We start from the raw sequence: 56,579 nt of genomic DNA on the forward strand, positions 1-56,579 counted from the left end.
GGCGGCACCGTCGCGAAGCCCAGGGCGCCGATGAGGAGGATCGTCACGCCGGCCGTGACCTCGTTGTGGGCGGTGAGGGTGAACAGCGCCAGCACGGCGGCCAGGGAGCCCAGCGCCGTGTACAGCATCGGCATCAGGGCGCGGTCGGCGTACTTGCCGCCGACCAGGTTGCCGACGACCATGCCCGCGCCAAACAGGACCAGCAGCCAGGTGATGGAGGAGTCGGCGAACCCGGTGACCTCGGTCATCATGGGCGCGATGTAGGTGATGGCCGCGAAGACGCCGCCAAAGCCGAGCACGGTCATCGCCATGGCCAGCAGGACCTGGACGTTGCGGAAGGCGCCCAGTTCGTGGCGCAGGCGCACGCCCTGCGGCTTCGGCATGTCGGGCACCAGCTTGAGGACGCCGGCCAGGCCGACGACGCCGAGGCCCGCGACGACGAAGAAGGTCACGCGCCAGCCGGCGTTCTGACCGATGAAGGTGCCCAGCGGCACGCCGATCACGTTGGCCACGGTGAGGCCGGCGAACATCATCGAGATCGCGCGCGCCTTCTTCTCCGGGGCCACCAGGTCGGCGGCGACGACCGAGCCGATGCCGAAGAAGGCGCCGTGCGTGAAGGAGGCGAGGATGCGCCCGGCCATCATCACGCCGAAGGCGGGTGCCAGGGCGGAGACCAGGTTGCCGAGCACGAACAGGCCCATGAGCAGCATGAGCATGTTCTTGCGGGACACCTTGGTGCCGAGCAGCGTCATGATCGGCGCGCCGATCATGACGCCGAGTCCGTAGCCGGTCACGAGCAGGCCGGCGGTGGGGACGGAGACCCCGAAGTCGGAGGCGACCTCGGGCAGCAGGCCCATGATCACGAATTCGGTGGTTCCGATCCCGAAAGCCCCGATGGCGAGGGCCAGGAGCGCGAGAGGCATGGCGGAGACCTTCCAGATGTTGCAGTGGCACCTAACAAGCGAAAACAATAATTGCAGACGCGCTATAACGTCAAACGCTGGACATCTCCGGGCGGCGGCTTACCATGGCCAGTGACGACGAACAGCCTTCACCCGCAGCCGCTGCACAAAGGGGACCTCGATGACCGCCACCGATCCGGCCCTGACCGCCCTCGCCCAGGGGTGGCACGCCCTGTCGCTCCTGCACGGACGGATCGAGGGGCGGATCGAGAAGCAGCTCCAGGTTCACCACGACCTCAGCGTGCGCGAGTACTCCCTGCTCGACGTCCTCAGCCGTCAGCACGACGGGGAGGGCGGCCACCTGCAGATGCGCCAGGTCGCCGACGCCGTCGTACTGAGCCAGTCGGCGACGACCCGCCTGGTCACCCGGCTGGAGGACCGCGGCCTGCTGGCCCGCTACCTCTGCCCCACCGACCGGCGCGGCATCTACACGGACGTGACGGAGGCCGGCCTGAAGCTGCTGGAGGAGGCCCGGCCGACGAACAACGCGGCGCTGCGCTCGGCGATGGACGACGCGGCACTCGTCCCGGAGCTCGCCCCCCTGGTCAAGGCGGTGGAGGACCTGCAGGGCGCGAAGGTCCCGGCTTCCTGACCCGGCCATTCCGCGCACGAACTTATTCCGCGTTTGCAATTAACCGCGTGCGCAACTAATCTGGTCGTGGAGCACGGGAAGGGCGCGTCCCCCGCCCCCTCCCGGGACGTTCACCCGTCCGCACTCGCACCGGCACCCATCGCCGGCCGCGACGCGAAAGGATCTGCACCATGACCACCCCCACCCCGGACATCACGCTGAACAACGGCGTCACCATGCCGCAGCTCGGCTTCGGCGTCTTCCAGGTGCCCGACGCCGACACCGCGACCGCCGTCACCTCGGCCCTGGAGAGCGGCTACCGCAGCATCGACACCGCGGCGATCTACGGCAACGAGGCCGGCGTCGGCCAGGCCCTCGCCGCCTCGGGCATCGCCCGTGACGAACTGTTCGTCACCACCAAGCTGTGGAACGGCGACCAGGGCTACGACAGCACCCTCGCCGCCTTCGACGCCTCCCTCGCCAAGCTCGGCCTCGACCACGTGGACCTCTACCTGATCCACTGGCCGGCCCCGGCCCGTGACACCTACCTGGACACCTGGCGCGCCTTCGAGAGGATCCACGCCGAGGGCCGGGCCCGCGCCATCGGCGTCTCGAACTTCCAGCCCGCGCACCTGCAGCGGCTCATCGACAACGGCGACGTCGTGCCCGCCGTCAACCAGGTGGAGCTGCACCCCCAACTGCAGCAGGCCGAGCTGCGCGCCTTCCACGCCCGGCACGGCATCGCCACGGAGGCATGGAGCCCGCTCGCCCAGGGCGCCGTCCTGAAGGACCCGGTCATCACCGGCATCGCCGGCCGCCTGGGCAGGACCCCGGCCCAGGTGATCCTGCGCTGGCACCTGCAGCTCGGCAACGTGGTCATCCCCAAGTCGGTGACCCCCGAGCGGATCCGCGAGAACCTCGACGTCTTCGACTTCGTGCTCTCCGACGCCGACGTCGCGGCGATCACCGCCCTCGACAACGGCACCCGCATCGGCCCGGACCCCGACGCCTTCAACTGATCGCCCGGCCACGGGCCGCGGGGCACCCCGCGGCCCGGCGGGCGGCAGCGTACGGCGCGTGCCTCAGGAGGCGGTGCGCTCCTCGATCCGCCGCAGCGCCTGCTTGAGGTACCCGGCAAAGCGCGGGTAGTTCTCGCTCATCGGGAAGTGCCCGATCTCCTTCATCTCGATGAACTCGGCCCCGCGGATCTGCTCCGCGGTACGGGCCCCGTCCTCGGGGGTGGTCAGGTAGTCGTACTCGCCGGTGAGCATGACGACCGGGCAGCGCTCCCCGTCGATCTCCCCCAGCCTGCCCCGGAGGTCGTGGTCGACGGAGTAGAAGTACAGGTCGCCCTTGAACGCCTCCGAGCCCTGGCTGTAGTAGAACCAGGTCGCCCAGCGGTCCGCGTCGGGCGACTGCGGGGCCATGAGGTCCCACACCCCGCTGGCGCAGACCTGCGCCGCGTTGGCGTGGGGATGCTGCCACCAGTCGAGGTAGAAGCCGGGAGAGTAGTCCGCACCCTCCACGGGGATGACCGCCTTGAAGCGGTCCGGGTGCCGCAGCGCCAGTTGCAGGGCCACGTTCCCGCCGAAGGAGGAGCCCATGAAGATCGGGTCCTCCAGACCCAGCGCGTCGCAGAACGCGGTGATGAAGGCGACGTAGTGGTCGGCGGTGAGCTTGTACTCCTCCTTCCACCACTCCTTGTTCAGCGGCGGGTCGGACTTGCCGTGGCGGGCGAGGTCGTAGGCGATGACGCGGTGGTTCGCGGTGATCTCCTCGTCCTCCAGGAGGCCGCGCCACTGGTGGTTGTGGCAGCCCGCCGTGTGCTGGCACACCAGCGGCTGTCCCTGGCCGTTCTCCAGGTAGAAGACCTTGTACTGGACGTCCTCCACGTCGATCGTGACGTAGTGGCCGGTCACCGGGGAGATACGGGAGGCGGTGCTCATCGAGGGGTCCTTTCGGCGGTGCGGGGCGGAACGGTGGTTCAGCCCAGCGGGCCGGTGAGGCGGAGCAGTTCCAGCTGACGGGTGAGGCAGCGCAGGTTCTGCATGAGGACCAGCAGGTCGCCCTCCAGCCGCATGTCCCGCTGGAAGCTCGCCGCCCAGATGCCGTGGTACATCGGCTTCGGCACCGGCGAGCAGAACTCCCGCCAGGTCGCGGCGCCGGCCCTGATGGCGAAGTCGTAGGCGGTGAGCGGCTCGGGATCGACGACGAGGTCCTCCACCCGGCCGCGGTGCATGCGCACCAGGAAGGCGTGCCGTTCCATGTCCAGTAGATAGGTGCAGCTGAAGTACGCCCCGTGCGCCCGCAGCTCCGCGTCGCCGTCACTGAGCCGGCGGAACTCCTCCACCGGCCCCTGTGCCGTTGCCGTCGCCATGTCCTCTCCTCGCTGACGTCGATCTTTGCGCCCAGCTAATACACCGCCAGGTGCGCGCGGGCGGGGGCACGCCGTCACGTCCCCCGCACGCACCCCGGCAAAGCGTCCGGTGGTGGCACCACCACCCCGCACGGCGCGCCCACCAGGCGGGCCTCGCGGCGGGCCCGCCCTCCTGGTGCACCTCCGGGGAGGACAGCGCCCCAGATGCCCTCATAGGATAAAGATCATCATTGAATGCCACATTTGCCCCGAAGGTGATCGGTATGAGCGTCCAGGGCGTGAACGAGCCGATGGCACCCGGCGACGGCCGGCCCGAGGTACCGCCGACCGGCGGTGCGGGTGCCGCCGACGACAAGCGGCCGTCCCAGCACGACTACCACCACCCCGCCGCAGCCTGGGGCGCGAGGGCGCCGGCCCCTCCCCCGTGCGCGGGCACAGCAACGTCCAGGGCAACCGCACGTGCGGCATCGACCACCGGCCGGCCGAGGCCTTCCTGGACCGGCTCGCCGCGGTCTGCGGCATCGACCCGCCCCGGGAGCACGAGGTGTTCGTCGGGATGGGCGGCAATTTCGTGCTCGCCGCGCCCGACACCCCGTACACGGCCCAGGGCCTGGCCAAGTGCGCCCTGACGGCGCACGTGAGCACCAAGCTCAACCGGAGCCACCTCGTCCACGGCAGGCAGGCCCTGATCCTGCCGTGCCTGGGCCGCACCGAGAAGGACGAGCAGCGGCGCGGACTGCAGGCCACGTCCGTCGAGGACTCCATGAGCATGGTCCACCTGTCCGTCGGCATGAAGCGGCCCGCCTCGCCCCACCTGCTGTCCGAACCGGCCATCATCGCCGGCATGGCGCGCGCCGCCCTCCCCGGCAGTTCCACGCCGTGGGAGCACTACGTCGAGGACTACGACCGGATCCGCGACACCATGGCCAAGGTCCTGGACGGGTTCGAGGACTTCAACCGTCGTGTCCGGCTCCCCCTGGGCTTCCGGATCCGCCAGCCCGCGCGCGAACTGGTCTTCTTCACGCCCTCCGGGCGTGCCGAGTTCTCCAGCGCGCCGCTGCCGGACGTGGTGCCCCGCGACGGGATGCTCGTCCTGCAGACGATGCGCTCCCACGACCAGTGGAACACCACCATCTACTCGGACGACGACCGCTACCGCGGCGTGAAGAACCTGCGCACCCTCGTCCTGATGAACCCGGCCGACATGCGGGCCCGGGACATCGAGCCCGGCACCCTCGTCGACATCACGGCGACGGCCAAGGACGGCAGCCGGCGCACGCTCACCGGCTACCGCGCGCTGCCCTACGACATGCCCCGCGACTGCGCGGCCGGCTACATGCCGGAGATGAACGCGCTCATCGCCGCGAACGACTACAGCACCCAGAGCGACCAGCCGCTGATGAAGAGCGTCCGGGTCACCATCGGCCCCACCGGCTGAGGCGCCTGCCGTCACCACGATGCTCCCCCGCCACCGGGCGTGACGGGGGAGCGTCGGCGCGGGTTCAGCCCGCGAGCGTGCCGTGGAGCGCTTCGAGGCCGTCGCGGTAGATGCCGGTGAACAGCTCGACCACCTCCGCCTCGCCGGCACCGTCGGGGACGAACCGGCCGCTCCACACGACCTCCGCGACCTCCGGCTGCCCGGGTACGGCGTGGACCCGCAGGTCGGAGACGTACCCGGTCACGGGGAAGGGCGCCTGAAGGATCGCGTACGCGTAGTGGCGCTCGGCTTCGTTGAAGGCCACCATGCGCTCGACGATCACCTCGCCGTCGGGGTTGCGGAGCCTGCGCACCCGCCCGCCCTCCAGTGGGGTGCTCTCGGGGATGAACGGGAGCCAGTCGGGCAGCGCGTGGAAGCCGCCGATCAGGTCCCAGACGCGTTCGGGCGACGCGGGCACGACTCGGCTGACCGAGGTGGACGCCATGGTCTTTCTCCTTGGCTTGTGGGGGGGCGAGGGCGTTCAGGCGCCGTTCGGGAGCGGCGCGGCGGGGCTGACGAGGCCGGAGGCGCGCAGGTCGGACCAGAAGGCGGCCGGGACGTCCTCGTTGAGCGCGGCGATGTCCTCGGCGATGCGGCCCGGCTTGGTCGAGCCGGGGACGGCGGCGACGGCCACCGGGTGCGCGAGGGAGAACTGCAGGGCCGCCGCCTTGACGCTCACCCCGTGGCGGGCCGTGATCTCCTTGATGCGCCGTACGCGCTCGACGATCTCCGGAGGCGCGTCCTGGTACTCGAAGTGGGTGCCGCCGGCGAGGACCCCGGAGCTGTAGGGGCCGCCGACGACCATGCCGACGCCCTGTTCCTGCGCCTTGGGCAGCAGCCGCTCCAGCGGTCGCGCGTGGTCCAGCAGGGTGTAGCGGCCGGCGAGCAGGAAGCCGTCGGGCTGCGGCTCGTCCAGGTCGAGCGTCAGCTCGATGGGCTCGACCCGGTTCACGCCGAGGCCCCAGGCCTTGATGACGCCCTCGTCGCGGAGCCGGGACAGCACCCGGAAGGCGCCCGTGCGGGCCTCCTCGAACTTGCTCAGCCACAGGTCGCCGTGGAAGTCCTGGGCGATGTCGTGCACCCAGACGATGTCCACGCGGTCGACGCCGAGGCGCTTCAGGCTTCCCTCGATCGACCGCTCGGTGGCGTCGGCGGTCCATTCGTGGAGCATCGCGTTCGGACGGCCGTGCTCGAAGAGCCCGCCCTTCTCGCCGAGGTCGCGGGCGCCCGGCTCGGGCTCGTCCAGGATGACGCGCCCGACCTTGGTGGCCAGCACGTACTCGTCGCGGGGCCGCCGCGAGAGCAGCTCGCCGAGCCGCAGCTCCGCGAGACCCGCGCCGTAGAAGGGGGCCGTGTCGTAGAAGCGGACGCCCTGGTCCCAGGCGGCCTCCAGGGTCGCGCTCACCTCCTCTTCGGGGATGGCGCGGAACATGTTGCCGAGGGGGGCGGTACCGAAGCCGAGGCGGCCGGGGATGAGTTCCTTGAGCGACATGATGGTGCCTTTCGACGACCGTACGCGGGGGGCGAGGTACCCCGCCGCGGGGCCGGGAGGTGAGGGGATTGCGCCTTACGAGGATCGAGGTTACTTGCAGACGCGGACTAATGCAAACGCTTGATATCTGCGTCATCCACTTGTGGGCGATCGAGCACTGCACGCGGGATGCGGGAATTAATCAGCGCGTGCAATTATTGAGGGAGCCTGTAGGGCGCATACGCATGAGCGATGCAACGACGCGTTGCCGCGTGACCCGGCCCCGACCGCCCCCTGAGGAGACAGCTTCGTGACCACCACCTTGTTCGAGCCTTTCACCCTCCGGTCGCTGACCATTCCGAACCGGATCTGGATGGCCGCAATGTGCCAGTACAGCGCCGCGCCGGACGGCGAGCAGGCGGGCGTGCCGAACGACTGGCACTTCACGCACCTGGCGGCCCGGGCCACCGGCGGCACCGGACTGATCATCACCGAGGCCACCGCGGTCAGCCCCGAGGGCCGGATCAGCCCGTACGACCTCGGCATCTGGAACGACACCCAGGTCGAGGCCTTCCGCCGGATCACCGCCTTCCTGAAGTCCCAGGGCACCGTGCCCGGCATCCAGCTCGCCCACGCCGGCCGCAAGGCCTCCACCGAACGCACCTGGGTCGACCGCGGCGCCCCCATCACCCCCGACACCCAGCACGGCTGGACACCCGCCGGCCCCAGCGCCGTCCCGTTCGACACCGGCTCCACCACACCGGAGGAGCTCAGCACCGAGCAGATCGGCCGGATCGTGGCGGACTTCGCCGCGGCCGCCCGGCGCGCCCTGGACGCCGGGTTCCAGGTCGCCGAGATCCACGGGGCCCACGGATACCTCATCAACCAGTTCCTCTCCCCGCACAGCAACCGCCGCACCGACGGCTACGGCGGGGACTTCGCCGGCCGCACCCGCTTCGCCCTGGAGGTCGTCGACGCCGTCCGCGCCGTCTGGCCCACCGACCTGCCGGTCTTCTTCCGCATCTCCGCGACCGACTGGCTGAGCGAGAACGCCGACGACGACCGCGAGGGCTGGACCGCCGACGACACCGTCCGCCTCGCCAAGGAGCTGCAGGCCCGGGGCGTGGACCTGATGGACGTCTCCACGGGCGGCAACGCCCCCAACGCCAGGATCGTCGCGTCTCCCGGCTACCAGGTGCCGTTCGCCGAGCGCGTCCGCAACGAGACCGGTATGCCCGTGGCGGCCGTCGGCATGATCACCGAACCCGACCAGGCGCAGACCATCGTCGCCTCCGGCAAGGCCGACGCCGTCCTCCTCGGCCGCGAGCTGCTGCGCGACCCCTACTGGGCGCGCCACGCGGCCACCGCGCTGGGCGGGAAGGTCACCACCCCGGTTCAGTACCACCGTTCCTGAAGGTCGTAACAGCCCCGTCCCCGTCGTACCGTCGTACGGCGGGGACGGCGCACGCCGGAGGCGGAAATCGCGTTGCGCGGCGTCTCCCCGCCCGGACAGCATCACCCCCGTGACCTACACGCTGCGTGAGTACGCCCCTGCGGACGAGGCCTCCTGGCTGCGCTGCAGGGTGCTCTCGTTCCTGGGCACCGCCTACTACGACGACGTCGACCGCGCCAAGCCGCCGATCCCGGCCCCCGGCCTGGAACTCGTCGCCGTCGACGCGTCGGGGACGGTCGTCGGCATCATGGACACCGTCGTCGACACCGCCCTGGCGACCATCGACACCGTCGCGGTCCACCCCGACCACCAGCACCGCGGTCTCGGCCGGGCCCTCCTGCACCGCACACGCGCCGAGGTCCGCGAGCGGGGCGCGACGACCCTCGACGCCTGGACCCGCGACGACCCGGACACCCTCGCCTGGTACCGCGCCATGGGCTTCGCGGAGAGCGACCACTACCTGCACGTGTACGCCCACCAGTACACCGCTCCCGGCGAACCGGACCGCGCGATCCTCACCCCGCGCCCCGGCCTGCGGCTCATGGCCGCCTTCCTGCACGCGCAGCTCGAGGACGAGACCCGCATGCGCGCGGAGTTCAGCCGCGTCCACGTGTGCCGGCGCTTCTCCATGACGACGTGACCCCTCGCCTTCCCCGACGGCCTTCCCCTGCTCGCCGTTCCGGTCCCGCCCACGCCGGACGGCGCCCCCCGGCATCGCACGGCCGGCCTGGCCTGCGCCACGATGGTGCCCTGTGAACGACCTCCTGTACGGCCTGGCCGGCAATCCCTCGCTGCCGCCCGAATGGGTCGACCGTCTGATCGCGACCGCGGACGCCGATGTCGCCGGTGCGCTCGCCGACCGCCCCGACCTCACCCGTGCGCAGGTGGCGGCCCTGGCCGCGCGCGACGAGGGCGCCGCCCTGAGCCTGGCGTACGGGGGACGTCTCTCCGCGGCCGATGTCGATCCCGTCGACCGGCCGTTCGTCGCGCTCGCCCTGCTGGACGGGCGCGCGGGACCGCCGGAGTGGGCGCGCCTGCTGGCCACCACGGGGTCCGTCGAGCAGCGGGAGAAGCTGGCCGGCTGCCCCGGTCTCCCCGAGGATGTGGCGCGTGCCCTCGCGGCGGACCCCGAGGTCGGGGTGGTCGCGGAACTCGCGCTGTGGACGACGTCCGATCTCGCCGCCCGCCTGGCGGAGCACCCGCATGCCGGGGTGCGTCGCGCGGTCGCGGTCAACGAGGCGACCCCACCTGATGTGCTGGCGGCGCTCCTCGACGGCGGAGCACTGCCTCCGGCACGCTTCTGCCGGGTCTGCGAACATGAGCCGACGCATGAGCCGACGCCGCCCGGGGAGCACTGCGAGGGTGCGCACGAGTCCACCGTGCACGCGACGCTGCAGGCCGCCCTGGGCAATCCGGCCACGCCCGCGTCCGCCGCCGCAGCCTTCGTCGACCATCCGTCCCTGCTGCTGCGCCAGGAACTGGCCGGGCGGATCGACCTGCCGCCGCAGGTGTACGCGCGGCTCGCAACCGACCCCGTCCCCTGGGTCAGGGCGCAGCTCGCGGACAACCCGGGGATCGGCGAGGAACTGATCCGGACCCTGGCCGTCGACCTCGGCCACGACGTGCGGCGACGGCTCGCACACCACCCGGCGGTGCCGCTGGACGTCCTGGACCGGCTCGCCTCCACCGTCCGGATCGGTCCGACGCCGCTGCCGCGCATCTCCTCGGCCACTCCCGACGAGATCGCCGGGCTCGCCACCTCACCGAACCCCGTCCTGCGGATGTTCCTGGCCGGGCGAACCGATCTGCCCGACGAGATCCGCGACGCCCTGGCCCGCGACCCGGACGCGAAGGTGGTGGGCGCCCTCGCGCCCCATCCCGGTCTGAGAGAAGCCCAGTTGGCGTCCATGATCGACCGGCATGGTGCGCGTGTCGCCGCGCGGGTGGCGGCCAACCCGGACGCGACTGCGGCCCTGCTGGAGCGATTGGCGCACATCCGGCCCCCCGTCCGGAAGGCGCTGCGCGAGATCGCCCGGCACCGGCACGCGACGGCCGCGGCGCTGATCCCCTGCCTCGACGACCTACGGGCAAGGCCCCTGGCCGCGGCCCACCCGGCCCTGCCGCCCCCGGTGATCGCCGAACTGCTTGCGGACGAGGACGCGCAGGTGGTGCACGCGGCGGCCGCCAATCCGTCCCTGCCGTCGGCGGCGATGGCACGTCTGCTGCGCTGATCGTCGTGCGGCCGAGGGCTTCCTTCGACGGCCCGAGGGTCTTGCCTGCATCAGGCGGGCCGGCACCGCCGGACCCGAAGCCTTGCCGCCGCCCGCACAGCGCTAGCATCGGGACGCATGATCGTATGGCTCAACGGCACCCACGGCGCGGGGAAGACGACGACCAGTGCGCTCCTGCAGCCGCTGATCCCGGATTCACGGGTGTTCGACGCCGAGAAGGTCGGCGAGACGCTCATGGACATCACGCCCGGGCTGCCCGCGACGGACAACTTCCAGCACTGGCCGCCGTGGCGACCGCTCGTCGTCGAGACCGCCCGGCGGGTACTCGACTACACCGGCGGCACCCTGGTGATGCCCATGACCGTCCTGGTCGAGCGGTACTGGCGCGAGATCAGCTCGGGCCTTGCCCGGCATGCCATCCCGGTCCGGCACTTCGTCCTCCACGCCGACCAGGACACCCTCCGCGGGCGCATCGAGGGCGACACTGTTCTCGGCCCCAATTCCCCGTTCCGTCTCCGATACCTCGAGCCCTACGCCGAGGCGGCCCGCACCTGGTTGCACGGCGAGGCAGAGGTAGTCGACACCACGCACCTCACGCCCGCCCAGGCCGCCCAGCAGATCGCGGAGGCCGTCAAGGGCTGAGGTGCTGAGCCGAAGCACGATGGGTGTCACCACCGGCATCCACTGAACTGCGGCTTCGGCCGGGCGAAGCACAGTGGTTGTCACCGGTACGGCGCGCTACCTGTCACCCCCTCTGCGCCCCGCAGCCGCCTGAGCCGAAGGCAGCAGCATCAGATCCTGCCCGCGCGGTGCCGATCGTGACGCTACCGGTGCTGTACCTGGTGGCGGTCGTGATCCGTGTGGCGGGGGCGGTGCTGGTGGGGCGGATCAGAGGGGGGGACCAACCTCGCGTGGTGACCGTCACAGGGCTCCGGCGTCCCGGGCCGTCCAGACGCTCGGATAGATCGGCCGGAAGCCGAGCTCCCGGCGGATGCGCTGGTTGGACATGATCCCGAACCACGGGTCGGGGTCCGTGAGCTCGTGGAGCCCGGCGGGCACCTCGACGCCGTTGAGCTGGTACAGCTCGACCGTCGTGACAGGGGCGTCATCGGCGATGTTGTAGATCCGGCCGGCGATGCCCGGCGCGTACAGCAGACGCATCAGACCCTGGGCAACGTCCGCGTGGTGGGCCATCTGCAGGCGCTGGTGCGGCGCCCAACCGGCGGCCCAACGCAGGGAGTCGGTGAGGTGCGGGTCGCCCTCGCCGTAGACGAAGGGGAGCCGCCCGATGCGTACGTCCAGGCTCTCAAGCGCAAGCAGTTCACGCTCGGCCTCGGCCTTGGACTCGGGGTAGGCGCCCCACATCTCGCCGCCCGGCCGGCTCTCGTCCGCCTCGGTCAGCGGGCGGCCCCGTCCGACGCCGTACACATTGCCCGTGCTGACCTGCACGAACCGCTCCACGCCGGAGGCCTGCGCGGCGCGGCCCAGGGCCACCGCGGCGTCCCGGTTGACGGCCCATGCCTCCTCGTCCGGCACCCCGCGGAAGGAGGCGGCGACGTTCACGACGGCGTCCACGCCGACGAGCGCCTTGCCGAGTGTCTCCTCGTCGCGCATGTCTCCTACGGCGACCTGGGCGCCCAGCTCCGCGAAGCGCTCGCCGCGGGTCGCATCCCGTACCAGGACCCGCACCTGCTCGCCCGGCTGCCGCTGGGCCAGCAGCCTCGGCACGAAGCGGCGTCCGACCTGTCCCGTCGTTCCGGTCACCAAAGTCAGCATGATGTGCTCCTCACGCGCTGTGTCGCCTGTCGTTGACGACCAGCCTCGGCGGATACGGGAACGACCGGGAGAGACCTCTTCATCAGGGGATCGGGAGTCCCTGGATAAGCCGGCCGGCCTCCCGCACCCTGGAGAGGTGAACCGAGGCGAACTAGCCGACTTCCTGCGCCGCGCCCGCGCCCGCCTGGACCCCTCCGACGTGGGCCTCACCGCCGGCGCCCGCCGCCGTACGCCGGGGCTGCGCCGCGAGGAGGTGGCCCAGCTGGCCGGCATGTCCGTGGACTACTACACGCGGATGGAACAGTCCCGGGGCCCGAGCCCGTCCCGCCAGATGCTCACCGCGCTGGCCCGCGCCCTGCGCCTGACGGAGGACGAACGCGACCACCTCTTCCACCTCACCGGTGAACAGCCGCCGCGCCGGGAGGCGACCAGCACGCACGTGCGCCCGGGCCTGCTCCTGGTGCTGGACCGGCTGGACGACACCCCGGCGATGGTGGTGACCGACTGCGGCGAGGTCCTGGCCCAGAACGCGCTGTCACGGGCGTTGAGCGGAGACGTCCTCGCCCGCCCGCCCCAAGGACGCAACATGATCCGCCGATTCTTCCTGGACCCGGCGGCCCAGGAACTGTTCCCGCCCGAGGACCGCCCCGAGCGCGCCCGCGAGCAGGTCGCCGGCCTGCGAGCGGTGGCCGCGGCCCGCCCCACGGACCCCGAACCCTCCTCCCTCGTCGCCGAACTACGCGCCGCGAGCGAGGAGTTCGCCCGCCTCTGGGACGAACATGAGGTCGCCGTACGCCGCGCCGCCACGAAACGCTTCCGGCACCCTGCGATCGGCATCCTCGAACTCGACTGCGAGGTCCTGGTCAACTCCGACCACAGCCAACAGCTCGTCATTCACACGGCCCGTCCGGGCACGGAGTCGTACCAGCGTTTGCAGTTGCTGCGGGTGGTGGGCTTGCAGGACCTGTCGCCGACGAGCTCCTGAACGCGTGCGCGCCTTTCACGTTCGCTCCCTGCCCACCGCACAGCGCCCACGATCCCGAACTCCGCGCCATCTGGCGCCGACAGCGGCGCAACGTCTGCCACTGGCACAGGCAGACGGACGACCACCCCTACTACCGAGCGCTCAGGCCCCTGCCTGACGGCCACGCTGAGCAGCTGGCCGAGGCTATCGACACTCAGAACTCGAACTCGACGTAGTCGATGTCGGTGAAGTCGACGTGCAGTCCCTGCGCGCGGCGGCCGCGGTCCTTGAAGTAGACCTCCTGGAGGCCCTCCGCCGCGATGGCGCGCAGTTGGTCCTCGCCGGCGCCCGCGGCACGGGCGGTGAAGAGACGGGCGGCGTAGTCGGGGGGAAGGGCCTGGGTGACGAGGCGGACGCGGGCGTCGTCGGTGGAGCCCGGGGCGGCCGTGAAGCCAAAGCGGGCGCGGGTCTCGATCACGATGCCGCCGGTGGTGGCCGCGTGGCGGCGGGCGCGTTCACGGACGCGGGGCTGCCACCGTCTGCGGACCTCGTCCTCGAGGCGGCCGGCCAGGTCCTTGCGGGGACGTTTGATCTCGCCTGTGAGGTAGCGCTCGACGGTGCGCTGCGAGACGCCCAGCAGGGCGGCGACGGCCCTGGTGCCCTTCTCCTGCTTCACCAGGAACCGCATCTGGGCCTGCGCCGACTTGGGCACGGGCCGTGTGAGGGTCTTCGCCGTGGCCTTGTCGAGGCCGTCGCCGAGCATGCCCACCGGACTCTCCTACTCTCCGTCGAGTGCGGCGTCGCCGCCCTTGATGTGGCGGGCGGGGTTGTGGCCGTCCTCGAGCAACTCCACGGCCCACATGAGGGATTGGGTGCCCTCGTGCTTGACCATCCCGGGCGACACCCCGAGCCGGAAACCGCCGGGCAGCGGCTTGCCCTCGGGCGTGCGCGGCAGGAAGTCCAGCGGGCCGGGGCCGTCGGACAGGTACACGGCGCAGTCGGAGAGCACCGCCACCGGGAAGAGGCCCACCGCCGCGAACCTGACCATCTTGCGGTGCATGTTGACGCGCGCGGTGGCGATGACGGCGGCGCGGATGTCGGGGCGCCACGTGGGCCGGTCGAGGGCGGGCCAGCGCTCCCCCGGGCGGTAGCCGGTGCCCTGAGGGCGTTCGCGGAGCTTGCCGATGCCGCCCTTGACGGTGGCCTTGACGGCCGAGAGGAGGCCGGCGCGGGCCGGGTCGGCCTCCTTGTGGTGTTCCATCGCGGCGAGGAATTCGGCCTCCGGCATGCCGGAGACGACGCCGAGTTCGGCCATGGTGGTCATGTAGGCGTCGCGCAGGCGGCCGTACCAGGCGTCGAGGTAGGCGCCGTGCTCGGGGCGGACGTACGCCTCGGTCGGGCGCACGTCGTGGCCGAGTTCGACCGCGTACGCCACGGTGGGGGTGGCATACCAGGCGGGGCCCCCGGGGCGGGTCCCGTCGGGGGTGAACGGGTTCGGCAGGCGCGGGTCGACGTCGATGTGCGAGAGGTCGACGAGCCAGGACCCGGGCAGCGCCTTGTCGAACTCCGGGGCGCGGACGTGGACGGCGGCGCCGAGGCCCACGTTCAGGCGGTTCGCGGCGGCGGCGAACGCCATGTTGACGTCGATCCCGACGGCGTACTTCCGGGCGCACTCGTCGTCGGTGAGCAGTTGCGGGTCCCGGGTCCACTCGAAGGCCTCCTCGTCGAGGACTTCTTCCGGGGTGCGGCGGTGCCCGCGCGCGAACAGCGAGGCCACGACGGGGTGTTCGTCGGGGGCCTCGGGAGGTGCCGGGTCCACGGGCTGCGCGAGGGCACCGGGGTTCGGAGCCGGGACCCAGGAGCCGGTGGCCTGGTCCTTGACGGCGCGGGTCGGCGGGCGCAGGGCGGTCATCAGTTCCAGACCGCTCACGGCGGTGGAGCCGCGCGGGGTGATGACGCGGTGCGCGTAGTCCGCGAGCAGTTGGGCGAGCTCGGGGGGCGGCAGGTGCTCGACGTCGCCCCAGGAGCGGCTGTCGAGGGCGCCCCACGGCAGGACGGCGAGTTGTACGCACTGACGCCTGCCGTCCTGCGCCGGGCGGTACACGCGGGCCCAGGGGCCGAACCCGCGGCGGGTGAGCTGCCACTTGGCGCGGGCGATCTGCCGGACGACCTTGTGGTCGGCGGGCAGGCGCAGGGCCCTGCGGTCCTCCAGGACGGTGGGCAGGCCGAGGCGTTCGGCGGCCGGGGCGGTGAGGACGATCAGCGGGTCCGCGTCCTTGCCGTTGCGGTGCAGGCGCGGCGCACCGAGCCTCGCTTCGGTGAGCGTCCACGCGACGAGCGAGGGGACATCGGTCGCCGGGCAGGGCAGCACGAGGCCGCCGGCGCAGTAGGCGGTGCCGTCGCCGTCCAGCACGGCGAGCGGGCCGTGGGCGAAACGCGGATCCGCCGCGTCGGGCACGGGCTCCGCTTCCTTGCGCGCGGGGGCGTGCGCCGGCCGCGCGGGGCGGGCGGCGGGCGCGGTGACGGCGGCAGGCGCGGCAGCGGGTCCAGGGGCTGGGACGGCGGGGGCCGCCGGGGCGGCGGGCACGGGCTCGGGTTCCGTGGCGCCGAGTTGGGCGGCGATGCCGTCCAGGAGCTTGGCGTACGCGGCGCGGGTGGCGCCCTGCGGCTCGCTGCGGCCGGATTCCCAGCCGGCCACGGTCGTCCGGGTCACGTCGAGCGCCTCGGCGACCTCCGCCTGGGTCAGGCCGTACTCGGTGCGCAGCCGTGAGCGTTCGGCGGGCTCGGGCAGGCGGGTCCGCCGCGGCCCCGGCTTCAGGAGGGCGTCGACGGGGTCGGACGTGCTGGCCATGCGGCGGTGGGCTCCTTCGCTGCTCGGTCCTGGCCGGTTACGGGCGCACAACGAGGTTCCGTGGGGAGGAACTCGCGCGGGTGCTGCCCCGTGAGGATACGGGCCTGATTGCGCCGCGGGGGCAGCGGAAGGCTGCTGCCCGGCACCCGGCGGGAAAGCCGTGCGGGTGCCAGGTGGAAACGGACTTCCCGCTGCCTGCGTCGTCGGCGTGCCGGGCGACCGTCCGGGCCGACAAGCGCCAGGCCCGGGCCGCGCTCTCCTCGACGGTGCGCCCGTCGCACGGTGCCTCCCGTACGTCCGACGTCGGCATCCCCGGCCCTCCCTCCGCCGCTCCGTCCGGCCCGGGACCATCCTTTCCGGGCCCGCGACAACGGACCTTATCGGCCGGCAAAGCGGCCCGCGGGCACCGAAGCGCCCGGCGGGGCGTCCGTCGTAGGGTGTGGTCCGTGACCGACCTCATGGGCTGCCTGATCCTCACGGCCGTACTGGCCGGGGTCATGGGCGTGTTCGCCTGGCTGGCGCGGGTGATCCGGCGCCGCGGTCTCGCCGGCCATGCGGTCGCCGCCGCGCTGGCCTCCTATGAGGAGGCGTTCCGCGTCACGTCCTACGAGGCCCACCAGGAGATCCGCACCCAGGCCGAGCGCAGGCTGCCCTTCGACTCGCCGGACGAGCCCTGGCGCCCGGCCCGCGCGACGGTCCCGGCCCGCCCGGCCGTACGCTCCGCGCGGGGGCCGCGCACATGGGTCCGCCGCCTGCGTCGTCGCCACTGACCGGTCACGGCCGGGACGCTCCCCCGCCGGTCGCGGCGCGCAGGCTCAGGACGGAGGCACCCTCGCCGGGCAGGCCATGACGGGCCGCGCGACGGAGCCGGGCGGGGGTGTCGCCCGCCGCGAGGCGGAAGGCGCGGCCGAAGGCGGACTCGGAGGCGTACCCCACGGCGGCGGCGACGGCGGCGACCGGCTGCTCGGACTCCGTGAGCAGTTCCGCAGCGAGGAGCATGCGCAGCCGCATCAGGAACTCGCCGGCGTTCATCCCGGCCTCCCGGCCGAAGTGCCGGATGAAGGTCGCCCTGGACATGGAGGTGAGCGCGGCGAACTTCTCGATGCCCCAGTCGTGGGCGGGGTCCCGCAGGACGGCGTCGGTGACGGTCCGTACGACGCCGCGGGTGGAGGCGAGCCACGCTGCCCGGCCCATGCCGGACACCCCGCGCAGGGCCAGCGTCAGCAGGACGTCGCAGAGGGAGTCGAGGACGGCCTCCGTGCCGGGGCCGGCGGCGCGTGCCTCGTCGCGCATGAAGGCGCCGAGCAGCGCGAGGGGGCTGCCCGCGCCGGTGCCGAGCGGGACGTGCAGCACCTCGGGCAGCATGCCCATGAGCACCTGGCCCGCCCCCGGCCCCCAGGTGTAGTGACCGCAGAAGAGATCGACGGGCACCGCGTCGTCGCCCGGCGCGGTCCCGCTCACCAGGGCGTACGGACCGACGTCCTGGCGATCGACCGACGTGGCCGGGCCGGGGCCGTGCGTGTGGATGCGGTGCGCCGTGCCTCGCGGGAGGAGCACCATGTCGCCCACGCGCAGTTCGATGCTCCGGTCGGGCAGTTCGAGGGTGCATTCGCCCTCGAGCAGCAGGTGGAACGGCGAGCTGCCGCTCCCGCCGGCGGGGTTGTCCAGGGTGTGGCGGCCGGCGATCAGGCAGCGGATGTCGACGCTGCCCCGCAGCCTGGCGAGGTGGACCATGCGGCTCAGGGTGTCCATGAGACTTTCTCGATAGAAATCGGTACTTGCTGATCTTGGCAGCTCGCCTGACGACGAGCAAGGTGAGAGCCATGGAAACCATGCATGTCGATCTCCTCGTGATCGGTTTCGGGAAGGGCGGCAAGACCCTGGCCGGACGGATGGGCCGTCTCGGCAAGCGCGTCGCCATCGTCGAGCAGTCGGACTCGATGTACGGCGGCACCTGCATCAACGTGGGGTGCGTACCGACGAAGGCGCTGATCCACCGGGCGGGGGAACGCCGCCCTGACGATCCGCCGGAGGCGGGGTTCCGTGACGCCGTGCACAGCACGACCCGCCTGACCGAAGCGCTCCGCGCGAAGAACTTCGAGATGCTCGACGCCGTCGACTCCGTCACGGTCGTCACGGGCCGCGCCCGGTTCGTCGCCCCGGAGACGGTGGAGGTCAGCGCCGGGACCGATCGCCTGCTCATCACCGCGCGGACCGTGGTCGTCAACACCGGCGCGGAGCCGGTGGTGCCCGACCTCCCCGGGCTGCGCACCAGTGCGTACACGAGGACCAGCGCCGACCTGGTGCGGGACCCGCGGCGTCCCGCCCGCATGGTGGTCCTCGGGGCGGGCTACCGGGGGCTGGAGTTCGCCGGGATGTACCGCGCGTTCGGCACCGAGGTGACGGTCCTGGAGGCGGGTGCGCGGGTGCTGCCGCGTGAGGACGAGGACGTCGCCGACGCGGTGGCGGGCGTGCTGGCGGGCGATGGCGTCACCGTCGTGACGGGAGCGACCGTCACGGGTGTCACGGACGCCGCGGACCACGCCACCGTGCGCTACCGCGTCGACGGGCAGGAGCGGACGGCCGACGCCGACGCCGTCCTGGTCGCGACCGGGCGCAGACCCGCCACCGCGGGGCTCGCCCTTGAGGTCGCCGGGATCCGGACCACCGAGTCGGGTGCCGTCGCCGTGGACGAGCACCTGCGCACCAGCCGGCCGCACGTCTTCGCCGTCGGCGACGTCAACGGCGGGCCCCAGTTCACGTACATCTCGCTCGACGACAGCCGGATCGTCGCCGACCAGCTGACCGGTGCCGGCACGCGGACGACACGCGACCGCGAGGCCGTGCCGTACACCCTCTTCACGACGCCCCCGCTGTCCCGCGTCGGGCTCACCGAGAAGCAGGCACGCGAGCAGGGGTACGCGGTCGGCGTCGCCGAGAAGGCCGTCGGCGAGATCGCCGCGATGCCCCGGGCGAAGATCGTCGGGGAAACGCGGGGGCTGATGAAGTTCGTCCTCGACACGGCGACGGACCGGGTGCTCGGTGCCGCCTTGCTCAGCGTCGACTCCCAGGAGCTCGTCAACACGGTCGCGCTGGCGATGCGGCACGGGGTCACGGCGACCGAGCTGCGCGACACGATCTACACGCACCCGAGCTCGACCGAGGCCTTCAACGAAGTGCTGGCCACGGTCCGGTGAGCGCGGTGAGGCCCTGCCGTCGCCTGCGCCTTTTGAGCCGCACCGAACCTTGCGCCGGACAATGTTGGCGACGGCGGCACGCACACCGTCGACGGCGGGGGCTCACCCAGCGCAGGACGGCATCATGCCTTCGTACGTGCACACCACGGCACCGACCCGGTACATCGAGGTGGACGGCGACCGTTACGCCCATCGCCGTTTCGGGGCGGATTCCGGGACGCCGCTCCTGATGCTCCCGCACTTCCGCGCGGGCATGGACCACTGGGATCCGCTCGTCACGGACGGCCTCGCCGAGAACCGGCCGGTGATCCTCTTCGACAACGCCGGGGTGGGGAACTCGGGCGGCCGGACGCCGGAATCGGCGGAGGGTTTCGCCGGGAACGCCGTCGCGTTCCTGCGGGCGCTCGGCCTTCCCGAGGTCGACCTGCTGGGCTTCTCGGTGGGCGGGTACGTCAGCCAGGCCCTCGTTCTGGCCCATCCCGAACTGGTGCGCCGCCTGGTCCTGGTCGGGACGAAGCCGCGCGCGGGCGAGATGGCGGGCGTCGGCGAACGGGTCGCGGAGGTGGCCGCCCACGAGGTCCTGACCGAGGAGGACTACCTGTACCTCTTCTTCGACGGCTCCCCCGGCGGACGCCGGGCCTGCCGGGAGTTCTGGCTGCACCGCCACGAGCGGACGGTGGACGCCGACGCCGAATCCGGCCCGGACAGCGTCCGCGCACAGCAGGCGCTGCGTGCCGACTGGAACACCGGACGGGGCGAGCGGTTCACGGAGCTGCGGCGCATCACCCAGCCGACGCTCGTCGTCAACGGCAGCGACGACATCATGGTCCCGACCGTCAATTCGTGGATCCTCGCGCAGTACATCCCCCACGCGCAGCTCGTCGTCTACCCGGACGCGGGCCACGGGGCGCTCCTCCAGTACCCCCGGCTGTTCTGCGCCCACGTCGCCCGCTTCCTCGACAGCGAGGTCCCCTTCACCTGACCTCGTGGCGGGCCCGCCGTCACTACGCCCCCGCGACCGCCCGGTGCCGGCCCACCGCGCGGACGGCGTACCGGACGGTCGCCGCGTACAGGACGAGGAACGCCCCGCCGACCAGGACGATCACCAGCCAGGTCAGGCCCTGCCAACCGGGGACGGCGGCGCCGTGGAGCCAGCGGACGAGGAAGTTGCCGGTGGCCGCCGCGGGGAAGGAGAAGACCCAGTAGCCGGTGTGGAAACCCTCCTGCCGGACGTGCGGCACCAGGAACAGGACGATCAGGACGGTGAAGAGCACCAGCCCGGCGAAGCCGTACCCCACGGCGTCGACCCGTCCGCCGTGCGCGGCGGTCCAGGCGAGGCCGCCGACGGCCGGCGGGATCGTGAGGACGGTCAGCGTGGGGCGCGCGGGTCCGGGCAGGCCGTCCGTCACGAGGCGGCCGAGGACCACGGTGCCGAAGGCGAGCCAGTACAGGACGCCCACCGCGAAGGCGGCCGAGGCCGCGTCGGGAAGCGCGACCGCGGTGCCGGTGGTGCTGGCGATGAAGGGTCCGGAGACCACCGGCAGCAGGTAGCCGGGGTGCAGCGGGGCGGAGCCGAGGCCGCCGGTCACCCAGTGCGCGAGCAGCCGGGCGGCGAGGGCGGCGGAGGCGAGGGCGAACAGCGCGTAGAACCAGCGGGCGCCGTCGACCCCGAAGCGAGCGAAGTGGCCGGTGGCCAGCATGCCGATGATCGGGACGTACGCGAGCGCGAAGCCCTGACCGGGGTGGCGCAGGTCCTCCAGGATGTTGCGCCGGCGTGCTCCGCCGTGCCGCACGTACTGCGCCAGCAGCACCACCCACAGCAGTCCGCTGACCACGAACAGGGCGTCGCTGACCCCGATGGGCGCGGCCACCGTGGCCGAGGCCGACTGCCAGAGCCCGCCCAGGCCCGCCGTGCCGAGGGAGACCGACATCATGGCGATGTGGGTGGCGCGCCGGGCGCCTCCGCCATCCCCGGCTGCGGCGTGCGCGGGCCCCGACGAGTCGTCCGGGGGCGTGACGGTCACGGGTGCGTCGAGTACGGCCGGCTGCATGCGGTGCTTCTCCTCGGGGGTCCGGCGCCGCTGAGGGGCGCGGCGGGGGCGTGGTTGCAACTTTAAACCAGACGCGACGGCGAGCCCTTCCCGCTCCCGCGGGGAATCCGGGACCGGGTCCCGGAATCCCCGGCCCGGCCCCGGGGCCGGGCCGGGCCGGGCCGAGATGCCCCCACCTGTCGGCGGGGACTATCGTCCACATATGGGAGCGCCCCGGCCACGCCGAAACGGCGTTCCCCGGCGGCGAACGGCCCGTTGGTCACCGCGCGGGGCCGCTGGGTGATGAGCGGGAGCGCAGCGCCCGGCGCCGCGCCGGAGGAAGAGGCCGCACTCGACCAGGCTCTGGCCGAGGTGGCGAGAATCACCGGGTCCCACGCTGCCGGAGTCTTCCTGCTGGTGCCGCACGCCCAGGCGCTGCGCCTGGCGGTGGTGACGGGCCTGTCGGCCGGAGTGGTGCGGCCGTGGTCGCGGCTGGCGCTCGCGACACCCGCGCCCGTCTCCACGGTCGCGCGCGACGGGCGTCCGGTCTGGGTGCACGGCCACGACGAGCTCGCCCGCCGGTTCCCGCGCACCGCCTTCGCACTGCCCTACCGGCTGGCGATGTACGTCGTGCCGTTGCACACGGGCACCACGGTGTCGGGCGTGCTGCAACTGCTGTGGCCCGACACCCGTCCCGACCGGCTCGCCCAGGAGGAACGGGCCGCCGTGACCCACGCCGCCGACCGGATGGGCGCGCTGCTGACGCGGGCCGCCGCCAGGGGGCGGCCGCTGCGGCCGGGCGCCATGCCCCGGGTGCTCGCGCCGGACCCGCCGCCGCCCCTGCCGCCCGCCGAGGCCCAGGCCGCGGCGGAACTGACGGAGCGCCTGGACGACGGGGTGCTCGCGCTGGACCTGGAGGGGCGGGTGACCTTCCTCAACGCCACGGCCGCCGAGCTGCTCGGCCGCGGCAAGGCCGAGCTGATGCACACCCGTCTCTGGGAGTCCCTGCCCTGGCTGATCGACCCGGCCTACGAAGACCCGTACCTGGCCGCGCTGTTCAGCCGGCTCCCCACGGACTTCACCGCGCTGCGCCCCCCGGACGACTGGCTGTCCTTCCGGCTCTACCCCGACACCACCGGGATCAGCATCCGGCTGCGGACCGCCCCGGCCCCGGCGGGCGACCGGCTCCCGCCGGCCACACCCTCCGGGACCGCGCCGACCCGCGCCGGCGCGCTGTACCACCTGCTGTACATCGCCTCGTCCCTCACCGAGGCGGTCGGCGTCCAGGACGTGGCGACCGCCGTCACCGAGCAGATCATGCCCGTCCTCGGGGCCGACGGCCTGTCGTTGCTGATCGCGGACGAGGGGCGGTTCCAGGACGTCGCCTCCCACGGTTTCCCCCGGACCCACAAGGACTTCTTCCGCGGTCTGTCGCTGACGGTCGACACCGCGGGCTCCCGCGCCGTCGCCACGGGTGCGCCGCTCTTCTTCAGCGACGTCGACGCGATACGGCAGGCCTTCCCCCTCGTCGCCCCCTACACGCGGATGGGCGCCTGGGCGTTCCTCCCGCTGAACGCCTCGGGCCGCACGATCGGCTGCTGCGTCCTGGCCTTCGCCCTCCCCCGCGCCTTCCCGCCCGACGAGCGCGCCGCCCTGACCTCGCTGGCCGGCATGATCGCCCAGGCGCTGGAACGTGCCCGGCTGTTCGACACCAAGAGCCAGGTCGCGCGCACCCTCCAGACCGCGCTGCTGCCGCACTCCCTGCCGCACGTGCCCGGCCTGCGCGTCGCCGCCCGCTACCTCCCGGCGACCAGCGGCATGGACATCGGCGGCGACTTCTACGACCTGATCCGCCTGGACGGCGCCGGGGCGGCGGCCGCGGTCATCGGCGACGTCCAGGGGCACAGCGTCAACGCGGCGGCGCTGATGGGCCAGATCCGCACGGCGGTGCACACCCACGCGAGCACGGGCGCGGCCCCGGACGAGGTGCTGACCCGGATCAACCGCCTGTTGAACGACCTCGACACCGACCTGTTCACCAGTTGCCTGTACGCACAGCTGGACGTGCCCGGGCACCGCGCGCTGCTGGCGAGCGCCGGCCATCTGCCGGCGCTGCTGCGCCACCGGTCGGGTCGCACGGAGATCCTCGACGTACCGCCCGGGCTCCTGCTCGGTGTCGACGTGACCGCGGACTACCGGGCCGCGGAGGTGCCCATGCCGCCGGGGAGCGTGCTCACCCTGTTCACCGACGGCCTGATCGAACGTCCCGGCACCGATCTGGGGACGGCGCTCGGGGAACTCGCCGGCCGGCTCGCCGCGGCGCCCGTCCGTTCGCTGGACGACTTGGCCGACGAGCTCCTGCGGGAGGCCCGGCGGACCTCCGGGGGCCGCGACGACATCGCCCTGCTCCTGGTGGGCCCGGTGCCCGGGCAGTGACGGGCGGGAGGTCCGCGCGCGCTCAGGCCGCCCGGCCCGCGAGACGGAACCGGCCGAGGGTGTCCTGCATCAGCCGGCGCACCTCGGCCCATGTGCCGTCGACCGCCGCGTCGCAGCGCAGCACGCGCTCCGTGGGCTGGGCCGCGAACCAGCGGGCGCGGCGCAGCGCGTCGACCCCGGCGATCGTCCCGGCCACCACGTAGTAGTGGCGGACCAGCGCCCCCGAGCCGCCGCGGTGTCGCAGCCCGACCAGCCAGACCACACCGTCCTCGTCACCGTTGTGAGGGTGGGTGTCCGTCATGTCTTTCTCCCGCCACACGCTCCCTGCTCCGGTCATCCACGGTGCCGCCGAAGCCACCGGCGGGGCCACCTCCATCCGGCCGCGTCCCCCTCGGATCCGGTCAGGGGCGGTAGACCGCCCCGGGCTGCGGGGTGCCGGGGGCGAGCAGCTGCGGAACGGTCACGAAGGTGAAGCCCCGCTTCTTGAGCGCGTCGATGATGCCGGGCACGGCCGGCAGGGTGCCCCGGTAGCCCTTGGCGGCCGGGCCGGGGACGAGGTCGTGGAGCAGGATGATGCCGTCGCGGTCGGCCTGGTCCAGGACGCGCTTGGTGATCAGGTCGGGGTCGTTGGTCTCGTAGTCCTTGGCGGTGACGCTCCACAGCACCTCGGAGAGGCCCATCTCACGGGCGATGCCCTGGACGGTGTCGTTGGTGCGTCCCTGCGGCGGGCGCATGAGGGTGGGCCGCCGGCCCGTGATCCGCTCTATCGCGTCGTTGGGACGGCTCAGCTCCTCGCGTATCTCCTCGGGCTCGATCTGCGTGAGGATCTTGTGCGTCCAGGTGTGGCTGGCGACCTCGTGCCCCTCGGCGGCCATGCGCTTGACCATGTCCGGGTAGCGGTCGATGTGCTTCCTGCCGAGGAGGAAGAAGGTGGCGGGCACCTGCTTCTCCTTGAGGACGTCCAGCAGCTGCGCCGTGTGCTTGCTCGGTCCCGCGTCGAAGGTGAGCGCGATGCACTTGGCCTTGCGGCAGTCGACGCTGCCGAAGGTGCCGGTGCCGGTCTTGCCGGCCTCCTGCCGCACGGTGCCCGGGGAGGTGGTCTCCACGCGGGTGCAACCGGTGAGCGCGAGCGCGAATGCCAGGGCGGCCGCGGGAAGCACCGCCCATCTGCGGGCGGTCCGGGCGGAGGCGGCGTCGCGTCGGGCGGGCAGGAGGCTTCGGAGCCGGGTAGTTCGCATGGCCGCGACTCTACACAGGGGGTATACACGCAATTCATAGCGGGGGTGCCCCCAGCTGCACACCATCGCGACATCGCGTCTGCATGACGTGTATACCTCATGTGTATATTGACGCGCATGTCCATCGGTCACACCCTCCTGGGCCTCCTCGAATCCGGGCCGCGCCACGGCTACGACCTCAAGCGCGCCTTCGACGAGCGATTCGGCCACGACCGGCCGCTGCACTACGGGCAGGTCTACTCCACGATGTCGAGGCTGCTGAAGCACGGCCTGGTCGAGGTCGAGGCCATAGAGCCCGGCGAGGGCCCCGAACGGAAGCGGTACGCCATCACGGAGGCGGGCGTCACCGACGTCGCACGGTGGCTGGCGACCCCGGAGAAGCCCGAGCCGTACCTGCAGTCGACCCTCTACACCAAGGTCGTCCTCGCGCTGCTCACCCAGCGCGACGCGGCCGACATCCTGGACGTGCAGCGTGCCGAGCACCTGCGGCTGATGCGCGACCTGACCGAACGCAAGCGCACCGGGGACCTGGCCGACCAGTTGATCTGCGACCACGCCCTGTTCCACCTCGAAGCCGACCTGCGCTGGCTGGAGCTGACCGCGGCGCGGCTCGACGGGCTCGCCCGGGAGGTGAGCGCGTGACGCCCGCAGAGCCCCTGCTCACCGCCGACGGCCTGCACAAGAGCTACGGCCGGACGCCGGCCCTCGACGGGGCGGACTTCTCCATACGCCCCGGCGAGGTCGTCGCCGTGATGGGCCCCTCCGGCTCCGGCAAGTCCACCCTGCTGCACTGCCTCGCGGGGATCGTCGTCCCGGACGCGGGCACCATCACCTACCGCGGTCGTGAGCTGTCCGCGATGAACGACGCCCGGCGCAGCGCCCTGCGGCGCAGCGAGTTCGGCTTCGTCTTCCAGTTCGGGCAGCTCGTCCCCGAGCTCACCTGCGCGGAGAACGTGGCGCTGCCGCTCCGGCTGGGCGGCACCTCCCGCAAGGAGGCGACGCGCACCGCCCTGGAGTGGCTGCGCAGGCTGGAGGTCGAGGACGTCGCGGGCCAGCGGCCCGGGGCCATCTCCGGCGGGCAGGGACAGCGGGTGGCCGTCGCCCGTGCCCTGGTCACCGGCCCCCGCGTGCTGTTCGCCGACGAACCCACCGGAGCGCTGGACTCCCTCAACGGCGAACGCGTCATGCAGCTGCTCAGCGCCGCCGCCCGCGAGACCGACGCGGCGGTCGTCCTGGTCACCCACGAGGCGAGGGTCGCCGCGTACTCCGACCGCGAGGTCGTCGTGCGTGACGGGAAGGTCCGCGACACGGCGCGCGTGGCATGAGCTCGGGCGACGCCCCCGGCACCAGCCGCCGAAGCCGCATCCAGGACCTGGCGATGGGTGTCCGGTTCGCCGTCACCGGTGGCCGCGAGGGCTGGGTGCGTACGCTCCTGACCGCCGTCGGGGTCGGCCTGGGAGTGGCCCTGCTGCTGCTCACCGCCGCGCTGCCGAACGCCCTGACGCAGCGTCACGACCGCGAACGCGCCCGCAACGACATGACGTACACCTCGGTCGTCAAGCACCGGGCCGACGACACCATGCTGATCGCGACGGTCGACACCACCTACCGCGACCAGGCGGTACGGGGCCGCCTGCTGCAGCCCGAGGGCCGGCGTCCACCGCTGCCGCCCGGCGTCGCCCGGCTGCCCGGGCGCGGGACGATGGTGGTCTCCCCCGCCTTGCGGCGGCTGCTCGCCTCTGCGGAGGGCCGGCTGCTGAGCGAGCGCCTGCCGTACCGCATCGCGGGCACCATCGGGCAGGACGGGCTGGTGGGACCGGACGACCTCGCCTACTACGCGGGGACCTCCGGGCTCCCCGCCGGCGCCGGGGCCGGGGCCGGGCAGACCGTCCGCGTCGAGCGCATCCACGCCTTCGGCTCAGTGGACCAGGGCAGCACGACGGACCCGGTCCTCGTGCTGCTCGTCCTCATCGTCTTCGTGGCGCTGCTGATGTCGGTCGGCGTGTTCATCGCGGCCGCCGTCCGCTTCGGCGGGGACCGCCGCGACCGCCGGCTCGCCGCGTTGCGCCTGCTCGGTGCGGACGCCGGGACCACGCGACGCGTCGCCGCGGGCGAGGCCCTCGCCGGCGCCGTGTGCGGACTCGCCGTCGGCGCCGTGCTGTTCGCGGCCGGTCGCACCCTGGCGGGCCAGGTCGGCTTCTACCGCGTCAGCGTCTTCCCCGGCGACCTCACGCCGGCGCCCGCCCTCGCCGCCCTGGTCGCCGTCGCCGTCCCGGCCGCCTCGGTGGCCGTGACGCTGCTCGCGCTGCGCGGCGTGGTCATCGAGCCGCTCGGTGTCGTCCGCGCGAGCAAGCCGCCTCGCCGCCGGCTGTGGTGGCGCCTGCTGCTGCCGCTCGGCGGGCTCGCCCTCCTGTACCCGATGGTCGGACAGGGCCGCGACCGAGGGAACTTCAACGAGGCGCTGGTCGTCGGCGGCACGGTCCTGCTGCTGATGGGCGTCACGGCACTGCTGCCGTGGATCGTCGAGGCCGCCGTCGACCGGCTCGGCACCGGCGCTCCCTCCTGGCAGCTCGCGGTCCGCAGGCTCCAGCTGAACAGCGGCACCGCGGCCCGCACGGTCAACGGCATCGCCGTCGCCGTCGCCGGGGCGATCGCGCTCCAGATGCTCTTCGCGGGCGTCGACGGCTCGTACACCCGCAGTACCGGGAACGACCTCTCCCGGGCCCAGATGGAGGTCTACCTCCCGGCCGCCGACTCCCCCGCGGACGCCGCCCGGCGGCTCACCGCGGCCGACGCCGTGCGCGAAGCGACCCCGCTGTCGGTGGGGATGCTCGGCGAACGTGCCCAGGACCCGCAGCGCTACGTCGAACTGACCGTGGGCACCTGCGACGCGCTGCGCGTGGTGGCGAGGGTCTCCGCGTGCCGCGACGGCGACGTCTTCGTCGTCCGGGACGGGGAATACGACGACGACACCGTCCGCACGGCCAGGCCAGGACACGTCGTCTACCTGGACCCGGGCTACGCCGGCGCGCCGGGACGCGGACTCGCCTGGCACCTGCCGTCCGGCCTGAAGCACGCCCACACCCGCGCCGACCCGAGCGGCTACAAGCGCGGCGGCGTCCTCGTCACCCCCGGGGCGCTCCCCCCGTCCGCCGCCGGGACGGTCACGGGCAGGGTCTACGTCTCGATCGACCGCTCCGTCCCGGACGCGCCCGAGGGCGTCCGCAACACGGTGGCCGCGATCGACCCGCTCGCCGACGCGCACGACTACGTCACCCGGACCGAGTCCGCGCGCTTCGCCTCGATCCGCACCGGGTTGTTCGTCGGCGCCTGCTGCGTCCTGCTGCTGATCGGCGCGAGCCTGCTCGTCTCCCAGCTGGAGCAGTTGCGCGAGCGGAAGAAGCTGCTGTCCACCCTGGTCGCCTTCGGCACCCGCCGCAGCACCCTCAGCCTGTCGGTGCTGTGGCAGACCGCCCTCCCCGTCGGCCTCGGCCTCGCCCTCGCGTGCGCGGTGGGCCTGACCCTCGGCGCGGTGCTGCTCCGCATGGTCGGTGCGCCCGTCACCGTCGACTGGCCCGACGTGGGCGCCATGACGGGCGTCAGCGCGGCGGTCGTCCTGCTGGTGACCGCGCTCAGCCTCCCTGCCCTGGTCCGCATGATGCGACCGGACGGCCTGCGCACGGAGTGACGGCGACGGGGCCGGTCACGGGGCCACGGCCGCCGGCGGGGCGGTCGTGGCCCGGGGGGTCAGGACCGCGGAGAGCACGGTGGTCTCCGGCACGTCGTCACGGCCGGCGAGCTTGGCCAACAGGAGGTCCACCGCGCGGGTGCCGATCTCGGCTGAGGGGATCGACACGGAGGTGATGGGCACCGATGCCTGCTCGGCGGTCTCGTCGGGGCAGATCGCGGCGACCGACAGGTCCTCCGGTACCCGCAGGCCCATGGCCTGGAAGGCGGCGATCAGGGGCTGGGTGATCGGCTCGTTGTGGACGACGATCCCGGACAGCCCCGGCTGTTCGCGCAGCAGTTGCTCGGCCATGGCGCGCGCGGCGGCCGGGGTCTCCGGGCAGGGGTGGACGGACGAGCGCAGGCCGAGCCGGTCGGCGGCGGCCGTGAATCCCGCGGCGACCCGGCGGGCGAACCCGGTGCCGCGGACGTAGACCTCGGGGGGTGAGCCGACCAGGGCCACGGTCCGGTGGCCGAGCGAGGCGAGGTGCTCCACGCACGCCTCGCCGGCACCCGCGAAGTCCAGGTCGACGCAGGTCAGCCCGGCCGGGTCGGAGGGGAAACCGATCAGCACGGACGGCCGGTCCATGGTGCGCAGCAACGGCAGCCTGCGGTCGTCCATCTCGACGTCCATGATGATGAAGGCGTCCGCCATGGCGCTCTGGGCGACCCGGATGATGCCCTCCTCCCCCTCGCTCTGCGTGAGGAGGAGGACATCGTGGTCGTGCTCCCGGGCGGCGGTCAGCACGGACGTGGCGAATTGCATGACCACAGGCACGTGGATGCCCTTCCGGAGGGGCAGCACGAGACCGAGCACCCGTGACCTGCTGCTGGCCAGGGAGCGGGCTCCGGCGTGCGGCCGGTAGCCCAGTTCACGGATGCTGTCCTCGATGCGCCGCCGGGTCTCCGGGGAGATCGGCCGCTTGCCGCTGAGGGCGTAGCTGACGGTGCTCGGCGACACGTTGGCGTGCCGCGCGACGTCAGTGATCTTGACCATGCAACTCCCTTCCCGTACGTGCGTGCAGCAGACCGCCCTCAGGAGCCCGCGAGCTCAAGGGTGAGGACGGCGGTACCGGCCGCCGCACGCACGGAGGCTCCGCCGGCCACCTCGACGCCCCACGGGAGCGACGCGTCGGAGGTCTCGGCCCGCAGCGTGGAGCCCTCGCGCACGACGGTGATCTCGGCCGCGGCCGTGCCGTCCTCGCGGGGGATCCGCACGGTGGTGCGGGAGCCGTCGGCGGGCTCGAAGACCCGGACGGTGACGTCGTCCGCCCACGCGTAGTCGGGGCGGTCGGTGACCGCGCCGACCGGGATCGCGGAACCGGGCCGGGCCAGCAGCGGGACGCTCAGGTAGTCGTGGGTCTCGCGCACCCAGCGCGGACCGGTGACCTTCTCGCCGGTCGTGAAGTGGGTCCAGGTGCCCTCGGGCACGTAGTACGACACCTCGCCGTCCTCGGAGAACACCGGCGCGACGAGCAGGTCCCCGCCGAGCATGTACTGGCGCTCCAGCGAGGCGCAGCCCGGGTCGTCCGGGAACTCCAGCACCATGGCCCGCATCATCGGGACGCCCTCGGTGTGCGCCTGGTGCGCGGCACCGTAGAGGTAGGGCATGAGGCTCAGCTTGAGCTTGGTGAAGTGGCGGAGGACGTCCACCGCCTCCTCGTCGAACAGCCACGGCACGCGGTAGGACGAGGAACCGTGCAGCCGGCTGTGCGAGGAGAGCATGCCGAAGGCGGTCCAGCGCTTGAACAGACCCGCGTCGGGCAGCCCCTCGAAGCCGCCGATGTCGTGGCTCCAGTAGCCGAAGCCGGACAGGCCGAGCGACAGGCCGCCGCGCAGCGACTCGGCCATCGACTCGTACGTGGACTCGCAGTCGCCGCCCCAGTGCACGGGGAACTGCTGGCCGCCGGCCGTGGCCGAGCGCGCGAAGAGCACGGCCTCGCCCTCGCCGCGGTGCTTGCGCAGCACGTCGAAGACGGTCTTGTTGTACAGCTGCGTGTAGTAGTTGTGCATGCGCTCCGGGTCGGAGCCGTCGAACCAGGCGACGTCGGTGGGCACGCGCTCGCCGAAGTCGGTCTTGAAGCAGTCGACGCCCATGTCGAGGAGGGCCTCGAGCTTGGACGCGTACCAGGCGCAGGCGTCGGGGTTGGTGAAGTCGACCAGGGCCATGCCGGGCTGCCACAGGTCCCACTGCCACACGCCGCCGTCAGGGCGCTTGAGGAGGTAGCCGGCCGCCTTGCCCTCGGCGAACAGCGGTGAGCGCTGGGCTATGTAGGGGTTGATCCACACGCAGATGTGGAGGTCGCGCTCCTTCAGCCGGCGCAGCATCCCCTCGGGGTCGGGGAAGACGCGCGGGTCCCACTCGAAGTCGCACCAGTTGAACTCGCGCATCCAGAAGCAGTCGAAGTGGAAGGCCGACAGCGGCAGGTCCCGCTCGGCCATGCCCTCGACGAATCCGGTGACGGTCTGCTCGTCGTAGGAGGTGGTGAACGACGTGGTCAGCCACAGCCCGAAGGACCAGGCGGGCGGCAGGGCCGGACGGCCGGTGAGCGCGGTGTACTTGCGCAGGATCTCCTTCGGCGTGGGGCCGTGGATGACGTAGTACTGCAGCTGCTGCCGCTCGGCGCTGAACTGGACGCGCGAGACCTGCTCGGAGGCGACCTCGAAGGAGACCTTGCCGGGGTCGTCGACGAAGACGCCGTAGCCGGCGTCGGTCAGGTAGAACGGGATGTTCTTGTAGGACTGCTCGCTGCTGGTGCCGCCGTCGGCGTTCCAGATGTCGACGGTCTGGCCGTTCTTGACCAGCGGGCCGAAGCGCTCGCCGAGCCCGTAGACGGAGGTGCCGACGGCCAGCCGGAGCTGCTCGCGGACGTGGTGCTCGCCCTCGGCGGTCTCCATCAGCGCCATGGCCTTGACGTCGCTGCTGGTGAGGGTGCGTCCGTCGGCCTGGAACTCCATCCGCCACTCGCCGTCGAGGCGGAAGCGGACGCTCAGGTCGCCGGAGGTCAGGACGGCCTGCTCCTCGTCGACCGTCACGAGGGGCTCGTGCGACTCGTGGTGCAGCTCGAAGTGCGGCCCGGTCTCGACGTCGCCCTCGAAGTGGGTGATGCGCACACCGATGACACCGGGCATGGGCGCGGTGCAGTCGACCGTGACGAGCGGGCCCTTGAGCAGGTCGCCGCGGTGCCGGATGTGCTGGGTGGGCGCGTGGACCCGCAACGTTCCGGGGCCCGGGACGGCATCGAGGACCTCGGCCGGATACGCCGCCGTGACGCCTTCGCGCAGCAGCCAGTACCCGTTGGTGAACTTCATGGTCGATGCCTTTCCCGGTGGGCGGCCACCGGCGTTCTCGGTACGTGTGGGAGCAGGTGGGGCCGGCTCTGCCTCCTGCCGCGGAGCGGGGAGGCAGCGGGGAGGCAGAGCCGTGGGCGGGCCGCGGGGAGGTCATCCGCCCGGGTGGAGGGCCACGGACACGGTGGTCCGGGCGCGGATCACTTCACGGCGCCGACGGCGATGCCGCGGGTGAGGGTCCGCTGGAAGAGCAGGAAGAAGACGATCGCGGGCAGCGCGCCGAGCAGGCCGGCCGCGTTGGTCATCGTCGCGTCCATCAGACGCTGACCCTGGAGCACGCCGAGCGCGACCGAGACGGTCTGGTTGTCGTTCGACGGCAGCATGACCAGGGGCAGCAGGAACTCGTTCCAGGTCCAGATGAAGAAGAACACCAGCAGGACGCCCAGGGTGGGCCGGCTGACCGGGACCACCATCCGCCACAGGATCTGCCAGCTGTTGGCGCCGTCGATCCTGGCCGCCTCGATGATCTCCTTCGGGAAGGCTCCGAGCACGGAGGAGAGGAGGTAGGTGCCGAACGCCGCCTGCACGACGCTGAAGACGATGATCAGGCTCAGCCTGGTGTCGTACAGGCCCACCTGCTTGGACAGGTAGTACAGCGGGTAGACCAGCGCTTCCTGCGGCAGCACGTTGGCCAGCACGAAGAAGGCGAGGAAGTACGCCTTGCCCTTGATCCTCCCGATGCCGATCGCGTACGCGTTCAGCACCGAGAGGATGACGCCGAACACGGCCACCGAACCTGAGATCACGATCGAGTTGATCAGCGTGTGCCCGAAGTTGACCCGGGTCCAGAAGTCCGTCAGGCCGTCCAGGTGGAGGCCGTGGGGCAGCGAGAGCGGGCCGTGCGCGGAGTAGTCGGCGGGCGACTTCAGCGCGTTGATGAGCACGATCAGGAGCGGCAGCACCATGAAGATCGCGCCGAGGATCATGGCCACCAGCACGGGGTAGCGCTTGAGCGCCTTCACTGTGCGTCCTCCGATCGGGTCTGGAAGCGCAGGCCGACCGTGGTCAGCGCCAGGATGATCAGGGTGAGGACCGTCGCGATCGCCGAGCCGTAGCCCACGTCGGTCTTCTCGAAGAAGGTCGAGAAGGAGAAGTAGGACGGGACGATGGTCGAGTCGGCGGGTCCGCCCTTGGTGAGGACGTAGACCGCGCCGAAGACCTTGAGGGCCGCGATGGTGCACCACAGCATCACCACGTAGATCTCGGGGCGGATCTGGGGCAGCGTCACGTGCCAGAAACGCTGCCACCAGTTCGTCCCGTCCAGCTCGGCCGCCTCGTAGAGCGAGGGATCGACCCGCTGGAGTCCCGCCATGAAGATCACGACGGGGAACCCCAGCTGCACCCAGACCATGACGGCCATCACGCTGTAGAGCGCGAACTTCGGGTCACCCAGCCAGTCCTGCTGGAGCGAGCCCAGGCCGACCGCCTTCAGCAGCTCGTTGAGCGAGCCGTTCTCGGGGGCCAGGATCCAGCTCCAGACGATGCCCGCCACGGTGATGGGCAGGACCTGCGGGAGGTAGAAGCAGGCACGCAGCACGCTGGCCAGCTTCGAACCGAAGTGCTTGCCGATGAAGTCGAACAGCGCCGCGGCCACCACCAGGCCGACGGCGGTGGGGATCACCGCCATCGCCAGGACCATGGCGACGCTGTGCCGGAAGGACTCCCAGAACCGCGAGTCCTTCATCAGCTCCCGGTAGTTCTCCAGCCCCGCCCAGGTGGGCGAGCCGACGCCCTGCCAGTGCGTGAAGCTGAAGTAGATGTTCATCACGAACGGCACGATCACGACGGCCAGGAAGGCGATGACACCCGGGATCAAGTACAGCGCGTAGGGATTGCGCAGCCGGAGGGGTCGGGCACTCATGACGTGGGCGCACCCGCGTCATAGGCCTTCTGCAGCTCGTCCAGGACCTGGTCCGGGGTGCCGCTGCCGGTGATCAGCTTCTGGGTGGCCGAGACCAGCACGTCGTAGAAGCCGGGGACCGGCCAGTCGGGGTAGAAGGCGAGACCGTCCTGGTCCGAGACCTTGTTGAAGTTCTCGATCAGCTCCTTGGAGCTGGGGTCGGTGATCGCCGAGGGCTCGGCCGCGACGGGCACGCCGCCGTTGTTGCCGAGGGTGTTCTGGATCCCCTTCTTCATCGTGATGTCGATGAAGTCGTAGGCCAGCTGCTTGTTCTTGGCGTTCTTCGGGACGACCCAGAGGTTGCCGCCCGAGCCGAGGGTCATCTTGGACTCCGGGAAGAGGAACGAGCCCCACTGGAACTTGTTCTCGTCACGGAAGCGGCCGTACCACCAGCTGCCCGAGAAGAAGATCGGGGACTTGCCGCCGATGAAGGAGACGCCGGCGTCCTCGGCCTTGGCGCCACTGCTCGTCTTGGCGATGTAGCCCTTCTTCACCCAGTCCGACAGGGTGTTGGCGGCGTACGTCCAGGCGGCGTCGTGGAAGTCCGCCTTGCCCTTGTAGAGCTCGAAGGAGTCGACCCAGCTGCGGTCGGCCTTGGTCAGGGCCAGCTGGTACAGGTACTGGTGGGCCGGGTACTCGGCGCCGCCGTTGGCGAGCGGGGTGATGCCCTTGGCCTTGAAGGCGGCGAGCGCCTGCTCGAACTCGTTGAACGTGGTCGGGACCTTCACGTTGTTCTTCGCGAAGAGGTCCTTGTTGTAGTACACCATCGTGTACTCACCGAAGTTCGGGATGCCGTACCAGTTGCCGGAGCCCATGACGCCCTTGGCGTCGTAGCGGCTGGTGGTGGTGACGCTGGGGCTGAGCAGCTTGTCCCAGCCGTACTTGGTGACCTGCGGGGTGAGGTCGGTCAGCAGGCCCTGCTTGGCCAGCAGGCCGGCCGTGGCGTTGCCCTTGTTGTACTCCATGAGGTCAGGGGCGTTGCTGGAGTTGAGCACCATCGAGGCGGTCTTCTGGATCTGCTCGAAGCCCTTGGCCTCGAACTCGACCTTGACGCCCGGGTGGCTCTTCTTGAACTCCTCTATCGCCTGGTTCCAGGCGATGCCCATGGCACTGTTCGGGGCTTCGTAGTGCCAGAGCTTCAGCGTCTTGCCGTCGCCCTCCGCACCCCCGTCCGAGCTTCCGCACGAAGTGATGAGCATGGCGCCCGCAAGGGCAGCTGCTGCGAGAGCCAGCGGTCTGCGCACCTTCAACATTGAAGTGACCTCCACCTGGGCCGAACGAGTGAGGCGTCCATCGAATGGTTTCGATGCGACGCGTCGAAGCGCTTCGACGCAGGACCGTATGCAGCGATCGCGGATATGTCAATGGTGTTAACAAATCGCCGACCAGCGATTTTGAAGCGTTACCGACGCGCAACAGCTGCGCGACATGCGACGGATGCCCGGAGTGACCACATGGGGACGCAGCGGTGCCGCCGGAGGGGCGGAAGCGCTTGACAGCGAAGCGGATTCATCTCTTCCGGATTCCGGAGGGAAATTCCCCTACACCCCACTGGCATCACTTGCCCCTTCTGTCGCATTTGCCATATCAGCCCCTGCGGTCACGGGGGACTCGTGGCGGAAGGGGTCGCACCGCGGCCTCAACCAGTTTGGTCCGAGGGCCCGTTGGGCGGCCGCTGACGCAACGGAACCTATGCGGTACGCACGGTTGAAAGGGCGTCACAGTAGAGCAAAAGATACCAATATGCACTTTTTGTCGGATCCCTTTGACGGACGGCACAAAACGTGCCTACCGTTCATATAGGGACGTCTTCAACTACAGATATCTGTTCCGGCGTTCCACGTCCGTGAGGTGCGTCCGCACCAGACGCCCGCACCCCCATCTGCGCCGGGGTCACGCGCACGATCCGGCGCGACGGCGGCCCGCTCCGTGCGGACCGCGACCCGAAGTCCAGATCCCCGAAGGGGGAGTCATGCGCACGCTTACCATCCGCAGGATCGCCGCCGCCGCCGTGGTGGCGCCCCTGCTCGCCTTCGCCGGAGCCACCGCGGCCAGCGCGGCGACGCCACAGACAGCACCCACCACCGCGCAGTCCGTCGTCGACCACGGCGGCGGCTGGGGCGGCGGACACGGTGGCGGCCACGGTGGCGGCCACGGCGGCTGGGGCTGGGGGAACGGCTACGGCTGGGGCGGCTACGGGGGTTACGGCGGCTATGGCGGTTACGGCGGCTACTACGGCTTCTACCCCGGCTTCTACGGGACCGGCTTCTACGGAGGCTTCTACCGCTGAGAGCCATATCCACTGAAGATCATCGAGGAACGACCGACGGCCCCCGCGACGCGGGGGCCGTCGGCGTGTCCTGCGCCGTCGCGCGCCCGCTCAGTCCCACAGCTCGCGGACCGGGTCGTGCGGCCAGGAGGGTTCGGTGTCGGGGTAGGTGATCGTGAGCTTGGTGAAGTGCCGCAGGTGCGGGTCCTCGGGCCAGGGCTTGCTCTCGGAGAGCCTGATCTTGACCGGGAAGGTGTGGAAGTGGCCTGCCGCGCAGTACGGATCGCAGTCGTTGGCTTCCTCGTAACCGGTGCCCACGGCCGACTCGCTGCCCCAGTGCGACCAGTACAGACCGCCCAGCCGGTCGTTCCCGTCCCCGCAGGCCAGGAGGAAGTCCGGGGGCATCACCAGTCCCCGGCCGAAGCACGTGACGAGCACCGTGGCGTAGGTCGGGGCGGCGCCGCCAGGGGCGGCCCGGGCCGTCGCGGCGCCGGCGGCGGCCGTGGCCGGGGCGGCCGCGACCACGGTCGCGAGGGCGGCGGACGCGGCAGTCAGGGCGAGGGTGCGGAGGAGTGGCATGTCGTTCTGCCTTCCTGGCCGCTGCCGGGGGTGGTGGCGGTCGTGGGCGAGGATGCGGTCCGGAGTGCCGCTGCGGGGTCGCGGGATGCGGGGGCGCGGTTGCCGGCGTCCCGAGGGGCCGCTGTGCGGCGGAGAACGGGAGCGGAGGAGAGCGGAGGACGGCGGGAGATCCTCGGACGTGCGGCCATGCGGCCTCGAAGTCACGTTCCCCCAGGAGGGTGAGGCGCGCAACCCGGCCGGGCCCCATCCGACTCCGGACGACACGTACGGTGATCGGGCGGGCACACAAAGATTCCGGCAGATCAAGGGGCGGAGTGGAACAAATCAGACACTTGCCCCGGTTGGAAGGCATACCAAGGAGACCGTCCTTCGACCGAGGTGATGCAGTAGTGGGCACCGACATGAGCAGTCCGACCACGGAGACGTTCAAGCGCGCCGTGCTCTTCTTCAACCGGCAGCGCTACGCCGCCGCGGCCCGGACGCTCGCGTCCATCGTGGACGTGGCACCCCGCAACATGGCGGTGCGCATGCTGCTGGCCCGGTCGTACTACTTCTCCGCGCAGCTGTCGCGGGCCGAGGCGGAGCTGCGCGACCTCCTGCGTGCCGAGCCGCAGGACGCGCACGCGCACCTCCTCCTCGGGCGCACGCTGGAGCGTCAGGGCCGGCTCGCCGAAGCGGCCCCCCACCTGCGGCTCGCCGACGCGATGACCGCCTGGGACCTCGTCGTGGTCTGACCCTCCGGGCCCGGTGAGGCCGCGTGGCGCCGACGCCCGCGGGCCACTCCCCCGGCCCATCCCCGGTTGTCCGGACCGTACCGCCTCCGCAGGCTGCTCACGTGGGGGCCATCGACCGACCACGGTTCGGAGACCGCAATGACCTGTCCGCACGTCCGGTCCATAACGCGACGCAAGGCACGCTACGCCGTCGCAGTCCTCCTCGCGGCGGCCGCGGGCCTCACGGCCTGCGGCGAGAGGGCGACGAACGTCCTGCGCGTCGACCACGCGGTGCCCGCCGACACGCCCGCGCCGAAGGTGCCGTGCGGCAACCCGCCGGTGCGGCTGGACCCGCAGGACCAGGACTTCCTCGACCAGCTGGCGGCGGCGGACGGCCCGCCGCTGTACACGCTCTCCTACACGGCCGCCCGGGAGGTGCTGAACAAGCTGCAGGCGGGCCCGGTGGACATGCTCCCTGCGCAGATCAGCGAGCGGACCGTGCCCGGCGGACCGACCGGCCCGGTGTCCGTGCACGTCGTACGGCCCGAGGGCGCCAAGGGGGACCTGCCCGGGATCGTCTACATCCACGGCGGCGGGTGGGTGCTGGGCAACTTCAAGACCCACGAACGCCTGGTGCGCGAGCTCGCCAACGGCGCGCAGGCGGCGGTGGTCTTCGTCGACTACACCCCTTCGCCCGAGGCCCAGTTCCCCGTGCCGATCGAGCAGGCGTACACCGTGGCCAAGTGGGTCGCCGACCACGGCGGCCAGATCGGCGTGGACCCCTCGCGGCTGGCCGTCGCCGGCGACTCCGTGGGCGGTGACATGACCGCCGCCGTGGCGATGATGGCCAAGCAGCGCGGCGGACCCGACTTCCGCCGCCAGGTGATGCTGTACCCGGTCACGGACGCGAACTTCGACACCGCCTCGTACAACCGCTTCGCGGAGAACTGCTGGCTCACCAAGCCCGCGATGAAGTGGTTCTGGGACGCGTACGCCCCCCGCCTCAAGGACCGGCAGAACCCGCTGGCCGCCCCGCTGCGCGCCACGGTCGACGAGCTGCGCGGCCTGCCTCCGGCGCTGATGATCACGGACTCCGACGTCCTCCACGACGAGGGCACCGCGTACGCGGAGAAGCTGCGGAAGGCCGGTGTGCCCGTCCAGCTCACGCACTACCCCGAGATCACGCACGACTTCATGATGCTCAACGCCCTCCGCGGCACCGAGTCCAACAAGAAGGCGGTGGCCGAGGCCACCACGGCGCTGCGCGAGGCGCTGCACGGGGAGGGCTCCGGCCCCGCCAAGTGACCCTCCCGGCACGCGGGACGTGGAGGGGCGGCCGGGCACACCCGGCCACTCCTCCACGGTCTGACGACCGAGAAGTTTCCCTTGGTAACAAATTTCTGTTATCGTCGATTCATGGAGGAAAGGGCGACCACCCGAGAGCGGATCATGTCCGCCGCCGCTGCCCTGCTCGCCGAGGGCGGCCGCGACGCGGTCTCGACCCGGTCGGTCAGCAAGGCGGCGGCCGTTCAGCCGCCGACCATCTACCGGCAGTTCGGCGACATGCAGGGCCTGCTCGACGCCGTCGCGGCGGAGGGCTTCGCCGACTACCTGCACCGCAAGACCGACCGGGTGCGGGCCACCGACCCGGTCGAGGACCTGCGCTGGGGCTGGGACCTGCACATCGAGTTCGGTGTGGCCAACCCGGAGATATACCAGCTGATGTTCGGTCAGCCCAGGCCCGGGGCCGAGCCGGCGGCCGTGACGGAGTCCTTCAACGTCCTCCGCGGCCTGGTGACCCGGGTCGCCGAGGCGGGCCGGCTGAGCGTCGACGTGGAACGCGCCATGCTGATGATCCACTCGGCCGGCTGCGGGGTCGTCCTGACGCTGATCGCCACGGTGCCCGAGGCTCGCGACCCGGAGCTGTCGCCCCGGACGCGGGAGGCCATACTCGCCGCCATCACCACCGCGGAGCCCGAGGAGGCCGCCGAGGAGGAGCGCCGGTCGATCGCCCGTACCGTCGCCTTCAAGGCCGTGCTCCCCGAGATCGGGGAGATCCTCACGCCCGGTGAACGCATCCTGCTGAACGAGCTGCTGGACCGCATCACGCACTCCGCCTGAGCCGCCACGCGCGGCGGCTCAGGCCGCCGCGGCCGGTCCGCTGCAGAAGAACGCCCGGTGGGGAGCCGTCATGTGACGGTTCCCCACCGGGCGTTCGCGTGTCCCGGCACCTGCCTGTCAGCCGGTGATCCTCATCAGGGCGACCCTGTCGCCCTCGACGGTGAAGGCGAAGTCCGACGGGCCGTTGAATCCGTCGCCGCCGACCTGGGCGGAGACGATCACCTGGTCCCCCCGCCGGGTCACCGCGGTGACCTTCAGGGAGACCTTGACGCCGATGAACTCGCGGTCGCTCCATCCCTCGACCGCTTCACGGCCCTCGAAGCGGCGGCCCCAGTCGTCCACCGCGCCGTGCTCGGTGAACTGGTCGAGGAAAGCCTCGGTGTCATGGGCGTTCGCCGCGGCGACGGCGCGCCGTACGGGCTCGGGAAGCTCGGGAAACTCGGAGGTGGTCATGACGGTTCTCCTTCTCGGTGCCTCCCGGCGCACCGGCCCCCGAAGGGTCCGGTGCGCCGGGAGGCCGCGGCGGGTGGCTGCTGAGCCGGTCGGCTGTGGGGCCGTCAGGCTTCGGCGCGGGGGCTGAGCAGGTCGTCCAGGCCGATCCGGTGGTAGAAGTCCTGGCGGATGCGGTCGGCGACCACGGAGACGGCCTCCGAGCCGTCGTCGGCGGGGTCGATGTGGGTGCGGAACGGCCGCTTGCCGGCGGGGAGCCCGACGACGCGGACGATCTCGCGCGCCACCTCCGCCACGTCGGCGTCAGCCGGGGTGATGGCGGCCAGGGCGCGGCCGACCTGCTCGGTCAGGCCCTCGTACCGGGTCTCGTAGGCCGCGACGGTGCCGGTGTCGGCGGGGTGGCCCGCGTTCGCGAAGTGGTTCGTGCCGGAGGTGAAGGCGCCGGGGACGACGATGGAGGTGTCGATGCCGAAGCGGGCGAGCTCGGCTGCGTAACTGACGGCGACGGCGTCCATGGCGGCCTTAGCGGCGAAGTACGGCGCCAGGTAGGGCGGGGTGCCCCCGCGGGTGCTGCTGGACCCGACCCAGAGCAGCAGACCGTGTCCTTGCGCCCGCAGGTGCGGCAGTGCGGCGCGGTTCACCCGCTGGGTGCCCAGCACATTGGTGTCGTAGACCGCGGCCATCTCCTCCGGGGTGAAGGCTTCGGTGGGGCCGAGCACCATGTGGCCCGCGTTGTGGACCAGGACGTCCAGCCGGCCGGCCTCGCTCAGGACGGTGGCGACGGCGCGGTCCGCGCTGTCCTGGGACAGCACGTCGAGTTCGACGACCCGCAGGTCGATGCCCTCGCGGGCGGCCCGTTCACGTACCTGCGCCGCACGCTCGGCGTTGCGGCCGGATATGTCGCGCATGCTCGCGTAGACCGTGTGGCCCGCGGAGGCCAGAGCGTGGGCGGCCAGCGCGCCGAATCCGGAGCTCGCACCGGTGACCAGGACGACGGAGGACACGGGGGACATGACGGATCTCCTTGGGCTGATGGGGACCGGTCCCGGCGGCTGTGGCGTCCGGGCCCCGGGTCGGGGTGGGGTGGCACGAGGTGGTGGATCTGCCGGGGCAGGATGCGGTCGAGGTGCGGGGTGCCGGGCGGGTCGACGACCCGGCGGTCCGGCGGACGGACCGGCGGTGCGGTGCGGTGCCCGGAGGGGTCGCGCGGAGGTGTACGGCCGGCGGGTCAGGCCGCTCCGCCGTTGGCGAAGATCGTCTGACCGTTGATCCAGCGACCGGGGCCGGCCAGGAAGGAGACGATCTCGGCGACGTCCTGAGGGGAGCCGAGGCGCTCGAGGGGGTTCAGCTTCGCGAACCGGTCTATGGTCGCCTCGTCCTTGCCGTTGAGGAACAGGTCGGTGGCGACCGGGCCGGGCGCGACGGCGTTCACGGTGATGTCGCGGCCGCGCAGCTCCCGGGCCAGGATCAGGCTGATGGCCTCGACCGCACCCTTCGACGCGGCGTACGCCGCGTAGGTCGGCGTGGCGATCCGGGTCTGGGACGAGGACACGTTGATCACGGCGCCGCCCTCGCGTAGCCTGCGGGCGGCCTGCTGGTTGACCACAAAGGTGCCGCGGATGTTGGTGCGGTGCATGCGGTCAAGGGCGTCGAGGTCGAAGTCCGCCACGGTGTTCAGGATCATGAGGCCGGCCGAGTTGACCACGACGTCCACACCGCCGAACTCCCGCTCCGCGGCGTCGAAGAGCTCCTGGACCGCCTTCTCGTCGGCGACGTCAGCCTGAACCGCGAGGCCGGAACCGCCGATGGCGGCGATCTGGGTGACGGTCGCGTCGGCGTCGGCCTGGTTGCCGGCGTAGGCGACGACGACCGCCTGGCCGTCGGCGGCCAGGCGCAGCGCGACTTCGCGGCCGATGCCGCGGGAGCCGCCCGTGACGATCGCGACACGGCGAGTGGTGGTGGTCTCGGTCATGGCGGTCTCCTGATCGCGCGAGGGGGGCGACTCCTTCCGTCGCCCCGCTTCCGATGATAACGGTGCCACGTTATCGGCGGAAACGCAAGCAGCGATAACGCTGACTTGTTATCGCCGTACACATGGGAGTCCGCGGTGCGCACCGCCCCGCACGCACGGGGGCCGCCGCCCCTGTACGGGGGCGGCGGCCCGGGGGACCGACGGCCGTCACGCGTGGGCGCTCAGGCCGGCCGGAGGTCAGTGGAAGCGACCGCCGAAGAAGAAGGGGTCGAAGAGGTAGGGCCCGAAGAGGTACGAGCCGAAGAAGCCGCGGTCGAAGCGGTAGGAGTCACGGTGGTGGCCGCGCCCACCGTGACCACGGTCGTAGCCGCCGCGGCCGTGGTCGCCCGTGACGTGGGTTCCCTTGGTGCCGGCGAGGTCCGGGGTGGCGGCGCCGGCGGCAGTGGCACCACCCAGCAGAACGACAGAGGCCACACCGACAGCGGCCACAAAACGGGAAACGCGCATACTGACTCTCCTGTCTCGGCGGGCACCGTGGCGATACCCGCAGGGTTCCGACATGGAGAGCCTGCGTCGAGGACATCCGCGCCGCACGACGGAATTCCGTCACGCTCCGTCACGCGACGCCGCGTCAGGTGCGGCGAACGGTGGACTGCGGACGGCGTGCACAGCGCCGAATTCCTGATGATCACGGGTCCGACGGGGCCTCAATGACTCCACCACGCACCGTAATCACGAACCGTCACGTCCGGACCTCCCGACGAGTGAATCCTCGTCACCGACAACGTACGCCAACGCGGCCACCCAGCCCCCGGGACGACCGAGCCGACCGCGGGCCCGGAGCGGATGGGACCCGCTCCGTCCCTGGTCATGGGCTCGCGCGTCGCTGCGGCCGCAGGACTGCCCGAAGTCGCGGCGACGCGCAAGCCCGGCTTCTCCCGGGAAGACGAAGGGCCCCGGCCCGCCCGAGCGGCGGGCACGGGGCCCCTCCGGCATGCCGGACGGCGCGTCAGATCGTCACCGACACGGCGTCAGCAGTCCTTCTCGCGCAGCGAGTGCAGGTACGCGCTCGACCTGCGGGCGAAGCTGAAGGAATCGGGCGGCGTGTCGTGCTCGGTCTGCCAGTGGTGGTCGAGGCGGCCGCCTTGCGTGCGCGTCACGGCCGAGATGAACCGCTGGTAGTCGATGTCCCCGTCCCCGACGTCGACCATGCGGTAGCCGTCGGCGTTGGTGTCGTCGCGCTCACCGTCCTTGACGTGGAAGAGGGGGTAGCGGTCGGGCTGCTTCAGGACGTAGCGCAGCGGGTCGAAGGGGGCGGGGGTGCCGTCCGCACGCTTGGAGAACCGGAACTGGCCCGCGTAGGCCCAGTAGATGTCCATCTCCAGGTAGACCAGGTCGGGGTCGGTCTCGGCGAGGAGGACGTCGTACAGCCGCACTCCCGGGCGGTCGGTGGCGAAGGAGAACTCCTCCGCGTGGTTGTGCTGGTAGAACTTCATGCCGCGGGCCTTGGCGGCCGCGCCATACTCGTTGAACTCCTCGGCGCAGCGCTTCCAGCCGTCGACGGTGCTGCCGTACCGCCAGGGACCGGACGCCGTTCCGATGTGCTTCAGCCCGAGAGCCTGGGCGTCGTCGAGGACCTTCGTCAGGTTCTGGGCGAAGGTGTAGGCGTTCGGGTCGCCGTCGTTGTAGTAGCCGACGTGGCTGCCGATGGCGCGCAATCCGTGGTCGCGGGCGAGCCGGCGCAGCTGGGCGAGGGTGATGGCGCCCGCGGAGCCCTGCGTGTAGCCGGCGTACTCGATCTCGTCGTAGCCGTACTTCTGGAGTTCCGCGAAGACGGGGGCGAAGCCCAGTGTGGAGACCTTGTCGCGCAGCGAGTACAGCTGGATGCCGAGGCGGCCGGGAGGCAGGACCGGGCGGCCGTGGCCCTTGCCGTGCCCCTTGCTCTGGGCGGCGGCAGCGGTGGGGGCGGCCAGGCCGAGCAGCGCGGCGGCGCCGGCTCCGGCGGCGACGCCCAGCATGCCGCGTCTGCTGAGCTTGCGGCTGAGCTCCGGGTCGGGGGTGCTGTTACGACGCGAGCTGGTCATTGTGGATAACTCCTTGGCGTCGGTGATGTGTGGTTCAGTGGAGTCCTGCCAGGCGCAGGAGCAGGGACTTCACTTCGGTGGCCGCCACGCGGCCGCCGACGGCACGGGGGATGGAGCAGAGGATGAGCGGACCTTCTTCGTCGCTCGCCGGGAGGCGGCCGTGGCTGCCGCGAATAGGCGAGGGGTCGAGCGGCACGACCGCCATGCGGTAGCGCATGCCGAGCTTCTTGCGGGCCAGTGCGGTGGCGGCCTTGACGCGGACGTAGGGGTCCGCGGGGTCCATGAACAGTTCGACGGGGTCGTAGCCGGGTTTGCGATGGATCTCGACGAGCCGGGCGAAGTCGGGTGCCCTGTCGTCGTCAAGCCAGTAGTAGTACGTGAACCAGGCGTCCGGGTCCGCCACGGCGACGAGCTCGCCGGAGCGCGGATGGTCCAGACCGTGCCGCTTCTTGCCCTCGTCGTCGAGGAGTTCGGCGACGCCGGGCAGCGTGGCGAGGACCTTGCGGGTGGCTTCGAGGTCCTCGGGACGGCGCACGTACACATGGGCGATCTGGTGGTCGGCGACCGCGAACGCGCGGGAGGCCATCGCGTCGAGGTACTCCATCCCGTCCTGGGTGTGGACCTCCAGCAGCCCGGCGCGCCGCAGCTCGCGGTTGATGTCGACGGGCCGGCTGACCGGCGTGATCGCGTACTCGGAGAGCGCCACCACCGTGCGGCCCTCCCGGCGTGCGTCGTCGAGGAGCGGGGCCAGGGCCTCGTCCAGCTCGGTGGCCGCGCGGCGGGAGCGGGGGTCGTCCGGACCGAACCGCTGCAGGTCGTAGTCGAGGTGCGGGAGGTAGCAGAGGGCGAGGTCGGGTGTGCGGGTGCGCAGGATGTGCCGGGTGGCGTCGATGATCCAGCGGCTGGAGACGATGTCGGCGCCGGGGCCCCAGAAGTGGAAGAGGGGGAAGGTACCGAGGGCGTCGGTGAGCTCGTCGTGGAGCTCGGGGGGCCGGGTGTAGCAGTCGGGCTCCTTGCGGCCGTCCGCGTAGTAGACGGGGCGCGGGGTGACCGTGACATCGGTGTCGGCGCCCATGGCGTACCACCAGCAGATGTTGGCCACGGTGTAGCCCGGGTGGGCACGGCGGGCGGCGTCCCACAGCTTGTCGCCGGCGACGAGACCGTTGTGCTGGCGCCACAGCAGGACGTCGCCGAGTTCGCGGAAGTACCAGCCGTTGCCGACGATGCCGTGCCCGGCGGGCGGCGCACCCGTGAGGAAGGTGGACTGGGCGGCACAGGTCACCGCGGGCAGGACGGTGCCGAGCGGGGCCTGTGAGCCGCTGTCCGCGAGCCGCCTCAGATGCGGCATGTGGTCCAGGAGCCGGGGGGTGAGGCCGACGACGTCGAGGACGAGGAGGGGGGCCGGCCCGGCGGTGTCGGTCATGGGAGTTCCTTCAGGCCGAGGTCGTGGAGGAGGTCGCGGGCCAGACCGAGTTCCGCGGCGATGCCGTCGGCGAGCTGGGCCCGGGTGCGTGGGCGCAGCTCGGCGGGGAGGGCCTGCCAGGTGTAGGTCTCGACCTCGAGGTGGTGGGTCAGCGGGGACGGGCCGCCGACGAGGCGGGCGAGGGCGTCCTTCAGGACGGGGACGGTGGAGGTGAGCGGAGGCGCCGGCGGTGCGTGCAGCGGCACGTGGAAGTGGGCGCGCCAGGGTGCGCCAGTGGGGAGCGGCCCCTCGGTGAGCGCCTGGTGGAGGTCGTCGGTGCCGTGCAACCCGCCGGCGGTGCGGGCGCGCGTCTGATGGAGGAAGCGGGGTTCGGAGAAGGCGGCGAGCGCGTCGCGTACGTCCTGCAGGTGCGGGTGTTCGGCGTGCAGGGCGGCGGAGAGCTGGACCTTGGGGATGGTGATGCCCGCCGCGGTGAGCGCGTCCAGCGCGGCGGCGGGTTCTTCGAAGGAGGTGGCGAGATGGCAGGTGTCGACGCACACGCCGATGCGGGGGTGGGCGATCGCCGTGAGGGGCTCTATCGCGTCCGCGGTGGTCTCGACGATGCAGCCCGGTTCGGGTTCCAGGGCGATCCTGATGGACTTGCCGGTGAGTTCGGCCAGCGCGTCGAGCCGTCCGGCGAGGGTGGTGAGGGCGGTCCTGGCGCTCCGCGCGGCACGCTCGTCCCAGAGGGTGCGCCAGGCGAGCGGGAGGGTGGAGATCGATCCTTCGGTGACGTCGGCGGGGAGCAGGGCGGCGAGGAGGTCGGCGAGGCCGCTGGTGTAGGCGAGCCGCTCCGGCTCGGTCCAGTCCGGCCGGTAGACCCGGTACTTGACCTCGGCGGCGCCGAAGCCCTGGTAGGGGAAGCCGTTGAGGGTGACGACCTCGAGGCCGCGGCGGTCGAGTGCGGTGCGCAGCCCGCGCAGGGCGGCCGGATCGGTGTGGAGGGCGCGCGCGGCGTCCTTGGCGAGCCACAGCCCGATGCCGAGGCGGTCCCGGCCCAGCCGTTTGCGCACGGGTTCGCAGTGGTCGCGGAGCTGCGAGAGGACTCCGTCGAGCGTCTCCGCGGGATGGACGTTGGTGCAGTAGGCCAGGTGGACGACGGAGCCGTCGGGGTGCCGGAAGCGCATGGGTACCGCCTCCTCATTCCCCGCCGCGGAGGATGGAGTTGCCCTCGTGCAGGTCCGCGGGGGCCGGGACGTCGAGCTGCAGCTTGCCGCTGCGGCCGTAGAAGGCGACGGGGTTGCGCCACAGGACCTGGTCGACGTCGTCGGCGGTGAAGCCGGCGGCGAGCATCGCGTCCGCGGTCCTGCGGGTCTTGAGGGGGTCGCTCTTCCCCCAGTCCGCTGCGGAGTTGACCAGCGTCTTCTCGGTACCGTAGGCCTTCAGCACGGCGACCATGCGGTCCTCGTCCATCTTGGTGTCGGGGTAGATGGAGAAGCCCAGCCAGCAGCCGCTGTCGGCGGCCTCCTTCACCGTGGTCTCGTTCAGGTGGTCGAGCAGGACGTGCTCGGGGTCGAGCGCGGACTCGCGGACGACGTCGATGGTGCGGCGCATCCCGGTGAGCTTGTCGCGGTGCGGGGTGTGGACGAGGGCGGGCAGTCCGTGGTCGGCGGCGAGCTGGAGCTGGGTGGCGAGGGCGGTGTCCTCGGCGGGGGTCATCGAGTCGTAGCCGATCTCGCCGACGGCGACGACGTTGTCCTTGACGAGGAAGCGGGGCAGCGCGTCGAGGACGGGGAGGCAGCGCGGGTCGTTCGCCTCCTTGGGGTTCAGGGCGACGGTGCAGTGGTGGGCGATGCCGTACTGCGCGGCGCGGAAGGGTTCCCAGCCCAGGAGGGAGTCGAAGTAGTCGAAGAAGGACTCGGGGCAGGTGCGGGGCTGACCGAGCCAGAAGGAGGGTTCGACCAGGGCGCGGACACCGGCGGCGTACATGGCCTCGTAGTCGTCCGTGGTGCGGGAGGTCATGTGGATGTGGGGGTCGAAGATGCGCATCAGGACTCCTCCGTCCGGGACGTCAGGGCGAGGGCGCGGTGGAGGTCCGCGGGGACGGGCCGGCCCGCGGCGGTGCGTTCCGCCGCGTAGTCGCCGAGCATGCGGGCCAGTTCCGCGTCGCCGCGTGCCCGGTCCTCGAGCCGGGCGGCCGCGTCCACCGGCACTCCGGTGAACAGGCATTTGAGGAGGGCGTGACGCCAGGTGTGCGGGTCGAGGTGCTCCGCGGCGTAGGGGCCGACGGCGGCGGCGACGAGCCGCGTGTCGTTGGTGCGCAGGGCGTCCTCGACGAGGGGCACCCCGTCGGCGGGGGCCGGCGCGAGGTGCGGCAGCGCGAGGAGGACGGCGCGGCGCTCCGCGGCGGTGCCCTGCCGGTACAGGCGGGTCAGCGTGGCGGCGTCGGCGCGGGCCTCCCGTAGGAGCAGCACGCGGGCGGCGTCGGCGTGCTCCTGGCCGCAGTGGCGGCCCGCGGAGGCGAAGCGCTGTTCCCAGGCGGGCACGGAGGAGGGTGTGGTGGGGGTGTCGTCGTCCGTGGTGCCGTCGCGGGCGGCTCCGGCTTCGGCAAGGGCCGCGTCGAGCCAGGCGCCGGCGGCGTCGCCGAGCCGGCCCTGGAGGCCCTCGCGGGTGGGTGTCGTCATGCCGTGGCTCCGTTCGCGGGGGTGTGGGAGCGCAGGAAGTCGAGGGAGGTGCGGGCGAGTTCGGGTCCGGCGTGGGAGTGGCGGGGAAGTTCCACGACGGTCAGGCCCTCGTAGCCGGTGTCCGCCAGGGCCTGGAGGACGGGCGGGAAGTCGATCTCCCCGTGGCCGAAGGGGAGGTGTTCGTGGACGCCGCGGCGCATGTCCTCGATCTGGACGTGGCGGAGCCAGGGGGCGGCCTGTTTGACGCAGTCTGCGGGGGGCGCCGGTTCCAGGCACTGGCAGTGGCCGATGTCGAGGGTGAGTCCGAGGGGTTCGGGGTCGCCGAGCAGGCCGCGCAGGTGGTGGAAGTCGTCGAGGCACGCGAGGAGGTGACCGGGCTCGGGCTCGACCGCGAGCGGGACCCCCGCGGTGGACGCCGCGTCCAGGACGGGTGCGAGGGCGCCTTCGAGCCGCTGCCATGCGGTTGCGGACGACGTGCCGGCGGGCGTGATCCCGCTGAAGCAGTGCACGGCGTGGGCCCCGAGGTCGGCGGCGACCTGGACGGCGCGGACGAGCAACCGGGTGCGGGCGGCGCGGGCGTCGGGGTCCGGGTCGAGGAGGGAGGGACCGTGCTTGCGGCGCGGGTCGAGGACGTAGCGGGCGCCGGTCTCGACGGTGACCTCGAGGCCGAGCGCGGACAGCCGTCCCGCGAGGCGCCGGGTGCGGGCGGCGAGGTCGGGTGCCAGCGGGTCGAGGTGCATGTGGTCGAGGGTCAGTCCGACGCCGTCGTAGCCCAGGTCGGCGAGGAGGGAGAGGGCGTCATCGAGGCGGAGGTCGGTGAGGCCGTTGGTTCCGTAGCCGAGGCGCAGGCTCATGTGGGGCTCACCTTCCTGGCGACCCGGCGGGCTACGGGGCCGAGGGCGAGGACGGCCGCCGCGGATGCTCCCGAGCCGGAGCGGGCCGCCAGGGCGGCCTGCAACGGGATCATGGCGCGGATCCCGCCGCCGACCGCGCGCTGGGTGAGCTGCGGTGACGGGTTGAGAGCCGCGTGCAGGAAGGGGGTGAGCGCCGTGCCGGCGTAGGCCGCGGAGGCCAGTGCCGTCAGGACGTGGGGCAGGGCCGGTGGTTGCTCCGTCCTCGGGGCCGGTCGCCCGCGCCGGCCACCGCCCGACCCGTGCCGGGCAGTGGCCGACGGCGGGCGTGTGGACGCACGCAGGTGGTGCAGCGTCCGGGCGGCGTCGGCCGTGACGGCGGCGATCGCCGTGGTCGTGACCAGCGCTGCGAGCGGTGCCCTGCTGGAGCCGCCCTGCGTCTCGTTGCGGGAGACGGTGGTGACCGCGTAGGTGTGTGCGCCGAGCAGGGCGGCGTGGGGCAGCGCAGCGGCGAGCGCCCGGGGACGGGTGGCCGCCGCGCCGAGCACGAGGTCGAGGGCGCGTGCGGTGGCCATGGCGGCCGGTCCCGCCGCCGTGTGCTTAAGACGCAGGTCGTACGCCCAGACCGTCGCCGCGAGGGTGGTGGCGAGGGCGAGCGGGGCGCGTCCCGCGCGGGCCGCGAGCGCCAGGCCGGCCGCGGTGAGCGCCCCGGCGGCCGTCAGGGCGGCGGCCGGGCTGATCCGGCCCGAGGGGAGGGGCCGGTGGGGGCGGTCGACGGCGTCCTCGTCGCGGTCGGCCCAGTCGTTGAGCGCCATGCCCGCGTGGTAGAGGCACAGCGAGCTGCCGATGGCGAGGAACGTGCCGCGGCGGGGACCGCGTCCCGTCGCGGCGGCGCCCGCGAGGGCGTCGCCCGGGACGGTGAACAGGGCGGAGACGCGCAGGAGTTCGGCCCAGTCCCACAGCCGTGGGGCCGGTGCGGGCCGTTCCGCCTCGGCGTCGCCGGCGTCGTCGGCGCTCCCGGGCCCGGCGGGCCGGGCGTCGTCGCACCCGCCCGGGGCGGCCCCCTCCTCCGCCCCGGGCCGGTGGGTGCCGCGCGCCGCCCCGCCCCGCGGGACGGTGTCGTGCACCGTGCCGCGCGCTGGGTGGCGCGCGGCGAACGCCGTCACGACGCCGAGGGCCGCCACGACGGCCAGGGCCCGCAGCCGCCCCGCTCCCGGTGCCCTCACCGGGACTCCCCCAGCCTCACGGCGAGGGCCAGCAGCTCCCCGTACTGCTCGGAGAGCGCCGCGGGGGCGCCCGGGTCGGGGTCCTTGAAGTAGAAGCCCAGCTCGGGGAGGGGTCCGCTCAGACCGGCCTCCTGGGCGCGGGCCGCGAAGCGGGCGAGGTCGAGGACGAGCGGGGCGGCGAGGGCGGAGTCGCATCCCTGCCAGGTGGTCTGGAGGACCATGCGGGTGCCGAGGAAGCCGTCGAAGGCGATGTGGTCCCAGGCCGTCTTCCAGTCGCCGAGGGCGGGGACGTCGTCGATGTGCACCTCGCCCTCGGGGGCGGCGCCGAGGGCGTCGGCGAGGACGCGCTCCTTGCCGGCGTTCTTCGCCGCGGCCGCCGCGGGGTCGGCGAGGACCGCCCCGTCGCCGCCGCCGAGCAGGTTGGTGCCGGACCAGGCCCGTACCGACAGCGCGCGTTGCACGAACATCGGGGCGAGGACGGAGCGGAGCAGGGTCTGCCCCGTCTTGCCGTCCCGTCCCGCGTGAGGCAGGCCGCGGGCGGAGGCCGCCTCGGCGAGGTCCCGGGTCCGTATCCCGGTGGAGGGGGTGAAGTTCACGTAGGCGCATCCGGCCTCGATCGCCGCCGCCGCGTAGAGGGAGCTCGCCGGGAGGCGGTCGCTCCCGGGCTCGGGAACGGGCTCGGTGGAGGCGACGTTGACGACGACGGTCCGCGCCAGGTCGTGGCGGTGGGTGAAGGCGGTGATGTCCGCCGCGAACGCCGCGATCAGCTCCTCGTCACCGCGGGTGTCGCCGGGGAGCGGGCCGCCGGTGCGGATCTCGGCGTCGGCGGCGGCGAGTTCGGCGCGGAGCGCGGCCGGCAGGCCGTACGGCAGCACGCCGCCCTCCGCGAGCTGTTCCGCCCGCTTGCCCAGCGGGCAGGCGGCCGTGTCGTGGCCGCCGAAGACCAGGGAAGGGAGTGGTGGAAGGCCGGCCGAGGCGAAGGGAGCGGTCTCGCTCACCATGCCCGTCGCGGGGTGGAGCCCGGCGGTGATCGCCGCGCATCCCGCGACGGCGGTGGTGGCGACGGAGCCGCGGGCTCCGATGAGCCACACTCCGGTGCGTGCGGGCGACCGGTGGTCCGATGCCGGTGCCGGGGCGGGGGGGTTCGTCACGGCTGCCTCCCTGGTGCGAGTGGTGGGGGGCGGCGGGCGGGGGCACGGCGTCTCCCCGCCCGCCGCCGGCTCGTGGGTGCCGGCAGGGACTGCCCTACGAGGAGGGAAGTTCCTTGATCTGTACGTTCCGGAAGGACACCTGGTCGTCGGCCCCGTGGTTCTGCAGGCCGATGTAGCCGTCCTTCAGGCTGCGGGCGGGGTCGGTGTTGGTGAAGTCGTTGATCTTGACTCCGTTGAGGAAGACCTGGAGCCGTTCACCCTGGACCTTGATCTCGTAGCTGTTCCACTGGCCCGGGGGACGCAGCACCTGGTCGCGGGCCTTGAGGTTGGCCGACTTGAAGCTGTAGACGGAGCCGGTGGTGCGGTCGGGGGCGTCGGAGGCGTCGATCTGGATCTCGTAGCCCTTGTCCACCGCTGACCAGGGGTCGTCGGAGGCCGGGAAGCCCACGAAGACACCGGAGTTGTCGTCGCCGTCCATCTTCCAGTCGAGCTTCAGGGAGTACGCGCCGTACTGCTTGGCCTGGTACCACAGCAGGCCCATGCCGCCCTCGGTGCGCAGTTCACCGTCGACGACGTTGAACTTGCCGGGGCCCGCCTGCTTCCAGCCCTCCGAGGTGTACCCGTTGAACAGGTCGCGGTAGCCCGTCTGCGGCTTGCAGTCGGCCTTGACCTGTCCGACGGCGTAGCGCAGTCCGCCCAGGAGGTGCTGGCGGAAGGCCGGCTCGGCGTAGGACTCCTTGGTGTGCCCGAGACCGGTGTAGAAGGAGCGCCCGGACTGGTAGGTCTGGCACCACGCGATCGGGTGGTCGCCCTTCATCGTGCCGCCCTGGTAGGTGGTCTCGTCCAGGGTGGCGAGGACGCGGGCCTGGCCGCGCGGGTTGGTGCGGTAGTTGTACCACTCGTCGGTGCGCTCCCAGCCGGCCTCGTCGAGGTGCGCGGTGGCGGGGTGCGTGTGGTCCTCGGCGCGGACGGTGGCCTTCTGGATCTGCGGGTGCCCCTGGAAGTAGGCGCCGACGAGGCCGCCGTAGAAGGGCCAGTCGTACTCGGTGTCGGCGGCGGCGTGGACGCCCATGTAGGCGCCCCCGCCCTTGACGTAATTCTCGAACGCCTGCTGCTGATCGGCGTTGAGGACGTCACCGGTGGTCGACAGGAACACCACCGCGTCGTAGCGCGCCAGGTTGTTGCTGGTGAACTGACGCGGCTCCTCGGTGGCGTCGACGGTGATGTTGGCGGTGGCGCCGAGCTCCTTCAGCGCGGCGACGCCGGTGGGGATGGCGTCGTGGCGGAACCCGGCGGTCCTGGAGAAGACCAGGACGCGCTTGGCGGCGCGGTCTGCCGGGACGTTGGAGAGCTCGAAATCGTCGAGGTCGTAGAGCGCCCCGGAGCCGCCCTTGAAGACCAGGAACAGCTCGGTGGTCTTCTTCGGCACGGCGCGCAGCGGTACGTCGATCTCCTGGAAGGTCTCCCAGCTGCCGGTCACCGGTACGGGGGCGGAGCCCAGGATCGGGCCGGTCGCCGAGCCGGTGCGCACCTCGAGGAAGCCACCGGAGCCTCCGGAGGAAACGCGGGCGGTCAGCCGGACGGAGCCGGTGAGGTTGTAGGGCTTGAAGGAGATCCAGTCGCCGTCGTCGATGTTGCCGACGGTGCGGCCGCCGTGGGCCTCGGCCTTGTCGAAGAGGTCGACGCCGGACGAGCCCGTGAAGTGCTCGGCCTGCCGGTGGCGCGGCTGCAGCTGCGCCTGGTCGTGGCCGGTCAGCGCCTCCTGGCCGCCGCCCCCGCCGTCGGTGTACTCGGCGTCGATGACGCCGAAGATGTTGGCGTTGGGGTCGTGGCCGCCGTCGGCGGAGGTCTTGATGGCGCCGGAGCAGCCGTTGACGGAGGTCACGGGGTGGCCGTGGCTGTCGTGGCCGAGGACGTAGGTGACCTTGACCTTGGAGCAGTCGACGGTCCCGTCCTCGGGGTCGGTGACGGTCACCTTGAACGGGATCTCGTCGCCGAAGCTGAACAGGGCCCCCTCGGCGGGTAGTTCCAGGGTCACCTTGGGCGCGGTGTTGCCGACGACGACCTGGACGCTCGCGGTCGCGGTGCGCCCGGTCGGGTCCTTCACCGTGAGGGTCGCGGTGTAGGTGCCGTTCGTACGGTAGGTGTGCGCGGGGTCGGCCGCGGTGGAGGTGCCGCCGTCGCCGAAGTCCCAGCTGTAGGCGAGCGTGTCGCCGTCGGGGTCGGTGGTGCCGGCCGAGGAGAAGGTGACCTTCAGCGGTGCGGTGCCCGAGGTCTTGTTCGCGGACGCCTCGGCGCTCGGGGAGCGGCCGTCGGTGGCGTTCTCGATCCGGTAGAGGGCAGAGTGCTCGTCACCGCCGAACCAGGCGGTGCCGTAGTCGAGGACGTACAGCGCGCCGTCCGGGCCGAAGGCCATGTCCATGATCTGCGTGCCGGTCCAGGGCACGTCGTTGATGGACTGGACCGTGCCGTCCTCGCCCTGGTCGATGCGCTTGATCCAGCGGCGCCCGAACTCGCCGGCGAAGAAGTCGCCGTCGTAGGCCTCGGGGAACTTCACCGGGGAGTCCAGTTCGGGGTCGTACCGGTAGACCGGGCCGCCCATGGGGGACTCGGAGCCGGAGCCGAACTCGGGCACGGAACCGCCGTCGTAGGGGATCCACGCGGCCTGCGCGGGCGGCAGGTCGGTCAGGCCCGTGTTGTACGGCGAGTCGTTCTTCGGCGCGGCGCAGTCGAAGGTCGCGCCGGACTGCCCGGTCGCGAAGTCGTAGTCGACGTACGGGTCGTTGTCGCCGGTGCAGAAGGGCCAGCCGAAGTTGCCGGCCTTCGTCACGCGGGCGAACTCGACCTGGCCGCCGGGGCCGCGCTTGGGGTCGGCCGCGCCGGCGTCGGGTCCGTAGTCGCCGACGTAGGCGATGCCGGTCTTCTTGTCGACGCTGAAGCGGAACGGGTTGCGGAAGCCCATGGCGTAGATCTCGGGCCGGGTCCTGTCCGTGCCCGGGGCGAAGAGGTTGCCCTCGGGGATCGTGTACGAACCGTCGTCGGCGACCTTGATCCGCAGCAGCTTGCCGCGCAGGTCGTTGGTGTTGCCGGAGGTGCGGCGGGCGTCGTAGGCGGGGTTGCGGCCCGGGCGGTCGTCGATGGGCGCGTAGCCGTCGGAGGCGAAGGGGTTGGAGTCGTCGCCGGTCGACAGGTACAGGTTGCCCTGGGCGTCGAAGTCGATGTCACCGCCGACGTGGCAGCAGATGCCGCGGGTCGTGGCGACGTCGAGGACCTTCTTCTCGCTGGCGTTGTCGAGGGTCCAGTCGGCGTTCAGCGTGAAGCGCGAGAGCCGGTTGACGCCGTCGAACTTGGCGAAGTCCTCGGCCGTCCCCTGGTCGGGGGCGTCGCCTGCGGGGGTGTCGAGCGGGGGCGCGTAGTAGAGGAAGATCGCCCGGTTCTCGCTGAAGTCCGGGTCGATGCCGACGCCTTGGAGGCCCTCCTCGTCGTGCGTGTAGACGGGGACCGTTCCGATCACGGTGGTGGTGCCGGCGGCGTCGGTCCTGCGCAGCTCGCCGTCGCGCGAGGTGTGCAGCACGCTGCGGTCGGGCAGGACCGCGAGGGACATGGGCTCGCCCGTCTCGGGCTCCCCCTTGGCGAGGGTGACCTGCTGGAACTCCTCCGCCGCCGCGGCCGCGGGCTCCGTGTCGAGGGGCCGGGCCGAGGCGCCCAAGGGGGCGGAGATGACGAGGGACGTGGCGGCGAGGAGGCCGCCGGTGAGGAGCGCGAGTCCCTGCCGGAATCGGGTTCTGGATGCTCCGGGCCGTTTTCTGTGCACGTGTGTCCTCCGGGAAGGTCGTACGGGCGGATGCAGCTGCCGTGCGGAAGATCCGGGGACCGGCGTGCGCCGTCACGCTGGTCGGGTGCCGCTCAGGACCGGCCTCGTGTTTCAGGCCTGTGTCCTGTACACCTCAGGGACGGTAGCCGGGTTCGTTCCGGACCGAAAGGCCTTGCGCGGTGAATAAGTTGAACTTTCTCCAGCGCCAGGACAAAGCTGGGCCCGGGCAGCCCGACAGGCCCGGCGGCGGCGGCCGCCGGGCTGCGGGATGTGTGCTGTGACCTGCGGTGACGCCTAGTCGTTGCCTCCGAACGCGGCGTCGAAGGACGCCGCAGGCGGATCGAAGTCGTACCGCTTCAGGAGGGAAAGCGCTTCCGGGGCGCCCGCGAGGCGGTCCATCCCGGCGTCCTCCCACTCGACGGAGATCGGGCCGTCGTATCCGATCGACCGGAGCATCCGGAACACGTCCTCCCACGGCACGTCGCCGTGCCCGGCCGAGACGAAGTCCCAGCCGCGCCGCGGGTCGCCCCACGGCAGGTGGGAGCCCATGCGCCCGTTGCGGCCGTCGAGGCGCTTGCGGGCCTCCTTGCAGTCGACGTGGTAGATGCGGTCCTTGAAGTCCCACAGGAACCCGACGGGGTCGAGGTCCTGCCACACGAAGTGGCTCGGGTCGAAGTTCAACCCGAAGGCCGGCCGGTGGCCGACGGCCTCCAGCGCGCGGTGCGTGGTCCAGTAGTCGTAGGCGATCTCGGCCGGGTGGACCTCGTGGGCGAAGCGGACCCCCTCGGCGTCGTAGACGTCCAGGATCGGGTTCCACCGCTCGGCGAAGTCCTCGAAGCCGCGCTCGATCATCCGCTCCGGGACCGGCGGGAACATGGCGACCAGGTGCCAGATCGACGAGCCGGTGAAGCCGATGACGGTGCGCACCCCGAAGGCGGCCGCGGCGCGCGCGGTGTCGGCCAGCTCGCGCGCGGCCCGCTGCCGGACGCCCTCCGGCTCACCGTCGCCCCAGATCCGGGCGGGCAGGATCCCCTTGTGGCGCTCGTCGATCGGGTTGTCGCAGACGGCCTGTCCGACCAGGTGGTTGGAGACCGCCCAGCACTTCAGGCCGTACTTGTCGAGCAGCGCCCGCCGCCCGTCCAGGTAGGCGGGGTCGGCCAGGGCTTTGTCGACCTCGAAGTGGTCGCCCCAGCAGGCGAGTTCGAGCCCGTCGTAACCGAAGTCGCGGGCGAGCCGGCAGACCTCCTCCAGG

50 protein-coding genes and 1 pseudogene (2 of these 51 running past the window's edge) are annotated in these 56,579 nt (G+C 72.0%); 19 read left to right on the forward strand and 32 right to left on the reverse strand.

Going from position 1 to position 56,579, the window contains the following annotated elements:
- On the reverse strand, positions 1-923 hold the 5' portion of the coding sequence (locus ABZ312_RS07610) for an MFS transporter (RefSeq protein ID WP_499515882.1). 292 nt of this gene lie to the left of the window's left edge; 923 of the gene's 1,215 nt are visible here — the first part of the coding sequence; it begins with the start codon at positions 921-923; the stop codon falls past the left edge of the window.
- 160 nt (positions 924-1,083) lie between these two features.
- Between ABZ312_RS07610 and ABZ312_RS07615 the strand changes: the two genes are divergently transcribed.
- A complete protein-coding gene (locus ABZ312_RS07615; RefSeq protein WP_500324716.1) occupies positions 1,084-1,554 on the forward strand; it encodes a MarR family winged helix-turn-helix transcriptional regulator in 471 nt (156 codons plus the stop codon).
- A 170-nt stretch (positions 1,555-1,724) separates the two neighbouring features.
- Positions 1,725-2,552, forward strand: coding sequence for an aldo/keto reductase (locus ABZ312_RS07620; RefSeq protein ID WP_500324714.1), 828 nt, complete (start codon positions 1,725-1,727; stop codon positions 2,550-2,552).
- A gap of 63 nt (positions 2,553-2,615) precedes the next feature.
- Here ABZ312_RS07620 and ABZ312_RS07625 read toward each other — a convergent pair whose 3' ends face one another.
- Both ABZ312_RS07625 and ABZ312_RS07630 read right to left on the reverse strand, forming a co-directional pair.
- Positions 2,616-3,479, reverse strand: coding sequence for an alpha/beta fold hydrolase (locus ABZ312_RS07625; RefSeq protein WP_499515879.1), 864 nt, complete (start codon positions 3,477-3,479; stop codon positions 2,616-2,618).
- A 38-nt stretch (positions 3,480-3,517) separates the two neighbouring features.
- Positions 3,518-3,910, reverse strand: coding sequence for a hypothetical protein (locus ABZ312_RS07630; protein ID WP_500324712.1), 393 nt, complete (start codon positions 3,908-3,910; stop codon positions 3,518-3,520).
- A 385-nt stretch (positions 3,911-4,295) separates the two neighbouring features.
- Between ABZ312_RS07630 and ABZ312_RS07635 the strand changes: the two are divergent.
- A pseudogene (locus ABZ312_RS07635) lies at positions 4,296-5,348 on the forward strand (molybdopterin dinucleotide binding domain-containing protein); the annotation flags it as partial.
- 64 nt (positions 5,349-5,412) lie between these two features.
- Here the strand turns inward: ABZ312_RS07635 and ABZ312_RS07640 are convergent.
- Both ABZ312_RS07640 and ABZ312_RS07645 read right to left on the reverse strand, forming a co-directional pair.
- Complete coding sequence (locus ABZ312_RS07640; RefSeq protein ID WP_499515876.1) at positions 5,413-5,832, reverse strand: SRPBCC family protein; 420 nt, start codon at positions 5,830-5,832, stop codon at positions 5,413-5,415.
- A gap of 36 nt (positions 5,833-5,868) precedes the next feature.
- Entirely contained in the window at positions 5,869-6,879 is a 1,011-nt protein-coding gene (locus ABZ312_RS07645) for an aldo/keto reductase (protein WP_500324710.1), read from the reverse strand.
- A 289-nt stretch (positions 6,880-7,168) separates the two neighbouring features.
- Between ABZ312_RS07645 and ABZ312_RS07650 the strand changes: the two genes are divergently transcribed.
- From ABZ312_RS07650 to ABZ312_RS07665, 4 genes are all read left to right on the forward strand, one after another.
- Entirely contained in the window at positions 7,169-8,272 is a 1,104-nt protein-coding gene (locus ABZ312_RS07650) for an NADH:flavin oxidoreductase/NADH oxidase (RefSeq protein WP_500324708.1), read from the forward strand.
- A gap of 109 nt (positions 8,273-8,381) precedes the next feature.
- The gene (locus ABZ312_RS07655; RefSeq protein WP_500436781.1) at positions 8,382-8,951 is read left to right on the forward strand and encodes a GNAT family N-acetyltransferase; all 570 of its coding nucleotides are present in this window, start codon (positions 8,382-8,384) and stop codon (positions 8,949-8,951) included.
- Positions 8,952-9,063: 112 nt separating this feature from the next.
- Complete coding sequence (locus ABZ312_RS07660; protein ID WP_500324704.1) at positions 9,064-10,542, forward strand: hypothetical protein; 1,479 nt, start codon at positions 9,064-9,066, stop codon at positions 10,540-10,542.
- A 117-nt stretch (positions 10,543-10,659) separates the two neighbouring features.
- A complete protein-coding gene (locus tag ABZ312_RS07665; protein WP_500324702.1) occupies positions 10,660-11,184 on the forward strand; it encodes a P-loop nucleotide/nucleoside kinase family protein in 525 nt (174 codons plus the stop codon).
- Positions 11,185-11,463: 279 nt separating this feature from the next.
- On the opposite strand, the gene ABZ312_RS07670 is transcribed toward ABZ312_RS07665, so the two are convergent.
- The gene (locus ABZ312_RS07670) at positions 11,464-12,318 is read right to left on the reverse strand and encodes an NAD-dependent epimerase/dehydratase family protein (RefSeq protein WP_500436783.1); all 855 of its coding nucleotides are present in this window, start codon (positions 12,316-12,318) and stop codon (positions 11,464-11,466) included.
- A gap of 136 nt (positions 12,319-12,454) precedes the next feature.
- Between ABZ312_RS07670 and ABZ312_RS07675 the strand changes: the two genes are divergently transcribed.
- Positions 12,455-13,303: a helix-turn-helix transcriptional regulator gene (locus tag ABZ312_RS07675; RefSeq protein WP_500324698.1), complete on the forward strand. Its 849-nt coding sequence runs from the start codon at positions 12,455-12,457 to the stop codon at positions 13,301-13,303.
- A 193-nt stretch (positions 13,304-13,496) separates the two neighbouring features.
- Here ABZ312_RS07675 and tpg read toward each other — a convergent pair whose 3' ends face one another.
- On the reverse strand, positions 13,497-14,045 hold the full coding sequence (gene tpg / locus ABZ312_RS07680; RefSeq protein WP_500359237.1) for a telomere-protecting terminal protein Tpg: 549 nt from the start codon (positions 14,043-14,045) through the stop codon (positions 13,497-13,499).
- 15 nt (positions 14,046-14,060) lie between these two features.
- Positions 14,061-16,133, reverse strand: a complete 2,073-nt coding sequence (gene tap / locus ABZ312_RS07685; RefSeq protein ID WP_500324697.1) for a telomere-associated protein Tap — start codon at positions 16,131-16,133, stop codon at positions 14,061-14,063.
- Between the two features lie 446 nt (positions 16,134-16,579).
- Here tap and ABZ312_RS07690 point away from each other — a divergent pair, with 446 nt between their 5' ends.
- On the forward strand, positions 16,580-16,903 hold the full coding sequence (locus ABZ312_RS07690; protein WP_500324695.1) for a hypothetical protein: 324 nt from the start codon (positions 16,580-16,582) through the stop codon (positions 16,901-16,903).
- Between the two features lie 4 nt (positions 16,904-16,907).
- On the opposite strand, the gene ABZ312_RS07695 is transcribed toward ABZ312_RS07690, so the two are convergent.
- A complete protein-coding gene (locus tag ABZ312_RS07695; RefSeq protein ID WP_500436785.1) occupies positions 16,908-17,885 on the reverse strand; it encodes an AraC family transcriptional regulator in 978 nt (325 codons plus the stop codon).
- Positions 17,886-17,956: 71 nt separating this feature from the next.
- Between ABZ312_RS07695 and ABZ312_RS07700 the strand changes: the two genes are divergently transcribed.
- Together ABZ312_RS07700 and ABZ312_RS07705 are read left to right on the forward strand one after the other, a co-directional pair.
- A complete protein-coding gene (locus ABZ312_RS07700; protein WP_500436787.1) occupies positions 17,957-19,330 on the forward strand; it encodes an FAD-dependent oxidoreductase in 1,374 nt (457 codons plus the stop codon).
- A gap of 124 nt (positions 19,331-19,454) precedes the next feature.
- Positions 19,455-20,312 (forward strand): alpha/beta fold hydrolase, encoded by an 858-nt coding sequence (locus ABZ312_RS07705; RefSeq protein ID WP_500436789.1) that lies wholly within the window; start codon positions 19,455-19,457, stop codon positions 20,310-20,312.
- A 22-nt stretch (positions 20,313-20,334) separates the two neighbouring features.
- Here ABZ312_RS07705 and ABZ312_RS07710 read toward each other — a convergent pair whose 3' ends face one another.
- Positions 20,335-21,381: a TDT family transporter gene (locus ABZ312_RS07710; RefSeq protein WP_500324687.1), complete on the reverse strand. Its 1,047-nt coding sequence runs from the start codon at positions 21,379-21,381 to the stop codon at positions 20,335-20,337.
- 282 nt (positions 21,382-21,663) lie between these two features.
- On the opposite strand from ABZ312_RS07710, the gene ABZ312_RS07715 reads away from it, so the two are divergent.
- Positions 21,664-23,796 (forward strand): SpoIIE family protein phosphatase, encoded by a 2,133-nt coding sequence (locus ABZ312_RS07715; RefSeq protein WP_500436791.1) that lies wholly within the window; start codon positions 21,664-21,666, stop codon positions 23,794-23,796.
- Between the two features lie 22 nt (positions 23,797-23,818).
- Here the strand turns inward: ABZ312_RS07715 and ABZ312_RS07720 are convergent, their stop codons facing one another.
- Positions 23,819-24,097, reverse strand: a complete 279-nt coding sequence (locus ABZ312_RS07720; protein WP_500324683.1) for a hypothetical protein — start codon at positions 24,095-24,097, stop codon at positions 23,819-23,821.
- Between the two features lie 100 nt (positions 24,098-24,197).
- The gene (locus ABZ312_RS07725) at positions 24,198-25,034 is read right to left on the reverse strand and encodes a polysaccharide deacetylase family protein (protein ID WP_500436793.1); all 837 of its coding nucleotides are present in this window, start codon (positions 25,032-25,034) and stop codon (positions 24,198-24,200) included.
- A 117-nt stretch (positions 25,035-25,151) separates the two neighbouring features.
- Between ABZ312_RS07725 and ABZ312_RS07730 the strand changes: the two genes are divergently transcribed.
- From ABZ312_RS07730 to ABZ312_RS07740, 3 genes are read left to right on the forward strand one after another with little or no spacing between them, the layout of a single operon-like run.
- Positions 25,152-25,676, forward strand: a complete 525-nt coding sequence (locus tag ABZ312_RS07730; RefSeq protein ID WP_500324680.1) for a PadR family transcriptional regulator — start codon at positions 25,152-25,154, stop codon at positions 25,674-25,676.
- Positions 25,673-26,359, forward strand: a complete 687-nt coding sequence (locus tag ABZ312_RS07735; protein WP_500436795.1) for an ABC transporter ATP-binding protein — start codon at positions 25,673-25,675, stop codon at positions 26,357-26,359. The genes ABZ312_RS07730 and ABZ312_RS07735 overlap by 4 nt, the downstream gene beginning before the upstream one ends.
- Positions 26,356-28,722 (forward strand): ABC transporter permease, encoded by a 2,367-nt coding sequence (locus ABZ312_RS07740; RefSeq protein WP_500436796.1) that lies wholly within the window; start codon positions 26,356-26,358, stop codon positions 28,720-28,722. Before ABZ312_RS07735 ends, ABZ312_RS07740 begins: the two co-directional genes overlap by 4 nt.
- 15 nt (positions 28,723-28,737) lie before the next feature.
- Here ABZ312_RS07740 and ABZ312_RS07745 read toward each other — a convergent pair whose 3' ends face one another.
- The 5 genes from ABZ312_RS07745 to ABZ312_RS07765 form a co-directional block, all read right to left on the reverse strand.
- Positions 28,738-29,757 carry a LacI family DNA-binding transcriptional regulator gene (locus ABZ312_RS07745; RefSeq protein ID WP_500324674.1) on the reverse strand — a complete coding sequence of 340 codons (1,020 nt, stop codon included), beginning with the start codon at positions 29,755-29,757 and terminating at the stop codon, positions 28,738-28,740.
- Between the two features lie 38 nt (positions 29,758-29,795).
- Positions 29,796-32,072 carry an alpha-xylosidase gene (gene yicI, locus ABZ312_RS07750; protein ID WP_500324672.1) on the reverse strand — a complete coding sequence of 759 codons (2,277 nt, stop codon included), beginning with the start codon at positions 32,070-32,072 and terminating at the stop codon, positions 29,796-29,798.
- A 179-nt stretch (positions 32,073-32,251) separates the two neighbouring features.
- The gene (locus tag ABZ312_RS07755; protein WP_499517024.1) at positions 32,252-33,037 is read right to left on the reverse strand and encodes a carbohydrate ABC transporter permease; all 786 of its coding nucleotides are present in this window, start codon (positions 33,035-33,037) and stop codon (positions 32,252-32,254) included.
- A 32-nt stretch (positions 33,038-33,069) separates the two neighbouring features.
- Entirely contained in the window at positions 33,070-33,972 is a 903-nt protein-coding gene (locus ABZ312_RS07760) for a carbohydrate ABC transporter permease (protein WP_500324670.1), read from the reverse strand.
- Positions 33,969-35,210: an ABC transporter substrate-binding protein gene (locus ABZ312_RS07765; RefSeq protein ID WP_500324668.1), complete on the reverse strand. Its 1,242-nt coding sequence runs from the start codon at positions 35,208-35,210 to the stop codon at positions 33,969-33,971. Before ABZ312_RS07765 ends, ABZ312_RS07760 begins: the two co-directional genes overlap by 4 nt.
- Before the next feature lie 773 nt (positions 35,211-35,983).
- Here ABZ312_RS07765 and ABZ312_RS07770 point away from each other — a divergent pair.
- Complete coding sequence (locus ABZ312_RS07770; protein WP_500436797.1) at positions 35,984-36,301, forward strand: hypothetical protein; 318 nt, start codon at positions 35,984-35,986, stop codon at positions 36,299-36,301.
- 90 nt (positions 36,302-36,391) lie between these two features.
- On the opposite strand, the gene ABZ312_RS07775 is transcribed toward ABZ312_RS07770, so the two are convergent.
- Complete coding sequence (locus tag ABZ312_RS07775; protein WP_500324665.1) at positions 36,392-36,859, reverse strand: hypothetical protein; 468 nt, start codon at positions 36,857-36,859, stop codon at positions 36,392-36,394.
- Positions 36,860-37,260: 401 nt separating this feature from the next.
- Here ABZ312_RS07775 and ABZ312_RS07780 point away from each other — a divergent pair, with 401 nt between their 5' ends.
- The 3 genes from ABZ312_RS07780 (at position 37,261) to ABZ312_RS07790 (ending at position 39,693) form a co-directional block, all read left to right on the forward strand.
- Positions 37,261-37,593, forward strand: a complete 333-nt coding sequence (locus ABZ312_RS07780; RefSeq protein ID WP_179279764.1) for a tetratricopeptide repeat protein — start codon at positions 37,261-37,263, stop codon at positions 37,591-37,593.
- Between the two features lie 138 nt (positions 37,594-37,731).
- A complete protein-coding gene (locus ABZ312_RS07785; protein ID WP_500356328.1) occupies positions 37,732-38,877 on the forward strand; it encodes an alpha/beta hydrolase in 1,146 nt (381 codons plus the stop codon).
- Between the two features lie 111 nt (positions 38,878-38,988).
- A complete protein-coding gene (locus ABZ312_RS07790) occupies positions 38,989-39,693 on the forward strand; it encodes a TetR/AcrR family transcriptional regulator (protein ID WP_500324661.1) in 705 nt (234 codons plus the stop codon).
- Positions 39,694-39,810: 117 nt separating this feature from the next.
- Here the strand turns inward: ABZ312_RS07790 and ABZ312_RS07795 are convergent, their stop codons facing one another.
- From ABZ312_RS07795 to ABZ312_RS07860, 14 genes are all read right to left on the reverse strand, one after another.
- Positions 39,811-40,146, reverse strand: coding sequence for a nuclear transport factor 2 family protein (locus ABZ312_RS07795; RefSeq protein WP_500324659.1), 336 nt, complete (start codon positions 40,144-40,146; stop codon positions 39,811-39,813).
- Between the two features lie 104 nt (positions 40,147-40,250).
- Complete coding sequence (locus ABZ312_RS07800) at positions 40,251-41,156, reverse strand: SDR family NAD(P)-dependent oxidoreductase (RefSeq protein ID WP_500436799.1); 906 nt, start codon at positions 41,154-41,156, stop codon at positions 40,251-40,253.
- A gap of 215 nt (positions 41,157-41,371) precedes the next feature.
- Positions 41,372-42,115, reverse strand: a complete 744-nt coding sequence (locus tag ABZ312_RS07805; protein WP_500324655.1) for an SDR family oxidoreductase — start codon at positions 42,113-42,115, stop codon at positions 41,372-41,374.
- Between the two features lie 237 nt (positions 42,116-42,352).
- The gene (locus ABZ312_RS07810) at positions 42,353-42,589 is read right to left on the reverse strand and encodes a hypothetical protein (RefSeq protein WP_500324654.1); all 237 of its coding nucleotides are present in this window, start codon (positions 42,587-42,589) and stop codon (positions 42,353-42,355) included.
- Positions 42,590-43,146: 557 nt separating this feature from the next.
- Positions 43,147-44,199: a sugar phosphate isomerase/epimerase family protein gene (locus ABZ312_RS07815; protein ID WP_500436801.1), complete on the reverse strand. Its 1,053-nt coding sequence runs from the start codon at positions 44,197-44,199 to the stop codon at positions 43,147-43,149.
- 34 nt (positions 44,200-44,233) lie between these two features.
- Complete coding sequence (locus ABZ312_RS07820) at positions 44,234-45,622, reverse strand: alkaline phosphatase family protein (RefSeq protein WP_500436803.1); 1,389 nt, start codon at positions 45,620-45,622, stop codon at positions 44,234-44,236.
- Entirely contained in the window at positions 45,619-46,788 is a 1,170-nt protein-coding gene (gene eboE, locus ABZ312_RS07825; protein WP_500324649.1) for a metabolite traffic protein EboE, read from the reverse strand. The genes ABZ312_RS07820 and eboE overlap by 4 nt, the downstream gene beginning before the upstream one ends.
- A 13-nt stretch (positions 46,789-46,801) precedes the next feature.
- Positions 46,802-47,650 (reverse strand): TatD family hydrolase, encoded by an 849-nt coding sequence (locus ABZ312_RS07830; protein ID WP_500324648.1) that lies wholly within the window; start codon positions 47,648-47,650, stop codon positions 46,802-46,804.
- Positions 47,650-48,285: an EboA domain-containing protein gene (locus ABZ312_RS07835; protein WP_500324647.1), complete on the reverse strand. Its 636-nt coding sequence runs from the start codon at positions 48,283-48,285 to the stop codon at positions 47,650-47,652. The genes ABZ312_RS07830 and ABZ312_RS07835 overlap by 1 nt, the downstream gene beginning before the upstream one ends.
- The gene (locus tag ABZ312_RS07840; protein WP_500324646.1) at positions 48,282-49,139 is read right to left on the reverse strand and encodes a sugar phosphate isomerase/epimerase family protein; all 858 of its coding nucleotides are present in this window, start codon (positions 49,137-49,139) and stop codon (positions 48,282-48,284) included. Before ABZ312_RS07840 ends, ABZ312_RS07835 begins: the two co-directional genes overlap by 4 nt.
- Positions 49,136-50,362 carry an SCO3242 family prenyltransferase gene (locus tag ABZ312_RS07845; RefSeq protein ID WP_500356336.1) on the reverse strand — a complete coding sequence of 409 codons (1,227 nt, stop codon included), beginning with the start codon at positions 50,360-50,362 and terminating at the stop codon, positions 49,136-49,138. The genes ABZ312_RS07840 and ABZ312_RS07845 overlap by 4 nt, the downstream gene beginning before the upstream one ends.
- Positions 50,359-51,513, reverse strand: coding sequence for an inositol-3-phosphate synthase (locus tag ABZ312_RS07850; RefSeq protein ID WP_500324644.1), 1,155 nt, complete (start codon positions 51,511-51,513; stop codon positions 50,359-50,361). The genes ABZ312_RS07845 and ABZ312_RS07850 overlap by 4 nt, the downstream gene beginning before the upstream one ends.
- A 94-nt stretch (positions 51,514-51,607) precedes the next feature.
- The gene (locus ABZ312_RS07855) at positions 51,608-55,327 is read right to left on the reverse strand and encodes a ThuA domain-containing protein (RefSeq protein WP_500324643.1); all 3,720 of its coding nucleotides are present in this window, start codon (positions 55,325-55,327) and stop codon (positions 51,608-51,610) included.
- Between the two features lie 294 nt (positions 55,328-55,621).
- Positions 55,622-56,579, reverse strand: partial view of a sugar phosphate isomerase/epimerase family protein gene (locus tag ABZ312_RS07860; RefSeq protein ID WP_499515840.1) — the 3' portion only. 47 nt of this gene lie beyond the right edge of the window; the window shows 958 of its 1,005 coding nt (coding positions 48-1,005); its start codon lies off the right edge, out of view — the gene reads right to left on this strand; the stop codon is at positions 55,622-55,624.

Origin of the sequence: Streptomyces sp. NPDC006207 (genome assembly GCF_040613835.1) — a bacterium.
GTDB lineage: Bacteria > Actinomycetota > Actinomycetes > Streptomycetales > Streptomycetaceae > Actinacidiphila.

Bases quoted from the DNA above. Each gene is read 5' to 3' on its own strand.
- ABZ312_RS07615 (WP_500324716.1), top strand. From the start codon at position 1,084: ATGACCGCCACCGATCCGGCCCTGACCGCCCTCGCCCAGGGGTGGCAC.
- ABZ312_RS07620 (WP_500324714.1), top strand. From the start codon at position 1,725: ATGACCACCCCCACCCCGGACATCACGCTGAACAACGGCGTCACCATG.
- ABZ312_RS07625 (WP_499515879.1), bottom strand. From the start codon at position 3,479: ATGAGCACCGCCTCCCGTATCTCCCCGGTGACCGGCCACTACGTCACG.
- ABZ312_RS07630 (WP_500324712.1), bottom strand. From the start codon at position 3,910: ATGGCGACGGCAACGGCACAGGGGCCGGTGGAGGAGTTCCGCCGGCTC.
- ABZ312_RS07640 (WP_499515876.1), bottom strand. From the start codon at position 5,832: ATGGCGTCCACCTCGGTCAGCCGAGTCGTGCCCGCGTCGCCCGAACGC.
- ABZ312_RS07645 (WP_500324710.1), bottom strand. From the start codon at position 6,879: ATGTCGCTCAAGGAACTCATCCCCGGCCGCCTCGGCTTCGGTACCGCC.
- ABZ312_RS07665 (WP_500324702.1), top strand. From the start codon at position 10,660: ATGATCGTATGGCTCAACGGCACCCACGGCGCGGGGAAGACGACGACC.
- ABZ312_RS07670 (WP_500436783.1), bottom strand. From the start codon at position 12,318: ATGCTGACTTTGGTGACCGGAACGACGGGACAGGTCGGACGCCGCTTC.
- tpg (WP_500359237.1), bottom strand. From the start codon at position 14,045: ATGCTCGGCGACGGCCTCGACAAGGCCACGGCGAAGACCCTCACACGG.
- tap (WP_500324697.1), bottom strand. From the start codon at position 16,133: ATGGCCAGCACGTCCGACCCCGTCGACGCCCTCCTGAAGCCGGGGCCG.
- ABZ312_RS07695 (WP_500436785.1), bottom strand. From the start codon at position 17,885: ATGGACACCCTGAGCCGCATGGTCCACCTCGCCAGGCTGCGGGGCAGC.
- ABZ312_RS07700 (WP_500436787.1), top strand. From the start codon at position 17,957: ATGGAAACCATGCATGTCGATCTCCTCGTGATCGGTTTCGGGAAGGGC.
- ABZ312_RS07705 (WP_500436789.1), top strand. From the start codon at position 19,455: ATGCCTTCGTACGTGCACACCACGGCACCGACCCGGTACATCGAGGTG.
- ABZ312_RS07710 (WP_500324687.1), bottom strand. From the start codon at position 21,381: ATGCAGCCGGCCGTACTCGACGCACCCGTGACCGTCACGCCCCCGGAC.
- ABZ312_RS07715 (WP_500436791.1), top strand. From the start codon at position 21,664: ATGAGCGGGAGCGCAGCGCCCGGCGCCGCGCCGGAGGAAGAGGCCGCA.
- ABZ312_RS07720 (WP_500324683.1), bottom strand. From the start codon at position 24,097: ATGACGGACACCCACCCTCACAACGGTGACGAGGACGGTGTGGTCTGG.
- ABZ312_RS07725 (WP_500436793.1), bottom strand. From the start codon at position 25,034: ATGCGAACTACCCGGCTCCGAAGCCTCCTGCCCGCCCGACGCGACGCC.
- ABZ312_RS07730 (WP_500324680.1), top strand. From the start codon at position 25,152: ATGTCCATCGGTCACACCCTCCTGGGCCTCCTCGAATCCGGGCCGCGC.
- ABZ312_RS07740 (WP_500436796.1), top strand. From the start codon at position 26,356: ATGAGCTCGGGCGACGCCCCCGGCACCAGCCGCCGAAGCCGCATCCAG.
- ABZ312_RS07745 (WP_500324674.1), bottom strand. From the start codon at position 29,757: ATGGTCAAGATCACTGACGTCGCGCGGCACGCCAACGTGTCGCCGAGC.
- yicI (WP_500324672.1), bottom strand. From the start codon at position 32,072: ATGAAGTTCACCAACGGGTACTGGCTGCTGCGCGAAGGCGTCACGGCG.
- ABZ312_RS07755 (WP_499517024.1), bottom strand. From the start codon at position 33,037: ATGATCCTCGGCGCGATCTTCATGGTGCTGCCGCTCCTGATCGTGCTC.
- ABZ312_RS07760 (WP_500324670.1), bottom strand. From the start codon at position 33,972: ATGAGTGCCCGACCCCTCCGGCTGCGCAATCCCTACGCGCTGTACTTG.
- ABZ312_RS07765 (WP_500324668.1), bottom strand. From the start codon at position 35,210: ATGCTCATCACTTCGTGCGGAAGCTCGGACGGGGGTGCGGAGGGCGAC.
- ABZ312_RS07770 (WP_500436797.1), top strand. From the start codon at position 35,984: ATGCGCACGCTTACCATCCGCAGGATCGCCGCCGCCGCCGTGGTGGCG.
- ABZ312_RS07775 (WP_500324665.1), bottom strand. From the start codon at position 36,859: ATGCCACTCCTCCGCACCCTCGCCCTGACTGCCGCGTCCGCCGCCCTC.
- ABZ312_RS07780 (WP_179279764.1), top strand. From the start codon at position 37,261: ATGAGCAGTCCGACCACGGAGACGTTCAAGCGCGCCGTGCTCTTCTTC.
- ABZ312_RS07785 (WP_500356328.1), top strand. From the start codon at position 37,732: ATGACCTGTCCGCACGTCCGGTCCATAACGCGACGCAAGGCACGCTAC.
- ABZ312_RS07790 (WP_500324661.1), top strand. From the start codon at position 38,989: ATGGAGGAAAGGGCGACCACCCGAGAGCGGATCATGTCCGCCGCCGCT.
- ABZ312_RS07795 (WP_500324659.1), bottom strand. From the start codon at position 40,146: ATGACCACCTCCGAGTTTCCCGAGCTTCCCGAGCCCGTACGGCGCGCC.
- ABZ312_RS07800 (WP_500436799.1), bottom strand. From the start codon at position 41,156: ATGTCCCCCGTGTCCTCCGTCGTCCTGGTCACCGGTGCGAGCTCCGGA.
- ABZ312_RS07805 (WP_500324655.1), bottom strand. From the start codon at position 42,115: ATGACCGAGACCACCACCACTCGCCGTGTCGCGATCGTCACGGGCGGC.
- ABZ312_RS07815 (WP_500436801.1), bottom strand. From the start codon at position 44,199: ATGACCAGCTCGCGTCGTAACAGCACCCCCGACCCGGAGCTCAGCCGC.
- ABZ312_RS07820 (WP_500436803.1), bottom strand. From the start codon at position 45,622: ATGACCGACACCGCCGGGCCGGCCCCCCTCCTCGTCCTCGACGTCGTC.
- eboE (WP_500324649.1), bottom strand. From the start codon at position 46,788: ATGCGCTTCCGGCACCCCGACGGCTCCGTCGTCCACCTGGCCTACTGC.
- ABZ312_RS07830 (WP_500324648.1), bottom strand. From the start codon at position 47,650: ATGCGCATCTTCGACCCCCACATCCACATGACCTCCCGCACCACGGAC.
- ABZ312_RS07835 (WP_500324647.1), bottom strand. From the start codon at position 48,285: ATGACGACACCCACCCGCGAGGGCCTCCAGGGCCGGCTCGGCGACGCC.
- ABZ312_RS07840 (WP_500324646.1), bottom strand. From the start codon at position 49,139: ATGAGCCTGCGCCTCGGCTACGGAACCAACGGCCTCACCGACCTCCGC.